This is a genomic window from Boseongicola aestuarii, assembly GCF_900184815.1.
Classification (GTDB): domain Bacteria; phylum Pseudomonadota; class Alphaproteobacteria; order Rhodobacterales; family Rhodobacteraceae; genus Boseongicola; species Boseongicola aestuarii.
On the sequence record NZ_FXXQ01000008.1, the window covers coordinates 107,798 to 161,599 of the forward strand.

Sequence of the window (53,802 nt, forward strand, 5' to 3'; positions counted from 1 at the left end):
CGTCGTAAAGTGGCCATATCCTTTGTCCCATCGCTCGGCCAGATAGGCAAGCTGACGCATCTGGCGTGCGTTCAACGTGCCATAAGGGATCGCGACGCGCAGCATATAGGCATGCAGCTGCAAGTAGAGACCGTTCATCAGTCTTAACGGCTTGAATTCGTCCTCGGTGAGCGCGCCTTCGAGGCGTCGCTCGACTTGACCACGAAACTGGGCCACGCGCTCGCGCACGAATTTTTCGTCGAAATCTGTATAGGTATACATGCGTTTCAGGCTCCGACTTGCTTGCCATGAGGATAATTTGACGGGCCGCGCGTGCGGAATTCCTCGCGGAAATGCACCGGTGCAGGGCCCGCGTCCGAGGCTTTCGCGTCGACGAGATACGCGCCCACCACGACATCCGATTGCGCAATTGCAAAAAGCAACCGGTCCTGTGCAACAGCCTCGTCTTCCAGCAACTCGGCGTCCGCCATGTTGCGACTCCATTCGTCGCGTGGGGTTAACCATACGGCATCGCCTTCGATCAGGTCATTCGCAGTCAACACCTTGGGTGTGAAAGGGCGGCTCATAGCGCGATCTCCTTTGTTAATTCCGGGGAGGCGGCCAGCGCGGCGCGTGGTGCGAGGCCGAATAGAATAAGGGCAGGGCCGTTCATATCGGCTGAAGAAATATCGTCTGGCAAAGTGGACAAACGGCTTTCCAGAACACGTTGGTCGGCGCGCGATGCGTTTTCGACCACCGTCACCGGCGTATCAGGTGCGGCGCCGTGCATCATTAACCTTCCCTGCACGAACCTTGATGCCTTTCTGCCCATGTAGATCGCCGCAACCTGACCCGGTGCCGCCAAAGCGCGCCAGTCGTGCTCGGCATAGCCTTTCATGTCGTGGCCGGTAACGAACCTTACCGAAGCGTTACGATCCCGCTTGGTCAGGCTTTGACCAATCGAGGCAACCGCAGCCGACGCCGAGGTGATTCCGGGCACGATCGAAAAGTTAACGCCAGCCTGAGTCACGGCATCGATTTCCTCGTCCAGACGCCCGAAAACCGTCGGATCGCCAGACTTCAAACGCACCACATGCGCGCCCCGAAGCGCGTGTTCGACGATCAGCGCGTCGATGTCGGACTGCTTCATCGAGGGTCCAAAGCCTTCTTTTCCCGCGTTGATGATCAGTGCTTCGCGGCGCGCCAGCTCAAGAATTTCGGGCGTCACCAAACGGTCGTGGATCACGACATCCGCCTCGTGCAAGGCACGCCGCGCCTTGATCGTCAGCAATTCGGGATCGCCCGGTCCGGCACCGACAAATGTCACGCGCCCCGCTTCAGCATCTCTGTAAATGTGTTGCGCCAGAAGGTCTTCGAGGCCTTTGTGCAAACCCGCTTCGCCCGCGCGGTCAAAGGTTTCGGGACCGACGCGGTCGTAGTATTCTGACCAGAACGCCCGGCGCTTGCGGCCCATCGGCAAGACTTCGACAGCGCCGCGAAATGACTTGCCGACCCGCGCCAGCGTTCCAAGCGCGCGCGGAAGCCGCGCTTCGAGATCGGCCTTGATGGATCGCGCCAGGACCGGCGCTGCGCCTTCGGTGCCGATCGCAACCGTCACGGGATCACGGTCGACGATTGCCGGAGTGATGAACTGGCTTTGGCCCAGATTATCGACCCAATTGGTTAACGCACCATCCGCCTGCGCGAGCGCTGTCACCCGTGCATCTTCGGCGTCGTCGTCGTTCGCGGCATAGAAAAGCGTGGCACACATTGCGTCGCCCGGTTCCAGCGCGCGCGCGATAAGTGTTAACCGTCCTTGCGCCGCCAGAGCCGAAACCTCCGCAATCGGAGCGGCCGCCACGACGGTGATCCGCGCCTCGGTCTTCAGCAAAAGCCGAACCTTGGCCAAAGCGGCCTCGCCACCGCCGGACACGACGATGCGGCGACCTTCGACAGCAAGGAAAACGGGGAAATGCTTCATGACAGAACGACTCCGGTAGTTATTGCGCAAGAAATAGAACATTGTCCCGAAAAATTCGAGTATGGGCTTGATAGTAAGGACATTTGTTTCTATTCAATCACCAGCAGGAACAATCGTTCCATAATTACAAAGGAAACGGGATGGCGGCGCGCCTTGATGAGCTTGATCGGAAAATCCTCGGCACGCTTCAGGCGGATGCCGCGCAGTCGCTGGATGAGATCGCCAAGAAAGTGGGCTCGTCGAAGACGCCAGTGTGGAACAGGATTCGCAAGCTTCGAGAGGCGGGGATCATCGGTCAGCAAACGGTGTTGCTCGATGCCGAAGCTCTTGGCTTCGAGGCGTGTTTCTTCGTTTTGATCCGGACCTCGGCGCACGAAGCTGGTTGGCAGGCGAAATTCCTCAAGGCCTTGAAAGAAAGGCCGGAAGTGATGGAAGCGCACCGCCTTGCGGGGGATATCGATTATATCCTGAAGGTGCGTGTGCGCAACGCGCGCGCCTATGACGAGTTCTATCAGGCGCTGATCTCGGAGGTGCAGATCTACAACGTCACTGCGCTGCTTTCGATGGAAGAAATCAAGTCGACGACCATGCTGCCGATCTGATCGATCAGCGCGTTCCGCGGTCGACCATCAACCTTTCGAGGCCGCGAAAATGATAGAGGTTCGCGACCTTCGCAGGCTCGATGATGCGCAAACCGGGAAACCGCGAGAACAGGGCGGGCAGGGCGATCTGCAGCTCAAGCCGGGCAAGTGGTGCGCCGACGCAAAAGTGGATACCCGCCCCGAAGGCGGTGTTCTTCACGATGTCGCGGAACGGGTCGAACCTGTCTCCGTCGGGCCAGATCGCATCATCGCGACAAGCCGACCCCAAGAGGCATCCCACCTCGTCGCCGGGCTTGAAATGCGTGCCCATGATGTCGACCGGTTCATAGACGTGGCGCGTGAACATATGCAGCGGAGGATCGAACCGCAGGCATTCTTCCACCGCGTACCCAATGCGTTCGGGCTGCATTGCCTCGTGAAGTTGCGCATGTCCCACCAGTTGGCGCACGGCGTTGCCGATGCTGTGCACAGTGGCCTCGTGACCTGCGTTCAACAACAGGATGCAAGTGGTGATCAGCTCGTCCGTCGACAGCTTTTCGCCGTCCTCTTCGGCGGCGATCAGTGTCGAGATCAGGTCGTCTTTGGGGCTGGACCGGCGCTCGTCGACATAGCGGCGCATGAAGTCGCTGAATGCTTTTGCAGCCGCCGCGGCGCGGTCTTCGATCTGGATCGTGCAGCGCGACTGATACATCGCGACCATATCGTTCGACCAAGACAACAGTTGCGGCGCCATGCTTTCGGGAACACCCAGAAGCCGCGCGATCACGATCACGGGCAAAGGCCGCGCGTAAGCGTCCAGCAGGTCGAAGGGCCCGTCTGGAAACCGGTTCATCAATGTGTCCGCGATCATCGAGATTTCGGGCGCCAGACTGGAAATCCGGTTGCGCGTAAAGGCTCGCAGTACCAATTGGCGCAGACGCGTGTGCTTTGGCGGTTCAAGCTCAAGCATCGAATGCGCTTCGACGGCATAGAACGGCTCCAGCCCCGGACGGATCGGCTTTTGACGCGTGGGCGGCACTTCGCGCCCCATTTTCCGCGACTTCAATACGCGATCAACGGACTCATGGGTCGTCGCCATGGGCATTCCATAGTCTTCCCAGAACACGAAATCCCCTAGCGCCCGCGCTTGGCGGTAAAACGCATATGGGTTTTGCACAAACCCGGGGTCTGTTGGCGATTGCGAGAGTCGCTCCAAATCGCTGTCCCTTCAAAGCCAGGATATCTCAACGTCCAGAAACCTAGATCTAGCGCCGTGCGCGAAAGGACAATCTGGCCTTTTGGACAGGTTCCAGGGTTCAACGCGCCTTGTCTTGGGTTCATATCCGCGCTGCGCTATGTCATCAATAAGGACCGGACCGACCTGGCGAAAGGCGAGATATGAGCGGACTTCTAGCGCTATTGGATGATGTCGCAGCAATTGCGAAACTTGCGGCAGCGCAGGTCGATGATATCGCGGGGCAGGCGGCCAAGGTCGGGGCCAAGGTCGGCGGCACGGTCCTTGATGATGCGGCCAAGGCGGGCGCCAAAGCTGCGGGCGTGGTCATCGACGACGCGGCCGTGACGCCGAAATACGTTACAGGTTTGCCCGCTGCGCGCGAACTGCCGATCATCTGGAAAATCGCGCGTGCATCGTTCTTCAACAAGCTTGTGATCCTGCTGCCCGCAGCCCTATTGCTGAGTGCCTTCTTGCCATGGCTGGTGACACCACTGCTGATGCTCGGCGGGTGCTATCTCTGCTTCGAGGGGGCCGAGAAAATCGCGCACGCCGTTTTCGGCCACGAGAAATCCTACGCCGAAGAGGCCGAAACGCTGGACGCGGTGCATCTTGAAGAACAGCGCGTCAAAGGTGCGATCAAGACCGACTTCATCCTGTCCGCCGAGATTATGACGATCTCGCTGGCCGCGATTGAATCGGACGACTGGATCACCTCGGCGGTGGTGCTGGCCATTGTGGCGATCGGCATCACGGCACTGGTTTATGGTGCTGTCGCCTTGCTGGTCAAAATGGACGACGCGGGCCTGAAACTGACGCAAATCGGCCGTCTGGCGGCGACGCGCGCTTTTGGCTTCTGGCTGGTGAAATCCATGCCCGCCATCATGACGACAATCGCCGTTATCGGCACGGCTGCTATGCTTTGGGTCGGCGGGAATATCATCGTTCATGGCCTCGAAGTACTGGGATGGCACTGGCCCTATAAAACGATCCACGCAATCGCAGTCAGCGTCGCAGCCTCGGCTTCGGCGGCGACGGGATTTGTCGAATGGTTGGCCACGGCGTTTCTGGACGGCATCCTTGGGCTGGGCCTTGGTCTTGCCCTGATGCCACTGGTCAACCTTGCGATCGCCCCGACGTTCGCACGACTGTTCCCGGAAAAGAACGTGACACCGTCACATTAGAAAGCCGCTTTTTTACCGCAGCTTGCAGGTCGAAATTCCGAAGATCGAATAGGCTGGACAACTGCCCATAAGCCCTGTCACCAGCGGCACGATACCGATCAGCAGTACCCAGCGCAGGCCCATATCGGGCAGCATGAAAAACGCGATCAACAAGGCCAGACCAACGCCAATCCGGGCCGCACGGTCGAAGGTGCCTACATTCTTGGTTAACATGTCGTATCTCCTGATTGAGGTTACGAAGATTGATATGCATAAACCTTTATGTGTTCCTTGATCTCGATCAACGGCAAAATATCTACATCCGGCCCCGGCGCACGAACCAGGGCAGCATGGCCGAAAAATCAACGCCCACACGGCCCTCGCCCTCGACGAACTGAGCGTAAAGATCGCGCGCCAGACGGCCCATGGGAGTGTCCGCGCCAACCGCGTCCGCCGCATGCTGAGACAGCCGCAAATCCTTCAGCATCAACTCCGAGGCGAACCCCGGCTTGTAGTCGTTGTCGGCAGGCGATTGCGGCCCGATTCCGGGCGCGGGGCAATAGACGTTCATCGACCAGCTATACCCCGATGAGGTTGACACCACGTCGAACATCGCCTGGCGATCCAGTCCCAACTTGTCGGCCAGAGCAAAGGCCTCGCAGGTAGCGATCATCGTGGCGCCAAGGACCATGTTGTTGCAGATCTTTGCCGCCTGACCATTGCCCGAAGGCCCGCAATGCACAGCCTTTTGGCCCATCACGTCAAACAAAGGGGACGCGATCCGAAAGGCCTCGTCGCTGCCACCGACCATGAAGGTCAACGTGCCTGCCGCCGCGCCTCCGATCCCGCCCGACACAGGGGCATCCAGCGCCAGTACGCCGGCGTCTGCGGCCAAACTTGCGACAGCCCGCGCGCTTTCGACATCCACTGTCGAGCAATCCAGAAAGACCGCGCCCGCCTCCATCACCGGGATGATCTGCATGGCAACCGCGCGCAGGATCGGTCCGCTTGGCAACATCGTGATCACCACATCCGCGCCCGATGCGGCGTCGACGGCGTGATCCGCCAGCGTCAGCCCCTCGGGGTGTGTCGCCGTGTCGAATCCGATCACGTCATGGCCCGCCGCCACCAGATTGGCCGCCATCGGCGCGCCCATGTTCCCAAGCCCGATAAAGCCGATCTTCATGCAGTCTCCTCCAATGACAATTCATGTGCGCCCAACGGAAACAGCATTGATGCCACCTCCATTGCCGTAGGGTCTTCCAGCGCCGCATGCGCCCATTTCGGCGCGCGGTCACGGTCGATTATGGCCGCGCGGATACCCTCCTGAAAGTCGCCCTGTTCCGCCAGCCGATAGGCGAAACGAAACTCGCCGCGCAGGGCTTCGTCGATCCTGTAACGCACGCGGGCGCGGTGCACCAACTCCATCGCACCGCAGGTCGCAAGCGGCGCGTTACGCGCCAGCTTTTTCAGGGCCTCACGCGCGAACTCGCTTTGCGATGCCCGCAGCATCGTCAAAGTATCCCGAAGCCGTTCTCCACCGAAAAATTCATTTATATCAGATAATTGAGATTCCAAATCGCTCGTTGGCGCGGCACCGGCCAAGTGATCTATCGCCTCCCAGTCGCCAGTTTCTTCCAGCGTTTCGATCAGGTCGGGCCAAAGCGGTTCGTCAATGAAATAGTCCGCGAATCCCGCGAAAATCGCGTCTCCCGCGGTCATTCGCGCGCCGGTGCAACCAAGGTATTCGCCAACCCGTCCCGGTGCGCGCGCCAGCAAGAGCGACCCCCCCACATCCGGCACCAGACCAATCGAAACTTCGGGCATGGCGATCTGGCTGGACGCGCAGACCACGCGGTGCGACGCGTGGCATCCGACGCCCACGCCGCCGCCCATCGTGTACCCCTTCATGAAGCTGGCAACAGGTTTCGGGAAATCGAAAACGGTCGCGTTCATACGGTATTCCGCACGCCAAAAATCGCGCGCCACGCTCGGGTCGCCCGCGACCAGAGCGGCATATATATCGGCAATGTCGCCGCCCGCACAAAACGCCTTTTCGCCAGCGGCGTCGATCACCAGCATGGCGATATCGTCGTCCTTCGCCCAGAGGGGCAGGGTGGCCGAAATCGCCTCGACCATCTCCAGAGTAAGCGCGTTCAAGGCATCGGGGCGCGTCAGCGTGATACGTCCGACGCGTCCTGATTTTCGGATGTCGATGTCGCTCATGGGCCCCTCACGGCATCAGGCCGACCAAGGCGGCAGTCCTGCATTCATATAGGTTAACGCGTCCAAAAGTTAACGTCCAAGCAGCGCGTTTCACAGGTCTGCCGTGAATTCCTCGATCAGATGCCCCACCACAGCCACCAGAGCCGTGTCGTGATCATCCCCCAACTCGCGTCGCCCGGCATAGACCTCGCGCTGGCGGTCCGCGCTTGTGCCATTGGCCGCGATATCGCGGGTGCGGGCCAGCGCCTCGGTGCAGCGCAGGATCCCGGCGTCCTCCTCGACCAGTGTCTGCAGTTCGTCGGTCAATTCGGTCAGCGAAACGATCTCGCCGCGGCCAAAGTCGATCAGCCCTCCCTTCACGCCGAACCGCTGCGCCCGCCAGCGGTTTTCGCCCACCAGAAACCGGTCGTAAATGCGCCAGCGCTGGTTGTTGCGCGACAATCGCCAAAGCATCCGCGTCAGGCATTGCGTCATGGCCGCCAGCGTCAGTGTGTCCTCAAGTCTCGGAGAAACATCGCAAATCCGGCTTTCAATCGTCGGATACCGATGCGAAGGGCGCAGGTCCCACCAGATTTTCGTCGTGTCCTCGATGATCTTGAGGTCCGTCAGAATACCCGCCGTGCGCTCGTATTCGCCCCAGCTTCCAAAGCGCGGCGGCAGGCCGGTGCGGGGCAAATTGTCGAAAACCGTCAGCCGATAGGACGCCAGTCCGGTGTCCTGCCCCTGCCAGTAAGGTGACGAGGCCGACAACGCCAGAAGGTGCGGCAGGAAGTAGATCATCTGGTTCATCAGATCGACGCGCATCTCCTTGTCGTCGATCCCGACATGGACATGCATGCCGGAAATCAACATCCGCCGCGCAACACCGCCCATCTCGTTTTCAAGCTGATTATAGCGTTCCTTGTTGGTGTGATGGGCCTTTTTCCAGTCCGCGAACGGATGGCACGAGACCGCAATCGGTGCCAGATCGTGCTTTTTGGCCTCCTCGGCCACGACCGATCTTAACCTTCGTAAATCCTCGCGCGCGGCTTCTATATCGGCGCAGACCTGCGTTCCGACTTCGACCTGGCAGGCTTTGAATTCAGGGCTGAACTGACCTTCCAGGCGCGCCGCACAAGCGTCCATCATCGCCGCCGGAGCCTCGGCCAAAGCGCCGATATCGGGCCTTACCAGCAGGTATTCTTCTTCAATTCCAATGGTGAAATCCGGCGGTGCTGTGCTCATGCGAGGTCCCTTCGTGCTGGCTCTAAAACCTAAGCAGCCAAGCCGGATTTTAACAAGCCTGCGATTCGTCCGGAAAATCCGCGATCACGGACAGTCCTAACAATTGATGAATATTGTTGCGAGATCGAAACCAATCATGATCCGGAGAACCTCGAAATCTGGCAAAATTAAGGTTTATTAAAAGAAATCCGCCCGATTTTTGCCATATTCCCTTGGCGTTCGAAAGGAAGCTGTGTAATTTAAAGACACGAAATACCGAGTGCGTCTCCATTTTGGAGGTGTGACATTACTAAGTGGGGAAATTGAAATGAGATTTTATACAACAGCATTGGCTGCTGGAGCCATGTCTATCTTTGCTGGGGCTGCGCTTGCAGAAACGGTTAAGTGGGACGTGTCTGGCGAAGACAATGCGTGTGAGGTCGGCGATGTCGTCGTTGGAAACGCAATCGATTGTCGCGGGATCTACGGCGAACCGGGCAATAATGCCAACGACTCAGGCATCGATCTGAACAATGACGAGTTCGAGCTGTCTTTTGGCGTTGGTGATTACGAAACGGGCCTCTTCACTGATCCTGAAAGCGAGTACGGCAGTTACGGCGAGTGGAGTTCCCTGATTGAAAAAGTTGAAGGTGGCTCTTTCTACAGCGTGACGGGCACAGATGCTACTTTGACACTTGGAACGCTGGCCGACGGATTGAACATTTACGATCAAATCGTAATGGCATTCAAGCAGGGCCCTCAGATCGGCTTCTACCTGTTCGAAACACCACTCGATGGTGGAGCGGCTGCATTCAAGTATAGCTTGCTGAAATTTACATCTGACACGTCCCTTAGCCATCTTTCGTTCTATGGCCGAGACTGCATTGGCGGTGATTGTGGAACAACTTATATCCCACTTCCAGCAGCCGGTTGGCTTCTGCTTGGTGGCCTCGGCGGACTTGCCGCTCTGCGTCGTCGCAACAAGGTCTGATCGACCTCTAAACTGATCTAATTTCCCAACACCCGGGAAGGGGCGGTCCTTTGGACCGTCCTTTTCTGCGTCTGGGCGGATCAAACTGGACGAGTCGCGCGGATATTACGAGAACACTTATTGTCGCCGAAAGGCGATCTGTCTTTGGGGAATTACGGCTTTGGCCAACGTTGCGTCACAATACCGTGGAACTGATTGCTACAATTTGCGTCGGACGGTCTTTCTATATACTTTGTTCCTCGGACGGGCGTGTGGTGCCCGTCGGTTCGTACGCCCGGTGGGCGGTATCAGTGGGGGCTGGTAATGGTTTGGTTTAAGTCTTTCACAACATCAGTCGTCCTTGCGCTCGCCGCGACTTCCGCTTCGGCGGCGACCTACACGTTCGACCTCCAGAAAATCGACTCGTATCACGGAGACGGAGACGCGGGCGTTCTGGACGGCAACGTCCTGACCGTGACCCAAACGGGCGCCAGCGGCAGCCTGACGGGGACCTTCACCGGCAAATACATCGTCGATCCATCTAAAGGCGGTGGCATTTCCGGCGGCGCACTGTCCGGCGTCGTTTCCGACGCCAATAACGTCCAGCGCCACAACAACGGCCTCGGCGTTTGCAACGTCGGCGAATGCAGTCCGAGCGGTGACACGCACCACACGGTTGATGGCGTCTCTTTCATAGAGGACGAAGATCCTTTGACAGTCGACGGCGCCGTGTTCGACTTTGTCGAGATGGCATTTTTTTCGGGCACCGATGCGGTTGACATCACGCTGACAGGCCTGAAATTTGGCTGGGTTGGCGGCGTCTACAATCAGTACCCTGGCACGAACGGCCTGTTCGAGATCCTCGTAAGCGAGCTTTCCGAGACAAAGATCGACGTTGGCGCGCTTGTTGCCGCCGCAGGGGTAGCGACAACGAATCCGGGCTCACTTGGCGGCCGCTATTCATTCGCTGTGCCAGACATCGCCGCCTTCACCGACAACCTTTTTGGCGTCAAAGCAGGGATTAACGGAAGCTGGAAACTGATGGCAGTCACGGTCGACTATTCCGTGCCTGAAATTCCGCTTCCCGCAGCCGGGTGGCTGTTGATCGGCGGTCTTGGCGGGCTTGTCGCGCTGCGGAAATCCCGCAAGCGCGGCTAAGTCAACGCATTTACTTCGCCTTAGCGCCCCCGCTGACTAATGCCAAACCCTGCAAAGTTGTGGCGCGGATGCTCGGTTCATCAGCACAACAGCTTTCGCCCGCAGACTTTCGCGGATCAAAGGCTAAAAAAATCTGATAGAAGTGCGCGGGTGACCCGACGCGATTCCGACGCAACACTGACATTCGGGTTCTGAGGAAAACAACTATAAACAATTTGTTCCGCAGCGCGCCGGCAAAATCTCTGAAAACAGACCGTATGCTGCCTTAGGGAGCCGAAAAAAACGGGCCCCATGGGCCCGTTTCCGTGTCGCTGAACCAAAAAGAACCCGAACTCAGTCCATCTGTTTGAAGTTGAACTCGCCACCTTCTTTGATGCCTGATGGCCACCGTGCCGTGACTGTCTTGGTGCGTGTATAGAACTTGAATGCATCCGTACCGTGCTGGTTTAGATCGCCGAACCCCGACTTCTTCCAGCCGCCGAACGAGTGATAGGCCAAAGGCACCGGGATAGGCACATTGACGCCGACCATGCCGATATTGATCCGGCTGGCAAAGTCGCGCGCCGTGTCGCCGTCACGGGTGAAAATCGCTGTGCCGTTGCCGTACTCATGGTCCATCGCCAGACCGATTGCCTCTTCATAGGATTGCGCGCGTACGGTCGACAAGACAGGGCCGAAGATCTCAGTCTTGTAGATGTCCATGTCCTTGGTCACACGGTCAAACAGATGCGGCCCCACAAAAAAACCGTCCTCATACCCTTGCAACCCGAAGCCGCGTCCATCGACGACCAGTTCGGCGCCTTGCGCGATCCCGCTCTCGACAAGACGCGCAATATTCGCTTTCGCCGCCGCCGTCACTACAGGCCCGTAATCCACGTCATCGCCCGCCGTATAAGGCCCGACCTTGAGTTTCTCGATCCGCGGCACCAGCTTTTCGATCAGCCGATCCGCCGTCTCGTCGCCCACCGGCACAGCCACCGAAATGGCCATGCATCGTTCGCCCGCAGCGCCATAGCCGGCCCCGACCAGGGCATCCGCGGCCTGATCCATATCGGCATCCGGCATGACGATCATGTGGTTCTTGGCACCGCCGAAACACTGCACGCGTTTGCCGTGAGCACACCCCTTGGCATAGATATAGGACGCAATCGGGGTCGATCCGACAAAGCCCACGGCCTGAACCGTCTCATTCTCAAGGATCGCATCGACCGCTTCCTTGTCACCGTTGACGACCTGCAAAACCCCGTCCGGCAGGCCCGCTTCCTTCATTAGTTCCGCCAGCATCAAAGGTACCGAAGGATCGCGCTCGGAGGGCTTCAGAATGAAGGCGTTTCCGCAAGCAAGGGCAGGGCCCATCTTCCAAAGCGGGATCATAGCCGGGAAGTTGAACGGCGTGATCCCCGCTACAACGCCCAAAGGCTGCTTCATCGAATACATGTCGATGCCGGGGCCCGCGCTGTCGGTAAACTCGCCCTTCAGCAAATGCGGTGCACCAATGCAGAACTCGATCACCTCGAGCCCGCGCTGCACATCGCCTTTGGCATCGGGGATCGTTTTGCCGTGCTCGCGGCTCAATGCCTCGGCCAGCTTGTCCATGTCGCGGTTCAAAAGCTGCACGAAAGCCATCATCACTCGCGCGCGCCGCTGCGGGTTCGTGGCCCCCCAGGCGATCTGCGCTTCAGCGGCTCGCGCCACGGCGGCGTCGACCTCGGCCTTCGAGGCCAGGGGAACCCGAGCCTGAACCTCACCCGTTGCCGGGTTGAAAACATCCGCGAAACGGCCCGATGTGCCGTCAACCCGCGCACCGTCGATAAAATGTGAAAGCTCTTGCACGAGACATCTCCCCCTTATTTCTGATTTCACTGCAACCTAAACCCCAGCAGCCCCATGAAACAGAGGCAATTCACCTCGAAACCATTAATTTCCACCCGATTTGCATCGCCAAAGGCGTCGCACCACCCGCGTCGCACTTGACAGGTGGCGGAACCGATGTGACGCTGATCACAGCGACGTGATGTCAGGGAGGATATTATGCTTGTAAGCCAGATACTTGCGATGAAGGGCGGAGGTGATGTGGTCACAATTCCCGCTGACACCACAATTCAGGACACCGCGCGTTTACTCTCGGAAAAAAAGATCGGTGCGATCGTTGTCTCTTCGGGTGGAGATATTGCTGAAGGCATCATTTCCGAGCGCGATATCGTGCGCGAGTTAGGGCGCCGCGGACCAAGCTGCCTGTCCGAAAAGGTCTCCGAGATGATGACCACCGAACTTGTCAGCGCAACCAGCAACGAGACCACCGATCAGGTCCTTCAAAAGATGAGCGACGGCCGCTTTCGCCACATGCCAGTCGTCGAGGGCGAAAAGATGATCGGTCTCATTTCCATCGGTGACGTGGTGAAGGCCCGACTGGCGGAGCTGGCGATGGAAAAGGACGCTCTGGAAGGTATGATCAAGGGCTTTTAGCCTCTAACAACTTGATCTGGCGATATTTTCATGCCACCCAAGTGCCCAATAAAATAGAAATTGGCCCAAGGCGACACCATGCGGATCGGACTTTATCCCGGAACTTTTGATCCGGTCACCCTTGGGCACCTCGATATCATTCGGCGCGCCACGCATCTGGTAGATCGTCTGGTGATCGGCGTCGCCATCAACCGCGACAAGGGTCCGATGTTCTCACTCGATGAGCGCGTCGCGATGATCGAAGCCGAATGCGCCAGCATTGCGGCCGAGCAAAACATTGAAATCATTGCGCATCCCTTTGAAAATCTGCTGATCGACTGCGCCCGCGACGTGGGGGCAGGTGTCATCATCCGCGGCCTGCGCGCGGTCGCCGATTTCGAATATGAATTTCAGATGGTCGGCATGAACCGCGTGCTCGATTCCAGCATCGAAACCGTGTTCCTGATGGCCGAAGCCAAGCATCAGGCCATTGCGTCCAAACTGGTCAAAGAGATCGCCCGGCTTGACGGAGACGTGTCCAAATTCGTCACGCCTACCGTCCGGGATGCACTTGTTTCGCGGGTGCAGAAAAACAAGCGTTAGACTGTCTTATTTGCCGTAGACGGCGCGTGCTGCAAGTGCGTGTGCTTCGCCTCTGTAGATGCCGAGGTCATGTGCCACATCAAGCGGCATATTGCTGATCTCGCGCACGGTCTTGTTATAGAGGCGGCGTTTTTTGAGGTCGTTGAGAAGCGATATCATGTCTGTTTTCCTAACAAGTGTATTTGTGTTCGTTACCCGCCATATGGTCCTCTTCGGTATCGCTAACAACCGACGATTTTCCATAGCCGGTTTGCATGAACTGCATAGCGAAAACCATTGATACAAATGAAAAAGGGCAGGCCGAGGCCTGCCCTGGTGGGTCTTTGGATACCTATGTGGCGCTTATGCGCCGTACACGGCTTTGCGGGCGATCTGCGGGATGTCGCCTTTGTAGATGTCCAGATCCAGCCGTGTGTCCAAGCTTGTCGCGGACAATTCGGCAACTGTTTCGTTGTAACGCACACGTTTCTGCGCACGATCGCGAAGTGTTTCAAAAAGCGATGTCATGTCATATCTCCTTCATGACCGGTATTGCGCTTACCCTACCAATGTGGGGGAAAGTTAGCGCTAAACAAGCCGTAATGCTGCAAAGCAGCATTGCATCAACTGCATGGCGGAGATTGTGTGATTTCGCGTCTCAGACTTCGTCCATCAACTGCTTCTTGGCAACGGCCATCAGTTCGGCCATCTTCTTGCGGATATCGGCTTCGCTGGCCAGATCGCCCAGATCACCGGACACTTTGCGATAGACGTCCTCGTGTCCGGCTTCCTCAAAGTCCGAGCGAACGACTTCTTTGGCGTATTCTGCAGCGTCGTCGCCGGATTTGCCCATCAACTCGGCCGCCCAGAGCCCCAGCAGCTTGTTGCGGCGTGCGTCGGCCTTGAACTGCATTTCTGCGTCATGGGCGAATTTGTTTTCAAACGCGTTTTCGCGGTCGTCGAAAGTGCTCATCTGGTAAACTCCGTGGTCGGATGAAAAGGTGCTGATATTGATATGCCCTCGCAGGCCCCGGACGACAAGAGGCGACACGAGGTGTCGTGCTTGCCGCAAGGTCGCATCTGCCCTATAGCGACCGCCAAGAGCGGGGCAATCGCCCTTTGCAGCAACGGTTTGGGAAATCACGCATGGCACGTCGCAAAAAGGTCTACGAAGGCAAGGCGAAGATCCTCTATGAAGGCCCCGAACCGGGGACCTTGGTCCAGTATTTCAAGGACGACGCGACTGCGTTCAATGCGCAGAAGAAGGATGTGATCGACGGCAAGGGCGTGTTGAACAACCGCCTGTCCGAGTTCTTCATGACTGGTCTGACGCAGATCGGCGTGCCGACTCACTTCATCAAACGCCTCAATATGCGCGAACAACTGATCCGCTCGGTCGAGATCATTCCCCTGGAAGTCATTGTGCGCAACTACGCCGCGGGCACGATGTCGCAGCGTCTTGGTCTGGAAGAGGGCACCCAACTGCCGCGTCCGATCATCGAGTTCTGCCTCAAGGACGATGCTTTGGGCGATCCGTTGGTGGCTGAAGAGCATATTCTTGCCTTCGGTTGGGCCAGTCAGCAGGATCTGGATGATATGATCGCACTGGCGCTTCGGGTGAACGATTTCATGTCGGGTTGCATGTTCGCGGTCGGCATCAAGCTGGTGGATTTCAAGATCGAAATCGGCCGCGTCTGGGAGGGCGAATTCCAGCGCCTGATCATCGCGGACGAGATCAGCCCCGATAGCTGCCGCCTGTGGGACATGGAGACTGGCCAAAGGCTGGACAAGGACGTGTTCCGCCGCGATCTCGGCAACTTGGCTGACGCCTATACGGAAGTTGCGCGTCGTCTTGGTGTCCTGCCAAGCAATGTGACGCACACGACCAAGCCGACCCTGATCAACTGATTGCGCCGCGCCTTCGGCGCGTCGCGGTGTCGGGGCTCTGCCCCGCTCGCTTGCGCTCGCCCCCCGAGATATTTTTGGGCCGATAATATGTGGTGCCACGGCTTGGGGGGTTCAGGATTGGACAAGCCTGCGCGAATCCGTAATAGAACAGGCAATCGTCGTTCAATGCTTCTCGGGGGATCACAATGAAGGCTCGCGTCCACATAATGTTGAAGGCTGGCGTTTTGGATCCGCAAGGCGAAGCGATCCGCCACGCGCTTGGCACACTTGGGTTTGAGGGTGTCGCAGGCGTGCGGCAGGGCAAGGTGATCGAAATCGAAATTGCCGCAACGGACGAGGACGCTGCCAAGGCCGAGGTGGCCCGCATGTGCGAGGCGCTTTTGGCCAATACCGTGATCGAAAGCTACACGGTCGAGATTCTTTGATGCGCGCGGCGGTCCTCAGAACCTACAACGAGGATTTGTCGATCGAAGACGTGGCGATGCCCGATTGCCCGCCCGATGGCGTTGTTTTGAGGGTCTTGGCCTGTGGCATTTGCCGCTCAGACTGGCACGGTTGGGTGGGCGAGCATCCTCGGGTGAAGCCCGGTCAGATCGGTGGCCACGAATATTGCGGCGAAGTCGTCGAAGCGGGGCGCGAGGCGACCTATGCAGTCGGAGACCGTCTGATCGCGCCGTTCATTCTGTCTTGCGGAAACTGTCCGAACTGCCGCTCGGGGGCGTCTAACACCTGTCTTGACCAGCGTTTGCCGGGCTTTGTGGAACCGGGTGCATTCGCCGAATATGTCGCCGTCCCGCGCGACCATAATCTGGCGCGCCTGCCGGAGGGCATGTCGCCCGCTCTGGCGGCCGCGCTTGGTTGCCGCGTCACCACCGCCTGGCACGCGCTGACCGACCGTGCCGCCCTGAAGCCCGGTGAGTGGCTGGCGGTGCACGGCACCGGCGGCATCGGTCTTGCCGCGATGCTTTTGGGGCGTGCCATCGGGGCGCGTGTCATCGTCACTGATATCGTTCCGGAAAAGCTGGCTCATGCCCTGTCCCTTGGGGCCGAACACGCGGTGGACGCCAGCGACGGCGAAAGCGCTTCGCGCATCCGCGAGATCACTGGCGGCGGCGCGCATGTCTCGGTCGAGGCCCTCGGTTTCCCGGCTACCGTGGCCGCCTCGCTGGCCTGTCTGCGGCCTCTGGGACGACATGTGCAGGTCGGACTGCCTGTTGGGCCCCATGCGATCCAGCCGATCAATCTCAACACCGTCTACATGGGCAATCTCGCGATTTATGGTACACGCGGCATGCCGTCGTGGAGGTATCCATCGCTCTTGTCGCTGATCGACAGTGGCGCGGTGGACCTGTCGCCGATTATCGCCCGCGAGGTCGCCTTGTCCGACACGGGGGCAGAGCTTGCCGCCTTTAACGGGCCAATGCCTCCGGGCGTGGCTGTCATCACCGATTTTCTGTCCTGAGGTTGTCAACATGAAAGCCGCTGTTCTTGTCTTTCCGGGGTCCAACTGTGATCGCGATCTGGCCGTCGCATTTCGTCAGGCGGGATGTGCCGTCGAGATGGTCTGGCACAAGGACACGAGCCTGCCGGACGGCGTCGATATCGTAGGCATACCGGGCGGGTTTTCCTTTGGTGACTACTTGCGTTGTGGCGCTATTGCGGCGCGATCGCCGATCATCGGTGCGCTGAAATCCCACGTCGAGCGGGGCGGGCACGCACTTGGCATCTGCAACGGCTTTCAGGTGCTTGTCGAAACCGGCCTGTTGCCGGGGGCTCTGATCCGTAACGCGCGCCTGAAGTTCATCTGCAGGCCCGTGGCGCTGACGGTGGAAACCACATCCAGCGATTTCACGAACGCTTATACCAAAGGCCAGACAGTCACCTATCCGGTCGCCCATCACGACGGCAACTACATCGCCAGTCCCGACACGCTTGCCGCGCTGAATGACGCTGACCGCGTCGCCTTTCGCTATCGCGACAACATCAACGGCTCGGCTGAGAATATAGCTGGTATCCTGTCGGAAAACCGCCGCGTTCTGGGTCTTATGCCCCACCCGGAACGCGCGGCGGATTCTGCCCTTGGAGGCGAAGATGGTGCCGATTTGTTCCGTTCTCTTGCTATCGCTGCCGTCACCGCTTGAGCCAGCGGCGCCAAGGCCTTACTTTAAAAGGCATGAGCGACATGCCGCGCAATAAACGAGTTCGCTTCTCGGGGTCTTCCTGGCCGATACGGGTGATGATGATCGTGGTCATCTCGGCCGCTGTCGCAGTCATCTGGGTGACGAACCAGCTCTTGACCGAGCGTTTCACCGAAAGCACACGCAGCCGCGCCGAAGTTCGACTGGCGCTTTACTCGGGCAACATCCTCAGCGAATTGCAGCGCAGCCAGATCGTGCCGCAACTTCTGGCGCGCGATCCGTCCCTGATCGGTGCATTGAATTCCGAGGATTATGCCCAGACCACGCAGCGCCTGATCTCATATCGCGATGAAATCCGTGCCGCCGAACTGTTTCTGATTGACGGGGAAGGGCGCGCCGTCGCGGCGACTGATCGTCAGGAGCTTGGTTCGATGCACCGTTCCCAGGGCTATTTCGTGGAAGCCCTGCGGTCTTCAGATACAGTTTTCACAACGAATATCACCGAAAACGGTACCCGGCTTTTTGCGTATTCTCGCAAACTCCGCGACCGCGGTGAAACTATTGGCGTCATTGTCGTGGAACTGAACCTGCAACAGTTCGAAAGTGCCTGGGCCGGGTTTGCCGACGCCGTTTTCGTCACCGACAGCGAAGGTCAGATCCTGTTGTCGACCGAAGCGAGGTGGCGGGGGCTGAACGAAGACGAAGCCTTGGAACTGCGTTCTGCGCCCAGTGCGATCCAGCGCGCGGTCCGCGCGACGGCCGACTGGACGGTGCTGCCGATCGATGCTTATCTTGCTGGCCAACCCGTCATGCGTCAGGAAGCGCGGATCGGGTTTCAGGGCTGGCGTATGACCAGTTTCACCACCTATTCGGGTGTGCGCGAGCGGGTGAACGCGTTCATCGCGCTAGAGATCATGGGCTTTGCGATCATCCTTGCGGTCGGGTTTTATTTTGCCAGCCGCAATGCAACGTCGCGGCTTGTGGTCTTCCAGCGCGAGTCGGCGGAGCTTCGCCAGTTGAACGCCGCTCTGCAGCGGGAAATCGCCGAGCGTGAAAAGGCCGAACGCAACCTTGAAGTGGCCGAACAAACGATCCAGCAATCCTCGAAACTGGCGATCCTCGGCGAAATGTCGGCTGCCGTCAGCCATGAGTTGAACCAGCCTCTTGCAGCGATGAAGACCTATCTCGCGGGGGCGCGGCTCTTGCTGCAGAGGAACCGCCCGGACGAGGCGGTATCGTCGTTTCAGCGCATCGACGATCTGATCGAGCGCATGGGGGCGATCACCCGCCAGTTGAAATCCTATGCGCGCAAAGGCGGCGATACACTTGAAACCATTGATGTAAGGGAGTCCGCGTCAACCGCGCTCTCGATGATGGAGCCGCAACTGCGGCAGCGCAAAATGGCGATCAGCTCGCTTTTGCCGCGCGAACCGGTTTTTGTCCGGGCCGACCGTATCCGGCTTGAACAGGTGTTGATCAACTTGTTGCGCAATGCGTTGGACGCAACCAAAGGTGTCAGCGATCCCGAAGTGACCCTGATCGTGTCGGTCTCTGACGAAGTGCTGATCACCGTGCGCGACAACGGCGTCGGGATCGATGACCTCGAAAGCCTGTTCGAACCCTTTTATACCACTAAGGCTCCGGGTGACGGTGTCGGGCTGGGGCTTGCAATTTCCTCGGGTATCATAAACGACCTTGGCGGTCGGATGACGGCGAAAAACGGCCAGAGCGGTGGCGCGCTGTTTGAAATTCGCCTTCCGCTTGCCGATATAGCAGCAGAGCAGGCTGCGGAATAACGTGAGGACGGATTGATGGCAAAAGCCATGAAGATCGCGATAGTCGACGACGAACAAGACATGCGGCAGTCCATCAGCCAATGGCTGGCCCTGTCGGGCTTCGACACCGAAACATTTCCCAGCGCGGAGGACGCGTTGAAGAACCTCGGCCCGGAATATCCCGGCGTCGTGGTTAGCGACATCAAGATGCCCGGAATGGACGGAATGGCATTTCTGAAGCGTCTCATGGGTGTAGATTCTGCACTGCCAGTGATCATGATCACCGGCCACGGCGACGTGCCGATGGCGGTCGAGGCGATGCGCGTCGGGGCGTTTGATTTTCTCGAAAAGCCATTCAACCCCGACAAAATGACCGAGCTTGCAAAGCGCGCCACAAATGCACGCCGCCTGACGCTGGATAATCGCGCGCTCCGCCGGGAATTGTCGGATGGCTCCGGCATTATGAAAAAACTTGTCGGCGCTTCGCCGGTGATGGAGCGTCTGCGCGAAGATATCCTCGACCTGGGGCAGGCGGATGGTCATGTTCTGATCGACGGCGAGACCGGGACCGGCAAGACACTCGTGGCCCACGCGCTGCACGCAGTCGGTGCGAAGACCGGTAAAAAGTTCGTGCTGTTTTCCTGTGCCGCACACGAGGAAGAGGCTCTCGCAGCGCGGCTCTTTGGGCCGAATGACACGGACGACCGTTTGCCACTTCTCGAAGAAGCGCGTGGCGGCACTCTGGTTCTCGAAGGCATCGAAACGCTGCCCGAAAAGCTGCAGGCCCGACTGCTTACATGGATGAACGAACAGGGCACGCCTGCCGAAACGCGCATCGTCGCGATTTCGAACCTTCAAGAAGCGGGCCGCACTTGCGAGGACGCGCTGCGCCCCGATCTTTACTACCGCCTTGCTGCGATGAAGATCACCCTGCCGCCGCTGCGCCAGCGTGGCGAGGATATCCTGTTGTTGTTCCAGCGGTTTGCCGATCAGTTCGCTGACGAATACGGATGCGATGCCCCCGAAGTCAGCGCGCAGGAAGCGGCTCAACTGCTGCAAGCTCCGTGGCCCGGTAACATCCGCCAGCTTCTCAACATCGCAGAACGCGCAGTTTTGCAGTCGCGTCGCGGCTCGGGGACGATTGCGTCTCTTCTGATGGCCGACAGCGAAGACAGCGACATGAATGTCACTACCGAGGGCAAGCCCCTGAAAGAATACGTGGAAGCCTTTGAGCGGATGCTGATCGACAACACGATGCGCCGTCACAGAGGGTCCATTGTGAACGTCATGGACGAATTGTGTCTGCCGCGTCGGACGCTTAACGAGAAGATGGCAAAATATGGTTTGCAGAGGTCGGATTACCTCTGAGCTTTGCAACATCATTGGTATTTAAGAAAGGGTGAAAACCCGTTTGAAACTGTCGTCAAATCGTCAAACTTCGGGATTGTCTTTTGTCCCCAACCCGCTTTATGCTGCGAAGGTAACGCGCAGGGGGCGGTCGCCCCGGATGTGGCGTTACGAAAAGTTTCGCTGTTCCAGAGAGTTAGCTTGAACGTTTGAGCAATCTGGCCCGGCACGAGCGACCTGAAGGTCGAACAACCGAATTGCCCGAGACGCGCATTTGAGCGCGCAGGGCCGTGAACGGGCGCCACCAAAAAGCGCCGGAGAAGAACCGCGATGACGCGCGCGAGGGCATCACAGAGCATGTCCCCGACCTTACAGGGTCGGGCCGCACCGGCTACGCCGCGTCTAGTCGCCATCAACAGTCGTATATGTTTTAGTCCCTTACCGGAAAGGCGGGGGGCTAATCGCATGCGCGGAAAGCCAATATGTCAAAGAAAATGCTTATCGATGCCACCCACGCGGAAGAGACCCGCGTTGTGGTGGTTGACGGAAACAAGGTCGAGGAGTTCGATTTTGAATCCGAAAACAAACGGCAGCTTGCCGGGAATATCTATCTCGCAAAGATAACAAGGGTCGAACCGTCGCTTCAGGCGGCCTTCGTCGATTACGGCGGCAATCGCCACGGGTTCCTGGCGTTCTCGGAAATCCACCCGGATTATTACCAGATCCCGGTCGCAGACCGTGAAGCGCTTCTGGCCGAAGAAATGGCCTTTGCCGAAGCCGAGGCCGCCGAGGAAGAAAAGCCGAAGAAGCGCCGTTCACGCGGTGGGCGCTCGCGCTCGAAGGCGGCAGAGGTCGAGACTAAGGACGCAACCGTCACAGCCGGTGTGCCTGAAGACGAAGTGGCGAGTGACGCGCCGCCTGCCGATGTGTCGGACGCGGGTAAAATCATACCCGGCATGGACGTCGTCGATCTTGAAGAGGATGATGACGCAGCGTCGCTGGTGGAAGACGACAGCGACGACGATGCGCCGTATTCTGCGATGGAAACAGCCGCCGAAACCGATGACTCGATCGAGTCCGTTGCGGATGATGACACTCAGGAAGACATTCGTCCGCCCCGCAAGACGCGGCAGCGGCGTTACAAGATTCAGGAAGTCATCAAGGTCCGCCAGATTCTGCTGGTTCAGGTCGTAAAGGAAGAGCGCGGCAACAAAGGCGCGGCGCTGACCACATACCTCAGCCTTGCTGGTCGCTATTGCGTTCTGATGCCGAACACCGCCCGTGGCGGCGGTATTTCACGCAAGATCACGCAAGCCGCTGACCGCAAGAAGCTGAAAGAGATCGCGCAGGAAATCGACGTACCAAAGGGCGCGGGCCTGATCATCCGGACCGCGGGCGCCAAACGCACCAAGACCGAGATCAAGCGCGATTACGAATACCTTCAGCGGATGTGGGAGCAAATCCGTGAACTGACGCTGAAGTCCATCGCGCCGGCGCAGATTTATGAGGAAGGCAACCTCATCAAGCGCTCGATCCGCGACCTTTACAGTCGCGAGATCGACGAAGTGCTTGTCGAAGGCGAGAACGGGTACCGTACCGCCAAAGACTTCATGAAGATGATTATGCCGAGCCACGCGCGGAACGTGAAGCTATACGCCGACCAGATGCCGCTGTTCGCGCGCTATCAGGTCGAAAGTTATCTGGCGGCGATGTTCAATCCGACCGTACAGTTGCGGTCTGGCGGCTACATCGTGATCGGGATCACCGAAGCGCTTGTCGCCATCGACGTAAACTCGGGCAAGGCCACCAAAGAGAACTCGATCGAGGAAACCGCGCTGAAGACCAACCTCGAAGCCGCCGAAGAAGTGGCGCGTCAGTTGCGTTTGCGCGATCTTGCGGGCCTTATCGTGATCGACTTCATCGATATGGAAGAGCGTCGCAATAATTCGGCGGTGGAAAAGCGGTTCAAGGACCGCTTGAAGACGGACCGCGCGCGCATTCAGGTGGGACGGATCTCCGGCTTCGGCCTCATGGAAATGTCACGACAGCGTTTGCGTCCCGGTATGCTGGAAGCATCGACCCAGCCGTGTCCGTCGTGTCACGGCACCGGGCTCATTCGTTCGGATGACAGTCTGGGTCTGACCATTCTGCGCCAACTCGAAGAAGAGGGTGTGCGCAAGCGTTCGCGCGAGGCATTGGTCAAGGCGCCCGTTTCGATCATCAACTTCCTGATGAACAACAAGCGCGAGCATATCGCCCAGATCGAAGCGCGTTACGGCATGGCCGTTCGGCTGGAAGCCGATCCGTTCATGATCTCTCCCGATTTCACCATCGAGAAGTTTAAGACCGCAACGCGGGTCATCGATCCCACCGTCCAGGTCGTTTCGGTCGATGCGGCGCTGATGGCCGAGATCGAAGCGGAACTTGCCAGTGAAGCCGCCGAGGAAGTCGAAGACGAAGATGCCGTGGAGGAAACACCGCGTGCGGAAGACGACGGCGAAGACCGGCCCAAGAAGCGCCGTCGTCGTCGGCGTCGTCGTCGTGGTGGTAACGGTGGTCGTGACGCAGATGATGCGCCGAACCAGCAGCCGGACGCAGACGTCTCGGCTGAAGGTGCAGACGCCGCAAAGGCTGAAGACGCCGCCGCTGTTCAGTCCGACGTGTCCGAGGTCGACACGTCCGACGAGGCGCCGAAGAAGCCACGCCGCACACGGACGCGCCGCAAGAAGGACGCACCCGTCGCGTCAGAGGCAGCACCAGACGAGGCAGCGGCTGAGGCGGCACCTGCCGCTGATGCGGCACCTGCCGCTGATGCGGCACCTGCCGCTGATGCGGAACCTGCTCCGGAGGCCTCTGAGCCTGTGGCAGAAGAAGAGGCGCCAAAACCCAAGCGCAAGCGCGCGCCCCGTAAGAAAAAGACGGACGTGCCTATCGTGGAAGCTCCGGTTGAAGCGGCCCCGGTTACCGAGGTTGCCGAAGCTGAAGTCGAAGCGCCAACTCCGGAACCGACACCAGAGCCAACTCCAACCCCAACGCCTGAGCCGGCAATGGCGGGAGACGCGCCTGCGCCTGAGGAAAAGCCTGCCAAACCACGTAAGCGCGGCTGGTGGTCGGTGGGCCGCTCGTAAGCGCCTATTTTCGTTTGATAAGATAGACCTGAACGCCACCCTCATCGGTGGCGTTCAGCATTTCATGGCCCTGTTCAGCACAAAAATGCGGGACATCGACTATCGCCGCCGGATCATCCGCGCGCATCTCGAGAATCGCACCCGACGCCATACCTCGCAGGCGTTTGGCCGCCTTCAAGACGGGCAGGGGGCACAAAAGCCCGGTCGCATCCAATGTGTCATCCACCCTCATGGCGCGATCGCTAGACCTGATGTTACAATTTGTCCACTTAGATTTGAGCGCTTGTGTCGTGACGAAGGCTGCAAGACCGCATAAGTCGGGTGGGGAAGGAAACGCTTATGTTCGGATTTGACCTTTTTGATGCTTCACTGGTGCCGGCGATGACCATCGCCTTGATGGCAGGGGTCCTGTCGTTCCTCAGCCCTTGTGTGCTGCCAATCGTACCGCCTTACCTGGCCTACATGGGCGGCATTTCGGTCAGTGATATGCAGGGCGGCGAAAAAGCCGCGCGTCGCCGCGCCATGATGTCGGCCCTGTTTTTCGTCATGGGCCTGTCGACAGTTTTCATGATTCTCGGGTTTACAGCCTCGGCCTTCGGGAGGTTTTTCCTGTCCAATCAGGACTGGTTCATCATCGCTGCCGGCCTTGTCATCATGATCTTCGGCATGCATTTCCTTGGCATATACCGCATCAAATTCATGGACCGCGAAATGCGCATGGACGCGGGCGACCGGGGTGGCTCGGCTTTTGGTGCTTACGTTCTGGGCCTAGCCTTCGCTTTCGGCTGGACGCCTTGCATTGGCCCGATCCTTGGGGCGATTCTGTCCATCGCGGCCTCCGAAGCCGATGTCGCACGCGGCACGACGTTGCTTGCGGCCTATGCGGCGGGTCTCGGTATTCCATTCCTGCTGGTGGCGGCTTTCTTCCCGCGCATGACCCGCGTGATGGCATGGATGCGCCAGCACATGGAGCGGATCGAGCGTATCATGGGCCTGCTTTTGTGGACCGTGGGGCTTTTGATGCTGACCGGCAGTTTTACTGATTTTGCTTGGTGGCTGAACGAACAATTCCCGGTTTTGCAAACATTCGGCTGATATTGCGCGCACTGTTTCTGCCTCTCGTTTTGGGACAGCAATCGTTACAATGGTTTCTAGAATAAGGCTTCTCGCACGTCTGTGGTTGCGATAGGTTTTGCACATGCTGCCGCGCCGAAAGTCCCAAGTGTCGCGCCGTCGGGTGTTTTACATTCCGGGGTATGACCCGCATCCTTCGCGCCGATATCGCGAGCTTTATCGCTCGGAAGGGTGTTTGCAGGCCGAAATATCGGGATATGAGATTGAGCAGAAGTCCGAAGCTCGCGACACCGGATGGCGCGTGCGCTCCAAGATCGACGGCGCACGGACGGTCAGCAAGATCGACGTTCTGGTCTGGCACGACCTTGTGCGCGGCTCGATGCGCGCAGGCATTGCAGGCACCTATCTTGCCCTTGTGCGGACCGCTTGGACTTATCTGACGACAGGCACCTTGCGACGCCTAAGTTGGCTTGCGAAAGGACCTGTGATTGCGGCGCTTTATCCGGTTGTAACGCTGCTTGCGCAGCTTGTTGCGGCCCTGCTGGGCGCAAGCCTTTTGGCCGCCCTCGGTGTCTGGGCTACTTACGCGCTTGGCGCCGTGACGCTGTCCCTCCTTGGTCAACCGGTCGAGCAGGGCGGTTGGCTCTGGACGCTTGTCGGAGCCGCTGTGTTCTGGGCGCTTTTTCTGCCACTGACCCTTGGTGCGCTTCGCTGGTTCAAATCGCAGGACGACAAGACCTATGCCTATTACCTGATGCAGGATTACGCCTATTCTGCCTCCAAACGCGGGGCTTACCCGGACGAGATCGAAGCCCGGCTGCACGAGTTCCGCCACCGGATCGAAGCGGCCTTGCGCGAAGATATCGACGAAGTTCTGATCGTCGGTCATAGCTCGGGCGCGCAGATGGCAGTTTCGATCGTCGCCGACATCGTGCGGCTGAAGCGCGTGCACGAAACCGGCCCCGCGCTTTCACTGCTCACACTGGGGCAAGTGATCCCGATGGTAAGCTTCCTGCCCGATGCCAAGCGCATCCGGCGCGATTTGCGCCTTCTGGCTTCGGCGCAAGAAATAACATGGGTCGACGTGTCGGCCCCGTCCGACGGGTGCTGCTTTGCGCTCACCGATCCGGTTTCGGTCTCTGGCGTCTCACCGGGCAATAGCCAGCAATGGCCTCTGATCCTGTCTGGTGCGTTCAGTCAGACCTTGTCATCCGAACGGATGGCGCGGTTGAAATGGAAGTTCTTCCGCCTGCATTTTCAGTATATCTGCGCTTTCGACAAGCCGGGCGATTACGATTACTTCAAGATCACGGCCGGCCCTGAAACACTGGGCTCTCGGTTCCGCGGTCGGCGCACGTCTCCAAGCCGGATCGACGTCGTTGCCTCGCGCTTTACTTCCACCGTGACATGATCCCGCCAAAACCGGCGGCGCGAAAGGAAAGAGTATCGCTGTGGCGGTACTGGCAACTGTTTCGAAAGGACATCTTGTCCGCCCAGCCAGAACGGCTCTACCGCGCGCGGATGGCTGAATTCAGGACGCCATTCTTCCGATCCTTTTTCATAAATGAACCGGAGCTGGTCAGGATCGTCTTGAATGAACGCCCCGCGGACTTCCCGAAATCCGCGCGTATCACGTCAGGACTGGCCCCACTCCTTGGCCGCTCGGTGTTCGTCACCAACGGCGCAGACTGGGCGCGGCAACGTCGGATTATTGATCCCGCTTTCGAGGGGGGACGTATTGCGGCAAGTTTCCCCGCGATGGTCGATGCCGCTCAATCTGCCGTAAATCGGATTGCGCCCGGTGAACTGGACGTCGAAAGCTGGGCAAGCCATGTGACGGCGGACATCATATTCCGAACGCTGTTCTCACTCCCCATAGACGATGATTTGGCCCGCGAGGCCTATCAAGCTTTCCGGGACTTCCAACGCGAGCAACCGGTTGCCACGCTTGCCGCTTTGCTGCCTTGGATGCCTGTCAGACATCGCCGCCCCGCACGCAAGGCCGCGCGGCGCCTCCGACGACTGATTGGTGAACTGGTCGATAAGCGACGGGCGTTGATTGCGGCACAAAAAGCGCCCGACGATCTGGCGACAAAGATCATGACCACGCCGGACCCCGAGACGAACGCTCTTTTTGACCGGGACGAAATGGTCGATCAGGTGGCGATCTTTTTCCTTGCAGGCCATGAAACCAGCGCCGCGCTTTTGGGATGGGCGCTTTGGCTTTTGGCGGCGAATCCTGACTGGGCAAGCCGCGTTTCGCAGGAGGCCGACGTGTTCTGGCAGGCCCCTCAGTTTCAGCACCTCTCAAAGATGCCCGCCACCCGCAGCGTCATCCGCGAAACGCTGAGGCTTTACCCTCCGGTTCCGATGTTCGTGCGAGAAGCCAAGCGTCGCGAAACTTTCCGAAAGCGCGCGGTCCCCGCAAAATCACAGATTGTTGTTTCGCCCTGGCACTTGCATCGCAACGACCGCTACTGGGCCGATCCTGATGATTTTGATCCCGCAAGATGGGATACCGACGCCGGGCGGCTCGCCTCGCGAGAGGCGTATTTGCCGTTCTCAAGCGGCGCGCGCGTCTGTCCCGGAGCGGGATTTGCAATGGCGGAAGCTGCAATTTTATTGTCTTCAGCGATGTCGAAATTCGCCTTCAAACCGCTCAAGACACCCGTGCCGGTAGCGCATCTGACGGTGCGCACGCGCGACGGGATCACGCTTGAAGTGGTTGCGCGTCAGGGCTGACGGTACTGGTCCAGAACATACAGGCGGATGGCGGACGCAAGCCCGCAGTCGGTGCCGCGGGCTTCGTCGATTTCGGCCGCCAGATCATTGATCGGACGACCTTTTTCATGGGCAATGTTGCGAAAGGCAATCCAGAATGCTTCCTCAAGCGACACCGATGTGCGGTGCCCGCGAAGCGTAAGTGAACGCTTGACCGGCCGGAGATTCATGGCTCTTTCTTGTGGGCCTCATGCCGTTTCATCGCCAGCGCCGCCTTCTTGGCCTCGGCCAGTTTGTCGGCTTTGGAACGTCCGTATTTCAACGCGTTTCCATCCGCAGTGGCTTTGCGGGCGGACTTCGATTTTTCCTTGCGCGCGCGGTTCAGGTTCACGGTGGTCATGACTTCGGTCCAATCATCTTTTCTGGCCGGACAACGCTGTCAAACGTCGCCTCATCCACGAAGCCAAGGGCTATGGCCTCTTCTTTCAGGGTCGTGCCGTTCTTGTGCGCTGTCTTGGCGACAGTCGTCGCGTTGTCGTAGCCGATGGTCGGCGCGAGGGCGGTCACCAGCATCAGGGATTCGCGCATCAATTGGTCTATGCGCGTTTCGTTGGCGCGGATGCCCGAGACGCAATTGTCAGTGAATGCACGCGCCGCATCGCCCAACAGCTGCATGGATTGCAACACGTTATAGGCCATCATTGGTTTGTAGACGTTCAGTTCGAAGTGACCCTGACTTCCCGCGAAACCGACGGCGGCATCGTTGCCGATCACATGGGCGCAGACCTGAGTCATGGCCTCGCATTGAGTCGGGTTCACCTTGCCGGGCATGATCGACGAGCCGGGTTCGTTTTCTGGCAAGAGCAATTCATAGAGGCCGCAGCGCGGCCCCGAGCCAAGAAGCCGGATGTCGTTTGCGATCTTGAAGAGGCTGGCTGCCGCGGCCTTCAGGGCGCCGGACATGGCGACCATCGCGTCGTGGGCGGCAAGGGCTTCGAATTTGTTGGGGGCCGTGACGAATGGCAGGCCCGTGATGCGGGCCATGTTCGCCGCGACCTCTTCGCCCCAGCCGGGACGCGTGTTTAGGCCGGTGCCAACGGCGGTGCCGCCCTGCGCCAGTTCGTAGATGTCGCCCAGCGAGGCCTCAACGCGCTCGATGGATTTGGCGACCTGATGTGCATAGCCCGAGAACTCCTGCGCCAGCGTCAGGGGCGTTGCATCCATCGTGTGGGTGCGGCCGATTTTGATGATGCCGTCGAATTCCTTGACCTTCGCTTCAAGTGCGGTGTGCAGATGCTTGAGGCCCGGCAATGTCACATCCCGCGCGGTCATCGCCGTTGCGATGTGCATGGCGGTGGGGAAGGTGTCGTTGGATGACTGGCCCATGTTGCAATGGTCGTTCGGATGCACCGGGTCTTTCGAGCCGATCACGCCGCCCATGATTTCGATCGCGCGGTTGGCGATGACCTCGTTGGCGTTCATGTTCGATTGGGTACCGGAACCGGTCTGCCAGACAACAAGCGGGAAGTGGTCATCCAGTTTGCCGCCCACGACCTCCGAGGCGGCTTCGATCATTGCGTCGGCCTTGTCGGCCTCCAGCACGCCGGCCGCTTTGTTGGCTTCGGCACAGGCTTGCTTGATCACGCCAAGTGCGCGGACGATGGCAACAGGCTGTCTTTCCCAACCGATGGGAAAGTTGATCAGGCTGCGCTGTGTCTGAGCGCCCCAGTACTTGTCGGAAGGGACCTCAAGAGGGCCAAAGCTGTCGGTTTCGGTGCGGGTTGTGGTCATGGCTTACGGCTCTCCTTGGGCGTTTTCGCAAGGAAGCTATAGGCAAGCAGCGCCACTTACGCAATCGCGCATGGGTCAGGTGGCACTACGCGACTTCAGGCGAGACGACGTGCGCGCGCCGAGGCAAGGATAGGGTGCGCGTCGAAGGCTTCGGACAGGCGGTCCTGCATCGAGCGCACGCTTTCGCCGTAGAAGTAAAACACAGTCTTGTCGGCGCGACGGGTCCAGCCACGGTTGACCGCGAGGCCCTTCATGGCGTCACTGCACATTTTCGCAAAATCGCGGCGCCCGGGACCATCCGGCGCAAGTGCGCTGTCGACCGAGATCTCAAGCCCTTCCGCAACACCGAAAACAACCGGCTCTCCGCCGTCTGCGCGTCTGATCGACGAGCCATAGGGCGCGTGCAGATAGTCGAGCATACCGGCAACGGTTTCGAGGCTTTCGCGCGAGGCGTCGCGCAGGCCGAGGTAGAGTGTCACGCCGCATATGTCATCCGGACCCGCTTCATGGGCGCGCACTTTGGTCAGGGTGCCCATGGCCGTTGCGACAAGCTGGCGGTTCAGAGGTTCCCCAAACACCGACGAGGCGTCTCGGTGGCCCATGTGAACGGGCAGTCGTGCTTCGACAAAGGTCACGTCGATGGTCGTTGGCTTCATCTTTAAATCGCGAAAAAACATGAGCGGACTCCCCGGTTTCAGGCAGAGAATGACGATCAATAATGGCGCGAGACCGGGGAAATTGCGGCGAAAATACGGCCGATTATTTCCTGAAACTATCGAGACTTACGATTTCTGCTGCCCCGGTATCTTCTTTTGTTTCCAGTTTCGACGCAGTCTCTATTTCCGCCGTTTCATCATCGTCGTCGTCCTGGGTTTCGAATCTCAGGCCGAATTCCACCGATGGATCGACGAAGGTGCGGATGGCGTCGTAGGGGATGTACAGAGGCTCGGGCGAGTCGCCGAAGTTCAGCGTGACCGAGAAGCCTTCATTGGTGACCTCGAGATTGTCGAACCAGTGCTGCATCACAACGGTCATCTCATCGGGGTAGCGATCACTGAGCCAGTCTGCGATTTCCACGTCCGGGTGCATCGTGTCGAACGTGATGAAGAAGTGATGTTCGCCGGGCAGACCGTTCTTGGCCACATCGTTGAGAACGTCCTGTATAAGCCCCCGCATCGCGCGGTGCATCAGGTTCCCGTAATCAATGATGCGCGTCATGGCGTCCCCTGGAATTGAGGTCCCAGCATAAAAGATTCGGACCCGATGAAAAGGTGTCGCGCGAATTGTCGGCCAAAAAATACCATCTGCTCGAACTGGGACATCAAGGGCGGCTTGGATGTACCGCTGGATGCCTGATGTCGCTCGGATGCCAGCGATGAGGAAGATGACGGCTCTCGCTTAGATTCATGCCTGCAAATAATGCTGCAACATTTGTCATCGAATGTCCGCTCGTGCGCGGGAGGAGCGCAGGAAATTGAATGGGACTGACGGAAAATGCTGCGAAGCAGACGCGAGCGGGTGATCCAGACGCTGAGTTACGAAGTGGGCGGACTGGCGATAGCGACGCCACTTTACATGGTGGTTTTCGGGGAAAACGTTTGGGGCTCTGCGGGCTTGATGATTGCGCTTTCCATCGCGGTTCTGGTTTGGACACCGATCTACAACACTGCCTTTGATCGCCTCGATCTGCACTTTGCCGACCGCATTGCCAGCGACCGCCCCACAATGTGGCGCGTGGTTCATGCGATCGGACTGGAAGCAACGACCGTGTTTCTCACAGTCCCGATCGTGATGATCGTAGGAGGGCACGGCTTTGTCGAAGCCTTGGTGGTCGATATGGCGTTGACGCTTGTCTACACGATCTATGGCTTTGTGTTCCATCTGGCCTATGACCGCGCGCGTCCTGTCAAACTGAAAAACGATGAGGAATTGAAGACATGAGCGAGCAGACAGAAACTTTGGCGTTCATCTGATGGTGGATGGGTATGACGCTGACCCCGCGCGGCTTGCTGATTTGGGTGCGTTGGAGGAAATGCTGCATGAAATCCCGGCGCAACTGGGGATGCACGCTATTTCCGAGCCGCTGGTGGTAGAAGTCGGTCCCTTAAATCCGCGCGATCCTGGCGGTATTTCGGGCGTGGTGCTGATTGCCGAAAGTCACATCGGCTTTCACACGTTTCCTGCGCGGGGCTTTGTGACGATTGACGTTTATACCTGTCAGCCGGACCTGGACTGTGATCGCGTGACGGCACTTTTGAAGGAAAAATTCCTGATCGGGAACATGGATGTTCATCTGGTAAAACGTGGTGCGCGCTACCCAAGCGAAGATATTTATCCGCACCAACGCGAAATGAGCGACGTCAGTTGATTGCGCGCTTTTCCAGACAAAAATGTAATGAAAACAATATGTTGTAAGTGCAGGCTTCTGTTGCCAGGTGCCTGCGGACCCCGCCTTAAACCGCAAAGCCTAAGGACTTAGGTTTCAATAGTTCCGACTGCTTACGCAGCCATCGCCATTGGAGCTTTGTTGTCATTTGCAACTAGCTTTGATGGACCGATATCGGTGGTACCTCACCGAGACAAAGCAAAACCCCTTTAGACGTCCGTCGATCCTATTTCGTCCCCATGATCCCCAAATGAGAGATTTTTGGTGGAGACGCCGGGTACCGCCCCCGGGTCCGATCCGCTTATTACGAGCGCGTTTATGTCCATAGTCCCGTTGCCGGAACAGATTGAATATAGGGTGTTTGAGGGCCGGTTGGAAGGGGGCGTGTGACGACGCGCCGCCTTATAGATTAATCGCCAGCAACGTGGATGCGACGGCGGCTTCTATCGCGAAAAAAGTGATCTTCATGCGCGATGCGTCACCGTCAGCGACGATGGACGTCAAGCGGCCAATCGCGGCCCCGCCCCAGGCAAACCCCACCATCGCGAAGGCAAGAGGTGTATTCAGAATGATCGCACCAAGGCCGAGACCAATGAAGAGCGCGCCTGACGCGGCCCGGATTTCGGAAAGACCCATGGTCGAGTTGGTTGGCGCCATATCCAGAAGATCCATCGTGTACCGCGGCATGAGCCAGCCAACCGCCCCGAGGCCGACGCTGGCAAGCGCGAGGAGGATGTTGATGATGTCGGTCATCTGTAAACCTGTTGTTTCATTTGTATGAACATAAATTTTTACGTTTCAGGTTGGGGTTTGGATCACGACAGTTGGTCGCATAATTAACAAAGTTTGAAATTCTCGGTTAAGAATATGTTTTTAAATGATTTTGTTTCGCCGGGGACCTGGTGGCAGTTTTGGTTTTTTGCGCGAGGGCAAAAACGCGTGGTTTTCTGTGTTCTCGGAGCGAGAAAAACAAACTGGCGGCGCTGGGGAAATTAAAGCATATGGCCATTAAGGAAGCCTGAACTGCGGGAGCGGTTGCGGTCATTTGGATTGCTGGAATTGAGAGAAGGACACCGTCATGAGAGCGCTGATTGTTGAAAAAGATGATGAAGGCAAGACGTCGGCGTCTGTTCAGGAGATCGACGAGGCGCGCCTGCCGGACGGCGACGTGACGGTGGCGGTCGAGTATTCCACCGTGAATTATAAGGACGGGTTGTGCATCGGGCCGGGGGGTGGCTTGGTTCGCAATTATCCGCATGTGCCGGGTATTGATTTTGCCGGAACGGTCGAGGCTTCGGATGATCCGCGCTATGCTCCGGGCGACAAAGTTGTGTTGACGGGGTGGCGCGTTGGCGAGGCCTATTGGGGCGGTTACGCCGAGAAAGCACGTGTAAAGGCCGATTGGCTTGTGCCGTTGCCGAACGGGTTGACGACGCGGGCGTCGATGGCTGTGGGAACGGCGGGTTTTACCGCGATGCTGGCGGTGATGGCGCTTGAAGATCACGGGCTTACACCGGACAAGGGCGAGGTTCTGGTGACCGGTGCAGCGGGGGGTGTCGGCTCGGTCGCGACGGCGATTTTGGCCAATCTGGGTTATGAAGTTGCCGGTGTCACCGGGCGGCCCGAGACGGGTGATTACCTGAAAAGCCTGGGCGCGGCGCGCGTGGTTGCGCGCGAAGAGCTGAACGAGACGGTAAAAAGGCCTTTGGAAGCAGAGACTTGGGCTGGTTGCATTGACGCGGTTGGCGGGGCGATGCTGGCGCGGGTTTTGGGGCAGGTTAAGTATGGTGGCTCGGTCGCGGCCGTCGGACTTGCGGGCGGGGCCGGCTTGCCTGCGACAGTTATTCCGTTCCTGTTGCGCGGTGTGAATCTGCTGGGGATCGACAGCGTGATGCAGCCTTTCGAGAACCGTGTGCGGGCCTGGGAGCGGGTGGCGAAAGACCTGCCGATGGACAAGTTGGAAGCGATGGTTCAGCCCGCGACGCTTGAGGATTTGCCGAAGCTGGGCGCTGATATCCTGAAGGGTCAGGTCAAGGGTCGGGTCGTGGTCGACGTCAAAGGTTAACGCGGCGTACGCAGCGAGGCTGTGCTGGGGGTCCGAGGGCAAAAGTTAACGCCTTATTCCATTGTGAAACAGGGCCATTTGGCCATGTCGGTACAACGTCGGTTTGACGTCGGTATTACGTCGGTGCGACCGTACGGAGGTGCCGGGTATGTCGCTTGTTTTGGGGTGTTTTCGGGGATCCTGGTTGTTTCACGGGGTGTACGGTTGTGAAAAAACATTTGCTTTCAATATTTAGCGGCATGAACTTAATGTATTTTTTGCGTTAACCTTTTGGGGTTTTGCCCGGGCGGTCTGAATATCGCGCGACGCAAACTTGCGCGTGAGCAGTCCAGAGCCTACACCGAAAGAAAACGAGGGAGAGCACTAGATGACATTGGCATTCGTATTTCCGGGACAGGGCGCGCAGACCATTGGCATGGGGCGCGATCTGGCCGAGGCATATCCGGCGGCGCGGGCGGTTTTTGATGAGGTAGACGAGGCGCTGGGCGAGAAGCTGTCGGCGCTGATCTGGGAGGGGGAGCAGGACGCGCTGACCCTGACGGAGAACGCGCAGCCTGCCTTGATGGCGACATCGCTTGCGGCGCTTCGTGCGTTGGAGGCCGAGGGCGTATCGATGGGAGATGTGTCTTTTGTGGCGGGGCATTCTCTGGGTGAATATTCGGCGCTTTGTGCGGCGGGGACATTTTCTGTGGCGGATACGGCGCGTTTGCTGCGGCGACGCGGATTGGCGATGCAGGCGGCGGTCCCGGTAGGCGTCGGCGCGATGGCGGCTGTTTTGGGCTTGGACATCGAGTCAGTGCGCGCGATTGCAGACGAAGCGGCGGACGGCGAGGTTTGTGCAGCGGCGAATGACAACGATCCCGCGCAGGTCGTGGTATCGGGTCATAAGGGGGCTGTGGAGCGGGCGGCGGCTTTGGCCAAGGAGCACGGCGCGAAGCGGGCTTTGATGTTGCCGGTGTCTGCACCGTTTCATTGTGAATTGATGGCGCCTGCGGCGCGGGAAATGGCTGAGGCTCTGGCGGGGGTCGAGATGAAAGACCCGAGTGTGCCGGTGGTGGCGAATGTTTTGGCTCAGCCGGTCTCAGATGCGGCTCGGATTGCCGCGTTGCTGGTCGAGCAGGTGACGGCGTCGGTGCGCTGGCGGGAGAGTGTTGACTGGATGGCGGGTGATGGTGGTGTCACCGCGTTCTGGGAGGTTGGCGCGGGCAAGGCCTTGTCGGGGATGATCCGCCGGATCGCCAAGGATGCGGAGACGCGGGCTGTCGGGACGGCGGCGGATGTGGCGGGCGCTGTGGAAGCGATGCGCGGGTAGGGGCGCTGCCCCTCGGCCCTTTGGGCCTCACCCCGGGATATTTGAACCAAAAAGAAGGGCAGTTGGATGTTTGATCTGGAAGGCAAGGCGGCTTTGGTGACGGGCGCGTCTGGTGGTATCGGGGCGGCGATCGCGCAGGGGCTGCATTCCCGCGGGGCGCGCGTTGGTTTGTCAGGCACGCGGGTGGAGCCGTTGGAGGCTTTGGCGGGCGAACTTGGCGAGCGGGCGCATGTGTTGCCCTGTAATTTGAGTGACAGTGCGGACGTGGCGGCCTTGCCCAAGGTGGCGGCCGAGGCGATGGGCGCGGTCGATATTCTGGTGAACAACGCCGGGATCACGCGGGACAATCTGTTCATGCGCATGTCGGACGAGGAATGGGCAAGCGTTTTGCAGGTGAACCTGACGAGCGCGATGATCCTGTCCAAGGGTGTCATGCGGGGCATGATGAAGGCGCGTTGGGGGCGGATCGTGAATATCACCTCCGTGGTGGGGGCGACCGGCAATCCGGGGCAGGCAAATTATGCGGCGTCAAAAGCCGGATTGGTCGGTATGTCGAAGTCTCTGGCGTATGAGGTGGCGAGCCGTGGGATCACGGTGAACTGCGTGGCGCCCGGCTTTATCACGACGGCGATGACCGACAAGCTGACCGACGATCAGAAAAGCGCCATTCTGACGCAAGTGCCGATGGGACGCATGGGCGAGGCCGACGAGATCGCCAGCGCCGTGGTGTATCTTTCGAGTGCCGAGGCCGGATATATCACAGGTGCGACGTTGCATGTGAACGGCGGAATGGCCATGCTATAAGTGGGTCGTGTGTCGTCATTATATCATTTGCCTTTCACGGGAATTTGATATAGGCGGCGCTCATCTTCGCCGGGGCTTGGAGTGTGCGACAAGCGCGTTCCTTTCGAGGCGATACTATCAAATGTGGGCCAAGTCCCCGAGAGAATGTGAGGAATTGACATGAGCGACATCGAAGATCGCACGCGCAAGATCGTGGTCGAGCATCTGGGCGTTGAACAAGACAAAGTCACCGAGAACGCATCGTTCATCGATGATCTCGGCGCTGACAGCCTTGATACGGTCGAGCTGGTTATGGCGTTTGAAGAAGAGTTCGGTATCGAGATTCCGGATGACGCGGCAGAGACGATCCAGAGCTTTGGCGACGCGGTGAAATTTATCAAAGAAGCTGTCTGATTAGTCAGCTTTTTCGAGGTTGAAAGCGGCGTCCTTCGGGACGCCGTTTTTCGTTTGCGACCAGGCATCGGTGGTCAGGGATTGTTGGTGCGGTTTCGGATACGGGTAAGTTCTTCGTCGGTGAAGCGGGTGTCGAAGCGGGCCCCTGCGAAATAGGCGTTTGACCAGATGATGCGGGCCGGGCGCTCGGTTTCGCCGAAGTCGACGGTGAGGGCGGTGCCGGGCGGGGGCGCGGATGTCCACGAGAGCCGGACGCCTCCGATGGAGATATCGGCTGTGTCGGCCAGATCGGGCGCGCCGTTTTCCACAGTTACAAGCACCGAGATCGAGGAGGGGGAGCGCGTGAGGCGTATGGTGCGCGGTTCCTGCGCGCCCTTCTTGCGCAGGGCGTAGGCGCCGCCGGCGGCGAAGATCAGGGTGAGGAGGGCGAGGCTTGAGTACGCGGTGCGGGACGTGTCGGCGGGTTTTTGCGCGGTGTTCGTTGTGTCTGGGTCGGTCGCTTCGCGGAAACGCGCGGTTTCGGCAAGAGCCTCATCGCAGCCTGTCGCGGTGAGGAGGCCGTCAACATAGACCAGGTTTTCCAAAGTGCGTGCCGCGTGATAGCCGCGGTCGCCGTGGGCGCTGTTCAGCAGGGCCGAGGCGTCGGCAAAGAGGCGGGCGATGCGCGAGATGTCGGCGCGCGCGCCTTCGCTGTCGAGATCGCGTCCAAGCTTTGCCGCGCTGGTGGTGGCGAGTGCGTCGGAAAGGCGCGCGGTGTGCGCCTGCCAGTCGTCGAAATCCTGCGCCTGAAGGAGTGTTTTGTAAGTCTGGGCGAGGTCGGCAAGCCGATTGGAAGCGGTGCAGGCAAGCGCGGGTGTGCCGACGAGGCACATCACGGCGAGCGGGATGCAGAAGCGTTTGGCGGCGGGCGATCGCATCGTCGGGACTTTGGGTATTCCGGGAAATGAAGGACGATCATAGCGTGGTGGGGGTTTTCAACTTCTTAACGCTTGGGGTCTGGATGGGCGCGGCTTGATTGCGCGCCTTTCGCGGGGCGTGTATGAGGTTTGGAACGGCATTGAGAACCGGAGAACAGGCATGCGTCGCGTCGTCGTCACAGGATTAGGAATGGTCTCGCCACTTGCGTGTGGTGTGGAGGAAACTTGGAGCCGGATTTTGGCTGGGCAATCGGGGGCGGGGACAATCTCGCGGTTCGATGCGAGCCATCTGGGCACGACCTATGCTTGCGAGGTTCCGCGCGGCGATGGCTCGGACGGGACGTTTAATCCGGATGACTGGATGGAGCCGAAAGAGCAGCGCAAGGTCGATGATTTCATCCTTTATGGCATGGCGGCGGCGGAGCAGGCGGTGAAGGATTCGGGCTGGGCACCGACGGACAAAGAGAGCCTTGAGCGCACGGGCGTGATGATCGGCTCCGGTATTGGCGGTTTGCAGTCGATTGCGGAGACGGCCGTGTTGTTGAAGGAGCGGGGTCCGCGTCGGGTGTCACCGTTCTTTATTCCGGGGGCGTTGATCAATCTCGTTTCGGGGCAGGTGTCGATCCGGTTTGGGTTCAAGGGGCCGAACCACGCGGTTGTGACGGCCTGTTCGACAGGCGCGCATGCGATTGGCGATGCGGCGCGGCTTATCATGCTGGATGATGCGGATGTGATGGTTGCAGGTGGGGCGGAGAGCCCGATTTGCGAGATCGGCATCGCCGGGTTCAACGCGTGCAAGGCTTTGTCGACGAAGCGGGCGGGTGAGCCTCAGAAGGCGTCGCGCCCTTATGATGCGGATCGCGACGGGTTCGTCATGGGTGAGGGTGCCGGCGTCGTGGTGCTTGAGGAATATGAGCACGCCAAGGCGCGCGGTGCGAAGATTTACGCCGAGGTTTTGGGTTATGGTCTGTCGGGGGATGCCTATCACATCACTGCGCCGTCCGAAGATGGTGAGGGCGGTGAGCGGGCGATGCGCGCGGCTTTGCGGTCGGCCAAGCTGACGGGGGCGGATATTGATTACATCAATGCGCATGGCACATCGACGATGGCGGATACGATCGAACTTGGCGCGGTTGAGCGTGTGATGGGAGATGCGGCGGCGGGGGCGACGATGTCGTCCACGAAGTCGTCGATCGGGCATTTGCTGGGGGCCGCGGGCGCTGTGGAGGCGATTTTCTGCATTCTGGCGCTGCGCGATCAGGTGGCGCCGCCGACGATCAATCTGGACAATCCCGCGGTGGAGCCGAAGCTGGATCTGGCCCCGAACAAGAAGCGTGAGCGCAAGATTGACGTGGCTTTGTCGAACTCGTTCGGGTTTGGCGGCACGAATGCGTCGTTGGTTATGGGACGGGTTAACGACTGATGTGGCGTAATCTGGCGTCGAATGTGCTGACATTGATGATTGTCGCGCTGATTGTGGCGTTTGGCGGTTTGACATGGGCGCAGCGGCAATACACCGGGCCGGGGCCTTTGGCGGATGCAATTTGTCTGCAAGTAGCTCCGGGCAGCAATATGCGGCGCGTGGCGGTCGATCTTGAGGCTGCGGACGCGATCAGCAATGCCACGATTTATCGATTGGGGGCGGATTATTCGGAAAAGGCGAATGATCTGAAAGCGGGTTCGTTCCTGATACAGGAAGGCGCTTCGATGTCCGAGATCGTGGATGCGATTACCGGGGATGGATTATCGACGTGTGGGACGGAAGTAATTTACCGGGTTTCGGTCAATTCCAAGTCGGTGCGGGTGCGCGAGCTGGATGCAGCGACGCAGGAGTTTGAGGTCACGGCCGAGTTCGATCCGGGGGCTGAAGAAGCCCCCGAGCCCTATCTGGCGGCGCGCGACGATGTGGCGACGCGCTATCGGGTGGTGATCGCGGAAGGTGTGACAAGCTGGCAGGTGGTCGATGCTTTGCGCGCATTGGATGTGTTTGAGGGCGAGGTGACGGAGATCCCTGCTGAGGGGACACTGGCGCCGGATGGGTATGAGATCACGCCGGGGCAGGATCGTGCGGAGTTTTTGAACTCGATGACGGCCATTCAGTCGATTCGATTGGCCGAGGCCTGGGAGAACCGGGCGGAAGATGCGCCGGTTGAGACGCCCGAGGAGGCTTTGATTCTGGCGTCGATCATTGAGAAAGAGACCTCGGTTGCGGAGGAGCGCGGTATGGTGGCGAGTGTGTTTGCCAACCGCTTGCGGCAGGGGATACGACTTCAGACCGACCCGACGGTGATTTACGGCATCACGCGGGGTGAGGGAATTCTGGGGCGCGGTATCCGCCAGAGCGAGCTGCGACGGGAAACGCCGTGGAATACATATGTGATCACCGGGCTGCCGCCGACTCCGATTGCGAATCCGGGGCAGGCGAGTATTGAGGCGGCGCTGAACCCTGATGACACCGACTATATTTTCTTTGTGGCGGACGGAACCGGGGGCCATGCCTTTGCTGAAACGCTGGCCGAGCACAATGCGAATGTCGCGGAGTGGCGCAAGATCGAAGCTGAGCGCGAGAGCCAGTAGCGCCTTGATTGCTTGGGGTTTTCTGCGTGCTGGCGGTGTGCCGTTAACCTTTCGGTAATTGCAACGTACGGTATTATTGATTGTTTTCAGTAGGTTACGCTTGACTTTGCGCACGGTCTATGGCATACCTTCAGGCAAGATAGGACAGGTGGCAGAGCGGCCGTGGGGATAGCCCGCGGTGTGTTTAAACCAGAATCGCCTGCATTTCCCAAGCATACAGGACCCCGTTATGACGGATGACCCGATCGGGAAGATCGGGGCTGACGCGTCGCGTCAGCTTCTTGCGCAGAGTGAGCAGATACTGCGCGACTTGATGGCTGCCTTCGAGACGGCAGCCGGACGATTGCGGGCAAAGGATGCGCCGCTCGATACCGATATCTCAAGCGCCATCGTGATGCTTGCGAAAACCCGGACCACCGTGATCCAGGAGATTCAGACGAATGACAAACGTGTCCAGCTTTCCGGCGGGGTCTTTTCGCGCAAGCCCCACAACTTTGACAGCGTCCGCGACGAACTTGGGCGCCGGCTTGATCGCATCCGCGATGCCCGAGGAACAGGCGACGTTTCTGAGTGAGTTGCCAGCCGAAGTCGTAAGGGCTTTGCCGTATCTGTTCGAGTTCTGGGCATTGCCACATCAGTTGCCACCCGAGGGGGACTGGCGGACGTGGATGGTGCTGGGTGGGCGCGGTGCGGGCAAGACGCGGGCCGGAGCCGAGTGGGTGCGAGCGCAGGTTGAGGGCGCTGGGCCTGAGGATGTGGGGCGGTGTTCGCGCATTGCCTTGGTGGGTGAGACCTTTGATCAGGCGCGCGATGTAATGGTTTTGGGCGAGAGCGGGATTGTTGCCTGTTCACCGGAGGATCGAAAGCCCGTCTGGGAGGCGTCGCGCAGGCGGCTGGTCTGGCCGAATGGGCTGTGGCGCAGGTGTTTTCGTCGCATGACTTTGAGGGACTGCGCGGCCCGCAGTTTGACGGTGCCTGGGTGGATGAGATCGGATGCGCGGCGCTGGATAAGGCGACGAACCAGCCGAACAAGTTCCTGGATGCGAAGTCGTCGGAAAGTGCGTTGCCGAAGTATTCCAACGGTGCGCGGGATGATCTGATCCAGATGCAGTATCTGCGGGCGATGGCGGAGTTCTGGCGCGATCCGGCGAACAATCCGGAAGCCACGCTTTATGACGGGCAGATGGTGGATCCGGACCGGATGTTTGTCTGGGCGTGGGATACGCGTCCGTTTCCGCATTTTCCGGGCAACGCTGCGCTGTGGAGTGACGGAAAGAATTATGGGCGCGGGCATTGGTTGTCGGGGCGTGTGTCTTCGCGGTCCTTGGCGGGAGTGGTGGCCGAGGTCTGTGCAAAGGCGGGTGTTTCGGATGTGGATGTGTCCGAGCTTTACGGCTTTGTGCGGGGCTATAGGCTGAATGGCGATGAGGATGCGCGTTCGGCGTTGCAGCCTTTGTTGTTGGCATCGGGTGTGGATGCGGTCGAGCGGGACGGGCGCTTGGTGTTCAAGAACCGCGATGCGCATCCGGTTTCGGTGGTGACGCCGGATCATCTGGTGCGCGAGGGCGATGCCGGTCAGGTGGTGCAGACGCGCGAGCCTGTGGTGGATGTGCCGGGGCGTGTGCGGCTGAATTTTATCGAAGCCGATGGCAGTTATCAGCTACGCGCCGAAGAGAGCATCTACCCGGATGGGACTGCGGATGGCGTCGCAAGCAGCGAAGTTGCGCTGGTTTTGACGCAGTCGGAGGGCGCGCAGACGACCGAGCGTTGGTTGTCCGAAGTGCGCGTGGCGCGCGACAAGGTCACGCTGATGGTGCCACCTTCGTTTGCTGTGGCGGCGGGCGATGTGGTGCAGTTGGAAACGGGGGAGGTTTCGGGGCAATTCCGGGTGGATCGGATCGAGGACGCGGGCGCCAAGGTGATCGAGGCGGTGCGCGTGGTCTCGGGGGCCTACGAGGCGGCGCCCACGCCTGACGTCGTGGTTCCGACGCCAACTGTAACCGCGCCTATGCCAGTTTGGCCCATGATGCTGGATTTGCCGTTGCTGGCCGGCAACGAAAGCCCGGAAACCCCTGTGATTGCGGTTGCTGCGTCGCCGTGGCCGGGGTCGGTGGCGGTTTACGGCTCGGATACGGGCGATGACTGGGGTTTTGAAGCGAACGTGCCGCGCGCCGCGATTATCGGCGAGACTTTGTCGCCATTGAGCGCGGCACGGGTAGGTCAATATGATCGGGGCGCCGCGCTGGAAGTGAAGTTATCGGGCGGCGCGCTTGGAAGCATCGGCGAAGCGGCCTTGCTGAACGGGGGCAATCTGGCGGCCATCGGAGATCCGTTGACCGGCGCCTGGGAAGTGTTCCAGTTCCGCGATGCGATTTTGGTCGGCGCTGATACCTGGGCGCTATCGATGCGGCTTCGCGGGCAGCGCGGGACGGACGGGCTTGTGCCGGGTGTCTGGCCGGTCGGGTCGGTTGTGGTCATTCTGGATGGCAATATCGTCCCGATTCCGCTGTCGCCGAACCGGCGAGGGGCTGCGCGGTCTTATCGCGTTGGTCCGGCGTCAAAGCCGGTGGATCATCCGGCGTATCGCACGCTTGATCACACCGCGATGGGGATTGGTTTGAGACCCTTCACGCCGGTGCATCTTGGCTGGCGGCGTGATGGACTTGGCGATGTTACGGTGTCCTGGACGCGGCAGAGCCGGATAGATGGCGACTTCTGGGAACCTGGAGAAACACCGCTTGGCGAGGCGCGTGAAGCCTATCGGGTTCGGGTTCGGGTTGGTGGTGTCGTGCGCCGTGAAGTGACGGTTGTCACACCATCGTGGGTCTATAGCGCGGTGGATCAGCTTTCAGACAGCATCAGCGGTGCGTTCGTCGTTGAGGTGGCACAAATCTCGGATCGCTTTGGTCCGGGGCTTTTTGGAAAGGTAAGCGTGGATGACTGAGACAACACAATTGGGGTTGCCGCTTGTACAGCCCGCGCAGGCACAAAAGCATGTGACTGTGAATGAGGCGTTTGCGCGGCTTGATGCACTGGCGCAGATCACTTTGGCAGGTGAAGCGGGCGTTGCTCCCGGGGCGGCGGTTGACGGCGCGCTTTATGCTGTTTCAGCTGGAGCGAGCGGTGAATGGGCGGGCGAGGACGGGCGGCTGGCGCTGTTCCTGAATGGCGGTTGGGTGTTCGTGACACCTCAGGTCGGCTGGCGGGGCTGGCGTGCGGATAGTGGTGTTGCGGTGGCCTTTGATGGAGAGGACTGGGTCCCTGGCGGCGGTGCGTTTTCGCCCAATGGTGCTGGATTTGTGCAGCGCAGCGTTGAGGTCGATCATAGCGTCGCCGCAGGCGCGACCAGCGTGGTTCCGGGTTTCATTCCCGCCAATGCCACGGTCTACGGGATCACGGGGCGCGTTGTGACCGACATCGGTGGCGCGGCCAGTTTTGAGGTTGGCGTGGCGGGCAGTTCGAACCGGTACGGCAGCGGAATCGGGGTGTCCACGGGGGCTTGGCTGCGCGGGATTACGGGCAATCCGCTGGCCTATTACAGTGATACGGATGTCATTCTGACATCCACGGGCGGCAATTTCGATGGGTCTGGTGTCGTAAGACTTGCCGTACATTTCGCCGAACTGACGCTGCCGCGCGGCTGATCGGCTTCAGCCCTTCGCGCATGACAGACAGAGACTGACGGTCGGGTCCAGAGCGATCCGACCGGCGGCGATGTTCTCTCCGCAGTCCTGACAATAGCCGAATTCATTGTCTTCAATGCGCTTCAAAGCAGCAATGATCCGCTGCCGACGCCCCGCGCGACGTCGTGCGGTGGCTTGCGCCATGGCTTGACGCTGCATCGCGTCCATACGGCTGAGACGCCCCACCGATTGCTGATCCAGGGTCACGGTCTTTTGATCGTCGGCCCCCAACGTGTCTTCACGCTCAAGCGCCTTAAGCTCTTCATTCAGAAGCCTTTTAGCGTCACCGAGATCCATCATCTTCCTCGCAAATTATTGCAAATCCCTTTTCAGGTTTCCCTGCCGCGTCTATATGTTGTAGATGCCGCAGGGCAGTGAGAAGGATTTGGCCATGGCCGAGCAACAGCGTAAACCCCGAAAACTCGATCCCGTATGGGATCAGATTTGCGAGGACGCGCGTGCTGCAGTCATGAAAGAGCCGCTGATCGGCGGGCTTGTTCACTCGAGCATTCTGCACCATCCGTCGCTTGAACGCGCGCTCAGCTATCGGGTCGCGATGAAGCTGTCGTCCGACGAAATGTCGCCGCAAATCCTGCGCGAAATCGCGGATGAGGCCTATGCACGTTCGCCCGAACTTGGCGAAGCGGGCCGCGCTGACCTGGTCGCAATTTTCGAGCGTGACCCGGCGTGCCACAGCCTGATGCAGCCGCTTTTGTACTTCAAGGGCTATCAGGCCGTGCAGGCCTATCGTATTGGCCACTGGCTCTGGCAGCAGGGGCGGCGCGACCTTGCCTATCTCATTCAGGCCCGCGTCAGCGAGGTCTTCGGCGTCGATATCCACCCCGCCGCCAGGATCGGCAAGGGTCTGATGATCGACCACGCCCATTCCATTGTCATTGGCGAAACTGCTGTTGTCGGCGACAACGTGTCGATGCTGCATTCGGTGACGCTGGGGGGAACCGGCAAGGAAGACGATGACCGCCACCCGAAGATCGGCAACGGCGTGCTGATCGGCGCCGGCGCGCATGTGCTGGGCAATATCCGCGTTGGATCGTGCTCGCGGATTGCGGCCGGCTCGGTCGTTCTGGAAGAAGTCCCACCCTGCAAAACCGTCGCGGGCGTGCCTGCGAAAATCGTTGGCGAGGCCGGTTGCGACCAGCCCGCGCTGACGATGGACCAGATCCTGAACGGCTGTCCCGGACAGTAACTTCTCTGCGGAAATACCGTCCGGTTTGACGTCGCGAAGGCGAACGCATTCCCCATCAATTGGCTCCGCTCTTGCGCTTTGGCGCGCGGATCGTCAGATCTGGTGTCATTTCAGATACCAGCGAGGGGGAAAATTTCATGGCCAGCAGACAAACAGAGGGCAGGGGTCGCCGCTACGAGTCCATTGTGGACACCATCGGCGACACGCCCGTGATCCGGATCAACCGGATCGGACCCAAGAACGCCACTATCTACGTCAAGTTCGAGGCTTTCAACCCTGCCGCCTCCGTGAAAGACCGGCTTGCGATCTCGATCATCGAAGCGGCGGAAAAGGACGGTCGCCTGAAGCCCGGACAAACTGTTGTCGAGGCGACCTCGGGCAATACGGGCATCGGGCTTGCGATGGTGTGCGCGGCCAAGGGCTATCCGCTGGTCATCACCATGGCGGACAGTTTCTCCATTGAGCGCCGCCGTCTGATGCGGTTCCTCGGTGCGAAGGTCGTGCTGACACCACGCGCTGAAAAGGCCGTGGGCATGTACAAGAAAGCGGTCGAACTGGCCAAGAAGAACGACTGGTTCCTTGCCAGCCAGTTCGAAACGCCGGACAACGCCGACATTCACGAAGCCACCACCGCGCGCGAAATTCTTGCCGATTTCAAAGGCGAGCGGCTCGATTACTTCGTGACGGGATATGGCACCGGCGGCACAGTCTCCGGCGTCTCGCGCGTTTTGCGCAAGGAACGTCCCGACACTAAGATCATCCTGACCGAACCCGACAACGCGGCCCTGATCGCATCTGGAGTCGCGCAATCGCGTACCGACAGCCATGCGCCGGACAGCGGCCACCCCGCATGGGCGCCGCATCCCATCCAAGGCTGGACGCCGGACTTTATCCCATATGTCCTGCAAGAGGCGATCGACGGGCATTACTACGACGATCTGCTGCCTGTCGCAGGCGCGGACGGCATCGCATGGTCCAAACGCCTTGCCGCCGAGGAGGGCATTCTAACGGGCGTTTCGGGTGGGTCGACCTTTGCGGTGTCGATGAAAGTCGCCGAAACCGCGCCCGAAGGCTCGGTGATCCTGTGCATGTTGCCCGACACGGGCGAGCGGTATCTCTCGACGCCGTTGTTCGATGGCATTCCCGAAGAGATGACCGACGAGGAAGAGGCGCTGTCGAAATCGACACCCGGTTTCCAGATGTGACTATTCAAAAGGCCGCCGATCACCGCATCGGCGGCCCAATTTTCTAAAAGCGTCATGTTTCTGAAATGAAACTGTTACCCATGCGATTTACCCCCGAAGTCATGAATTTTGCATACTTCGGGGGCTAATATGCGGGTACTCAAATCACATCTGAAAACGTCGGTCGCAGCACTTTGCGTCGTCCTTCCATGCGCGGCTTTTGCCGAAGCGCCCATTCTCGTCACATCCGGCGCTGACGCCGGGGCTGACAGCTTGCGCGCGGCTCTGGCGACCGCTGCGGCAAGTGGCGCGCCCAGCACCATCGTCTTGGCCCCCGGCACCCACATCGACCTTGCTTCGGGCCTGACCTATGGCGGCACCGATGCACTTGCGATCCGCGGGAACGGTGCGCGCATCACGTCGTTGGCCAATATCACACTGCTGACAGCCAGCGAGGGCGCGGACCTTACATTGACGGGCCTCACTCTCCAAGGCCCCGGTGGTTTTGACATCAACAACCGTGGCGATATCGACCAGACCGCCGGCAAGGGTATCTTCGTCGATGTGCGCGATGACCAGTCGGGCGTCGTCACGCTGCGCCTGTCGGATGTGACGGTTGCAAATGTCGCCGGCCACGGTGTGCATATCTCGGACTGCTCACTGGCAGATGACTGCGGCAGTGGCGGTGGCGGGGCTGGTGAAGGCTCTCCCGCCTCGATCAGCGTGGTCTTCAGCGATGTGACGATCGACGGCGTCGGGCAGGGGCGGTTTGACGCCGATGGTCTGCGCGTGGACGAGCGGTCCGCTGGAAGCATCCACCTTGTCGCGACCGGCTCGACGTTCATGGGCGTCGGCGCCGATGGGGCCGAGTTGGACGAAGGTCAGGACGGCGATGTGATCGTGATGGTCACAGATACGCTATTCATTCGGAACGGCGACTATTGCGACCCGGCCATTCTCTCCGCCTTCATGCCCGCCGAACCCGAAGGCGAGTTCGAACAGGGCAAAATGACCGAAGCCGAGATCCCCGGCCCGATCACATCCTCGCCCGATGACCGTTGCTTCGAGCGGGAAGTTGACCTTCATGAGGATGGCTCCGTCGAGGAATACGAATTCGCGAACGACGTGGACGATGGTTTTGACATCGACGAAGCGGGCGCAGGCTCGATCCTTGCGACCGTCACCCGCGCCACGATCTCCGACAACTTCGACGAAGGGCTCGACTTCGATGAAGAGGGTGCGGTCAGCATCGAACTGGCGATTTTCGACAGCACGGCGCGCGGCAATACCGACGATGCGATCAAAAACTCGGAAGAAGGCCCGGGCCATGCAATCGGCATCGTCGCCAACGTTTCGGTCACCAACAACGGCGGAGTCGGGGTGGTTTTCGAGGAAGAAGGCGAAGGCGACACGCATGTGGTCAGCCTTGGTGGCATAACGATGGGCAATGACGATGGCGACACCGGCTTTGAAGTTGTCCAGGACGATGACGGCTTCGGAACGTTCAAGATAATGGGCACAACCATCGCAGATGGCACCGACACTGACGGGGTCGTGATGGCTGACGGCTGAATGTCCGTTAGGGTTTGGAAAAAGGCGCCTTCATCGGCGCTTTTTTCTGTTTTCCGCCCGCTTGTGCTAAGATCTGCGCCTTAAGCCAAAACAGGAGGGATCGACATGAGTGTGTTCGAGAAGATGAAAGCATCCATGGACAACGAGGACACGCCGGCGTTTATGGCGCTTTTGCACGATGATTTCGTCTTCGTGCGTCACCAGTCCGGCACGACGATGTCCAAGGCCGAAATGGCCGCGATGATGACCGAAATGGAAGGCGCGACGGGCTGGTCCGTCGAAAACCAGCGCTGCATCTATGAGAACGATGACATCGTGGTGGAACACTCGGTGATGACGTTCCCTGACGGCACGCGCGAGGCTGTTCTTGGCGCTCATTCTCTGAAAGACGGCCAGATCATCCGTATGGAAACAGGTGCAACGCTGCTGTCCTAAGCTGGCGGCGGGTGCCCGCCAATAAGCTGGTCATAAGCCTCAAGCGCGCGGACCCCGTACATATACGCCGGTCCGCCGCCCATCAACACGGCCACAGATACAGTATCGGCGATGTCGTCGCGGCTGGCTCCGGCCTTGGCCGCACCCTGAACGTGAAAGCCGATACAGTCGACGCATTGCTTGGATATGCCGATTCCAAGCGCGACCAGCTCTTTTTCGCGCAATGTCATGGCTCCGTCCTTGGCCATGGCTGCGCGGTGCAGCGCCGTGAACCCGGCCCCCGTGGCGGGGCGGTCCTCGCGGAACACCGCCAAAGCCGCGCTTGTCTCATCCAGTTCTGCCTTCCAGTCCATGTCCAGGCTTCCTTTTCTCTTGGTTAAAAGAGACATGCACCAGACACGGAAAGGGCCGCATTGACGTCAGTCAAATACGGCCCCTGAAGTCAGACAGATATCACGCCAACGCGTTACGCCAGCATGGCAACCGGGTTTTCAAGGTTCTCCTTGATCGCGTTCAAAAGCTGCGCACCCAAGGCCCCGTCAATCACCCGGTGATCGACGCTGAGTGTCACCGACATGACAGTCGCCACGGTCAGTTCCCCATCGTCGCCCACAACCGGCTTTGGAACACCGGCACCGACGGCCAGAATACCGCCGTGCGGCGGGTTGATGACCGCGTCGAAGTTATCGATGCCGAACATGCCAAGGTTCGAGATCGCGAAGCTGCCGCCCATGTATTCCTCGGGGGCAAGCTTGCGGTCACGTGCGCGCGCGGCAAGGTCTTTCATCTCTGCTGACAGCGCAGACAGCGACTTCATATCGGCGTCTTTCAGAACCGGCGTGAACAATCCGCCCTCGATGGCCACAGCAACGGCCACGTCGGATGGCTTCAGCTTCAGCGTGCGATCCCCGGCCCAGACGGCATTCGCGTCCGGCACCTGCTGCAACGCGATAGCGCTGGCCTTGATGATGAAGTCGTTCACCGACAGCTTCACACCACGGCTTTCGAGCTGCTTGTTCAACTGGCTGCGGAACTTCAGCAATGCGTCCAGCTTGATATCGCGGCGCAAATAGAAATGTGGGATGGTCTGCTTGGCTTCGGTCAGGCGTGCCGCAATCGTCTTGCGCATGCCGTCCAGCTTCACTTCCTCGTATTCGCGACCCTGATACATCTTCAGAACCTGATCCGTGCTTGGACCTGTTGAAGCCGCCGCCGCTGCTGCAGGCGCTGCCGCCTTTGCTGCCGGCGCCGCCGCTGCCGCAGGTGCGGCCTCAGCGTTCTCGACGTCTGCTTTCACGATCCGACCCTTCGGCCCCGAGCCTTTGACGCCAGCCAGATCAAGGCCCTTGTTCTTGGCAATCCGACGCGCGAGGGGGGATGCGAAAATCCGGCTGCCATCGGCTGCCGCTGGGGCTGCAGGGGCGGGGGCTGCGGCCGCCGCAGGCGCGTCTGCCGGTGTTGCTTTTTCCTCAGCAGGAGCGGCCGCAGGGGCCGGTGCCGCAGAAGCCTTACCTATGTCATCCGCGCTTTCGCCGTCTTCCAGCAGAACCGCAATCGCGGTGTTCACGGCCACGCCTTCGGTGCCTTCGGCAACCAGAATCTTGCCAATCGTGCCTTCGTCGACGGCTTCGAATTCCATCGTCGCCTTGTCGGTTTCGATCTCGGCCAGAAGGTCGCCGGACGACACCGTGTCGCCCTCCTTCACAAGCCATTTCGCCAATGTGCCTTCTTCCATCGTCGGAGACAGAGCGGGCATCAGGATTTCGGTGGGCATCAGGCTTCCTCCGCAAGTGTGATCCGGTCGAACGGCCGCTTCGGCACGCCCCCGGAATATCGTTTGTTCAAGGCGCCCTCAACGGACGCGAAATGTGTCTCAAGCCAGGCGTAAACCTCGCCGTGGCCGGGGCGACGGTTGATCCCCAGCATCTCCATGACCAGCCCTTCCGGCACGTAGCCCATCACGTCGACCCCGTTCACCGGGGTCGATACACGATAGGCTTCGCGGGTCATATCAACGCCGTGAACTTCCATCTTAGCGGTAGGTCACAGCCTTGACCGCGTCGATGACTTCCTTGGTCGAGGTCAACGCCAGCTTCTCAAGGTTCGCCGCATATGGCATCGGCACGTCCTTACCGGTGCAGGCAATGACGGGCGCGTCCAGATAATCAAACGCCTCACGCATGATCTCGGCGCCGATGTGGTCGGACATCGACGCAACCGGCCAGCCTTCTTCGACCGTCACGCAGCGGTTGGTCTTCTGAACCGACCGCACAACCGTTTCGATGTCGAGAGGCCGCAAAGTGCGCATGTCGACCACCTCGGCCATGATGCCTTCTTTGGCCAACTCGTCCGCGGCCTCCAAAGCGTAAGACATGCCGATACCCCAAGAGACGATCGTCACATCATCTCCTTCGCGCCAGATGCGCGCCTTGCCGAACGGAATAGTGAAATCATCCAGCTTTGGCACATCAAACGACTTGCCGTACATGATCTCGTTCTCAAGGAACACAACCGGGTTCGGATCGCGGATCGCCTGCTTCAACAGACCCTTCGCATCGGCCGCCGAATAAGGCTGCACAACGTAAAGTCCGGGAACGCTCGCATACCATGCCGCATAGTCCTGTGAGTGCTGAGCCCCCACACGCGCCGCTGCACCGTTCGGGCCACGAAACACGATAGGCGAACCCATTTGACCGCCCGACATATAAAGCGTCTTGGCCGCAGAATTGATGATGTGGTCAATCGCCTGCATCGCGAAGTTGAAGGTCATGAATTCCACAATAGGGCGCAAACCACCCCAGGACGCGCCCACTGCGATGCCGGCAAAGCCGTGCTCGGTGATCGGCGTGTCGATGACGCGTTTGGCTCCGAACTCTTCCAGCAGACCTTGGCTGATCTTATAGGCACCCTGATATTCAGCGACTTCTTCGCCCATCAGGAATACGTTTTCGTCGCTGCGCATTTCTTCGGCCATCGCGTCGCGCAAGGCTTCACGAACCGTGGTCGAGACCATCTCGGTGCCTTCCGGATAATCAGGCTCGCGCGAAACTGACGGCTTGGCCGCTGCCGCCGGGGCAGGGGCCGCAGCCTCTTCCGCCGCCGCAGCTGGTGCTTCCTCGGTCGCCGCAGGTGCCGCCGAGGCCTGAATGTCGTCGGCACTTTCGCCTTCTTCAATCATCACGGCGATGGGGGTGTTCACCGCCACGCCTTCGGTGCCTTCGGCCACGAGGATTTTCCCCATGATACCTTCGTCGACCGCTTCGAACTCCATCGTCGCCTTGTCGGTTTCAATCTCGGCCAGAATGTCGCCGGACGACACGGTGTCGCCCTCTTTCACCAGCCATTTTGCAAGCGTGCCTTCTTCCATCGTCGGGGAAAGCGCGGGCATAAGAATTTCAGTCGCCATGTCGTGATCCTCCCCGATTAAGCGTTTTGCGGCGCGGTGCCGTCTACGTAAATGTCTGTCCAAAGTTCGCTCAGCTGCGGCTCCGGGCTCTCCTTCGAGAACTCCGCCGCCTCATTCACGATCTCCTTGATCTCTTTGTCGATCGCCTTCAGCTCGTCCTCGGTCGCGTCGCCTTCCAGCAAACGTTTGCGGACCTGCTCAATGGCGTCACGCTCCTCGCGCATCTTCTGCACCTCTTCGCGTGTGCGATACTTCGCCGGGTCCGACATCGAGTGGCCGCGATAGCGATAGGTCTTCACTTCCAGAATGTAAGGCCCTTTGCCCGCACGACAGTATTCCACTGCCCGCGCACCGGCCTCTTTCACCGCCAGCACGTCCATGCCGTCGACTTCTTCGCCCTCGATGCCATAAGCCGCGCCACGCTCCCAAAGGGAAGGCGACTTGGTCGAGCGTTTGACCGACGTACCCATCGCATAGCCATTGTTTTCAATGACGAAAACCACGGGAAGGTCCCAGATTTCGGCCATGTTGTAAGTCTCGTACACCTGACCCTGGTTTGCAGCGCCATCCCCGAAGTAGGTGAACGTCACGCGATCGTTGCCCTTGTATTTGTCCGACAGGGCCAGACCGGCACCAAGGGGCACGTTCGCACCGACAATCCCGTGTCCGCCATAGAAATGGGCGTCCTTGGAGAACATGTGCATCGAACCGCCCTTGCCTTTGGAGTAGCCGCCCTCGCGCCCCGTCAGTTCCGCCATGACGCCTTTTGGGTCCATGCCGCAGGCCAGCATATGGCCGTGATCGCGATAGGTGGTGACGCGCTTGTCACCTTCCTCGGTGTTGGCTTCAAGGCCGACAACGACCGCTTCCTGACCGATATAGAGGTGGCAGAAACCGCCAATCAGGCCCATGCCATAAAGCTGGCCTGCCTTTTCCTCGAACCGGCGGATCAGCAGCATCTCGCGGTAAAATTTCAGGAGTTCCTCTTTCGAGGCGTTCGATTTGCGCGTTGCCCGCTTTGCGGCCATGGACGACTTCCTCCCTGGTGGTGCGTAAGTAGTTCAGCGTTAAACTATCTCTTATACGAAGCGTTTGCGAAACGCACGTGGAAATCCGCCACGGGGCTGGGAAGTAGGTATGCAAAACGCGCAAGGCTGCGGGGGGTTCCGGGTGGGTCTTATATGAATCTTCATACCTGCCACCTTAGAGAGCCGTGACTGCCCTTCAAACAAAGGCACAGCCACCATGTCAGAACCGGACGCCCATTACCTGCAATCCGAGCTTGCTGCGCTGCTGCGCAAGGAAAGCCAGATCTGGTCGTTCCTCCAGCAAGGCTCGCTGGACGGGGTCTGGTATTGGGATCTTGAACACCCCGAGAACGAATGGATCAGTCCGGAATTCTGGGAGCTGCTTGGGATCGATCCTGCCACCAAGGCGCACGATCCGTCCGAATGGCAGGACATCATCTTTCCCGACGACCTGCAAAATGCACTCGCAAACTTCGAGAAGCACTGCGCCAACCCCGAACATCCCTATGACCAGATCGTGCGATACCTCCACAGCGACGGCTCGACCGTCTGGGTTCGCTGCCGTGGGGTCGCCATTCGGGATGCAACCGGCAAGCCGGTGCGGATGCTTGGCGCGCACAATGATCTGACGGCCCTGAAACGTGCCGAAATGCACGCGTGTGCCGCCGCGCGAACGGCCGCCAGCGCCAACGCGGAACTGCGCGAATTCGCCTATAGCCTGTCGCATGATCTGAAGGCCCCCGCCAATACGCTGGGTATGCTGCTGAACGAAGTTGTCGCAAGTGACGAAGGCCGGCTGAGCAATGTGCAGAGCGACCTGCTTCAGCAGGCGCGACAGACAGTCCATCACATGCAGCACCTCGTCGACGATATGTTGTCTTTCACGCAGGTGATTGGCCAACCGCTGCAATGCGAAGCCCTATCGCTTGATCAGATCGCAAGTGATACCTGCGTCGCGCTTGCAATTGCCATCCGTGACACATCTGCGCAAATCACCGTTGAAAGCCTTCCCGAGATCTCGGCGCATCAATCCCAGATCAGGACGCTGTTTCAGAACATCATCGAAAATGCCCTGAAATACCGTCACCCCAACCGCCACCCCGAGATCACGATCTCGGCCAAACCCGTTGGCGCGCACGCGGTCTCGATCGAATTTTCCGATAACGGAACAGGCATTGCGCCAGAATATCATGACCGCATCTTCCACCTTTTCAAGCGCCTGCACCGCGGCGATCAGGTTAAAGGCGTGGGCCTTGGTCTGACCCTGTGCCGCCGGATCGCACAGAACCACAACGGCACTATCAGCGTCGCGTCCGTACCTGGTCGCAGTAGTATTTTCACCTTTCAAGTCCCGAGGAAAAACCCGTGGCCGAAACCAAGCCGCGTATTGGAACCCTGATGATCATTGATGACAACGAGGTTGATCAAA

The 53,802-nt window shown here is 59.4% G+C and carries 59 protein-coding genes, 1 other RNA gene and 1 pseudogene (2 of these 61 only partly in view); 34 read left to right on the forward strand and 27 right to left on the reverse strand.

The genetic code is table 11. From position 1 onward, the window contains the following. The 3 genes in view from BOA8489_RS12450 to cysG are tightly spaced (at most 5 nt apart) and all read right to left on the reverse strand, a layout consistent with a single transcriptional unit that may run on beyond the window. Nucleotides 1–261, reverse strand: the 5' end (the start) of a protein-coding gene (locus tag BOA8489_RS12450; RefSeq protein WP_093974355.1) for a nitrite/sulfite reductase. The gene continues 1,410 nt to the left of window position 1, outside the view; 261 of the gene's 1,671 nt are visible here — the first part of the coding sequence; its start codon is at nt 259–261; its stop codon lies off the left edge, out of view. Between the two features lie 5 nt (nt 262–266). Further along, nucleotides 267–566 (reverse strand): DUF2849 domain-containing protein, encoded by a 300-nt coding sequence (locus BOA8489_RS12455; protein WP_093974356.1) that lies wholly within the window; start codon nt 564–566, stop codon nt 267–269. After that, nucleotides 563–1,960 (reverse strand): siroheme synthase CysG, encoded by a 1,398-nt coding sequence (cysG, locus tag BOA8489_RS12460; RefSeq protein ID WP_093974453.1) that lies wholly within the window; start codon nt 1,958–1,960, stop codon nt 563–565. The genes BOA8489_RS12455 and cysG overlap by 4 nt, the downstream gene beginning before the upstream one ends. A 140-nt stretch (nt 1,961–2,100) precedes the next feature. Between cysG and BOA8489_RS12465 the strand changes: the two genes are divergently transcribed. Continuing rightward, on the forward strand, nt 2,101–2,562 hold the full coding sequence (locus BOA8489_RS12465) for an Lrp/AsnC family transcriptional regulator (protein WP_093974357.1): 462 nt from the start codon (nt 2,101–2,103) through the stop codon (nt 2,560–2,562). A gap of 4 nt (nt 2,563–2,566) precedes the next feature. Here the strand turns inward: BOA8489_RS12465 and BOA8489_RS12470 are convergent, their stop codons facing one another. Continuing rightward, nucleotides 2,567–3,757 carry a cytochrome P450 gene (locus BOA8489_RS12470; RefSeq protein WP_093974358.1) on the reverse strand — a complete coding sequence of 397 codons (1,191 nt, stop codon included), beginning with the start codon at nt 3,755–3,757 and terminating at the stop codon, nt 2,567–2,569. Nucleotides 3,758–3,939: 182 nt separating this feature from the next. Between BOA8489_RS12470 and BOA8489_RS12475 the strand changes: the two genes are divergently transcribed. After that, complete coding sequence (locus BOA8489_RS12475; protein WP_093974359.1) at nt 3,940–4,959, forward strand: DUF808 domain-containing protein; 1,020 nt, start codon at nt 3,940–3,942, stop codon at nt 4,957–4,959. Between the two features lie 12 nt (nt 4,960–4,971). On the opposite strand, the gene BOA8489_RS12480 is transcribed toward BOA8489_RS12475, so the two are convergent. The 4 genes from BOA8489_RS12480 to BOA8489_RS12495 form a co-directional block, all read right to left on the reverse strand. Then, nucleotides 4,972–5,172, reverse strand: a complete 201-nt coding sequence (locus BOA8489_RS12480) for a YgaP family membrane protein (protein WP_093974360.1) — start codon at nt 5,170–5,172, stop codon at nt 4,972–4,974. An 82-nt stretch (nt 5,173–5,254) separates the two neighbouring features. Next, a complete protein-coding gene (mmsB, locus tag BOA8489_RS12485) occupies nt 5,255–6,124 on the reverse strand; it encodes a 3-hydroxyisobutyrate dehydrogenase (RefSeq protein WP_093974361.1) in 870 nt (289 codons plus the stop codon). Continuing rightward, nucleotides 6,121–7,164 carry an enoyl-CoA hydratase/isomerase family protein gene (locus BOA8489_RS12490; RefSeq protein ID WP_093974362.1) on the reverse strand — a complete coding sequence of 348 codons (1,044 nt, stop codon included), beginning with the start codon at nt 7,162–7,164 and terminating at the stop codon, nt 6,121–6,123. The genes mmsB and BOA8489_RS12490 overlap by 4 nt, the downstream gene beginning before the upstream one ends. Nucleotides 7,165–7,254: 90 nt before the next feature. Next, entirely contained in the window at nt 7,255–8,388 is a 1,134-nt protein-coding gene (locus tag BOA8489_RS12495; RefSeq protein WP_093974363.1) for a carboxylate-amine ligase, read from the reverse strand. Nucleotides 8,389–8,695: 307 nt separating this feature from the next. Here BOA8489_RS12495 and BOA8489_RS20815 point away from each other — a divergent pair, with 307 nt between their 5' ends. Then, on the forward strand, nt 8,696–9,358 hold the full coding sequence (locus BOA8489_RS20815) for a VPLPA-CTERM sorting domain-containing protein (RefSeq protein WP_093974364.1): 663 nt from the start codon (nt 8,696–8,698) through the stop codon (nt 9,356–9,358). A gap of 303 nt (nt 9,359–9,661) precedes the next feature. Further along, the gene (locus tag BOA8489_RS12505; protein WP_093974365.1) at nt 9,662–10,495 is read left to right on the forward strand and encodes a VPLPA-CTERM sorting domain-containing protein; all 834 of its coding nucleotides are present in this window, start codon (nt 9,662–9,664) and stop codon (nt 10,493–10,495) included. Nucleotides 10,496–10,828: 333 nt separating this feature from the next. On the opposite strand, the gene BOA8489_RS12510 is transcribed toward BOA8489_RS12505, so the two are convergent. Continuing rightward, nucleotides 10,829–12,328 (reverse strand): CoA-acylating methylmalonate-semialdehyde dehydrogenase, encoded by a 1,500-nt coding sequence (locus BOA8489_RS12510; RefSeq protein WP_093974366.1) that lies wholly within the window; start codon nt 12,326–12,328, stop codon nt 10,829–10,831. Between the two features lie 198 nt (nt 12,329–12,526). Between BOA8489_RS12510 and BOA8489_RS12515 the strand changes: the two genes are divergently transcribed. Together BOA8489_RS12515 and coaD are read left to right on the forward strand one after the other, a co-directional pair. Then, nucleotides 12,527–12,961 carry a CBS domain-containing protein gene (locus BOA8489_RS12515; protein WP_093974367.1) on the forward strand — a complete coding sequence of 145 codons (435 nt, stop codon included), beginning with the start codon at nt 12,527–12,529 and terminating at the stop codon, nt 12,959–12,961. Nucleotides 12,962–13,039: 78 nt separating this feature from the next. Next, nucleotides 13,040–13,543: a pantetheine-phosphate adenylyltransferase gene (gene coaD, locus BOA8489_RS12520; RefSeq protein ID WP_093974368.1), complete on the forward strand. Its 504-nt coding sequence runs from the start codon at nt 13,040–13,042 to the stop codon at nt 13,541–13,543. 6 nt (nt 13,544–13,549) lie between these two features. On the opposite strand, the gene BOA8489_RS20465 is transcribed toward coaD, so the two are convergent. The 3 genes from BOA8489_RS20465 to BOA8489_RS12525 all read right to left on the reverse strand — a co-directional run bounded on the left by BOA8489_RS20465 (nt 13,550) and on the right by BOA8489_RS12525 (nt 14,495). Next, complete coding sequence (locus BOA8489_RS20465; RefSeq protein ID WP_176440292.1) at nt 13,550–13,702, reverse strand: hypothetical protein; 153 nt, start codon at nt 13,700–13,702, stop codon at nt 13,550–13,552. Nucleotides 13,703–13,885: 183 nt separating this feature from the next. After that, nucleotides 13,886–14,050, reverse strand: a complete 165-nt coding sequence (locus BOA8489_RS20470; protein ID WP_176440293.1) for a hypothetical protein — start codon at nt 14,048–14,050, stop codon at nt 13,886–13,888. Nucleotides 14,051–14,180: 130 nt separating this feature from the next. After that, nucleotides 14,181–14,495, reverse strand: coding sequence for a DUF1476 domain-containing protein (locus tag BOA8489_RS12525; protein WP_093974454.1), 315 nt, complete (start codon nt 14,493–14,495; stop codon nt 14,181–14,183). Between the two features lie 173 nt (nt 14,496–14,668). On the opposite strand from BOA8489_RS12525, the gene purC reads away from it, so the two are divergent. The 7 genes from purC to BOA8489_RS12560 all read left to right on the forward strand — a co-directional run bounded on the left by purC (nt 14,669) and on the right by BOA8489_RS12560 (nt 23,818). After that, nucleotides 14,669–15,430 (forward strand): phosphoribosylaminoimidazolesuccinocarboxamide synthase, encoded by a 762-nt coding sequence (gene purC, locus BOA8489_RS12530; protein WP_093974369.1) that lies wholly within the window; start codon nt 14,669–14,671, stop codon nt 15,428–15,430. Nucleotides 15,431–15,615: 185 nt separating this feature from the next. After that, nucleotides 15,616–15,855 carry a phosphoribosylformylglycinamidine synthase subunit PurS gene (gene purS / locus BOA8489_RS12535; RefSeq protein WP_093974370.1) on the forward strand — a complete coding sequence of 80 codons (240 nt, stop codon included), beginning with the start codon at nt 15,616–15,618 and terminating at the stop codon, nt 15,853–15,855. After that, the gene (locus BOA8489_RS12540; RefSeq protein ID WP_093974371.1) at nt 15,855–16,892 is read left to right on the forward strand and encodes a zinc-dependent alcohol dehydrogenase family protein; all 1,038 of its coding nucleotides are present in this window, start codon (nt 15,855–15,857) and stop codon (nt 16,890–16,892) included. The genes purS and BOA8489_RS12540 overlap by 1 nt, the downstream gene beginning before the upstream one ends. 10 nt (nt 16,893–16,902) lie before the next feature. After that, nucleotides 16,903–17,571 carry a phosphoribosylformylglycinamidine synthase subunit PurQ gene (gene purQ, locus BOA8489_RS12545; protein ID WP_093974372.1) on the forward strand — a complete coding sequence of 223 codons (669 nt, stop codon included), beginning with the start codon at nt 16,903–16,905 and terminating at the stop codon, nt 17,569–17,571. 32 nt (nt 17,572–17,603) lie between these two features. Then, nucleotides 17,604–19,364 carry a sensor histidine kinase gene (locus tag BOA8489_RS12550; protein ID WP_093974373.1) on the forward strand — a complete coding sequence of 587 codons (1,761 nt, stop codon included), beginning with the start codon at nt 17,604–17,606 and terminating at the stop codon, nt 19,362–19,364. Between the two features lie 15 nt (nt 19,365–19,379). Next, complete coding sequence (locus BOA8489_RS12555; protein ID WP_093974374.1) at nt 19,380–20,711, forward strand: sigma-54-dependent transcriptional regulator; 1,332 nt, start codon at nt 19,380–19,382, stop codon at nt 20,709–20,711. Between the two features lie 461 nt (nt 20,712–21,172). After that, nucleotides 21,173–23,818: an Rne/Rng family ribonuclease gene (locus BOA8489_RS12560; RefSeq protein ID WP_093974375.1), complete on the forward strand. Its 2,646-nt coding sequence runs from the start codon at nt 21,173–21,175 to the stop codon at nt 23,816–23,818. A 4-nt stretch (nt 23,819–23,822) separates the two neighbouring features. Here the strand turns inward: BOA8489_RS12560 and BOA8489_RS12565 are convergent, their stop codons facing one another. Further along, a complete protein-coding gene (locus BOA8489_RS12565; RefSeq protein WP_093974376.1) occupies nt 23,823–24,050 on the reverse strand; it encodes a sulfurtransferase TusA family protein in 228 nt (75 codons plus the stop codon). Nucleotides 24,051–24,157: 107 nt separating this feature from the next. Here BOA8489_RS12565 and BOA8489_RS12570 point away from each other — a divergent pair, with 107 nt between their 5' ends. The 3 genes from BOA8489_RS12570 (at nt 24,158) to BOA8489_RS12580 (ending at nt 27,634) form a co-directional block, all read left to right on the forward strand. Then, entirely contained in the window at nt 24,158–24,913 is a 756-nt protein-coding gene (locus BOA8489_RS12570) for a cytochrome c biogenesis CcdA family protein (protein ID WP_093974377.1), read from the forward strand. Nucleotides 24,914–25,016: 103 nt separating this feature from the next. Beyond that, a complete protein-coding gene (locus BOA8489_RS12575; RefSeq protein ID WP_093974378.1) occupies nt 25,017–26,303 on the forward strand; it encodes a hypothetical protein in 1,287 nt (428 codons plus the stop codon). Nucleotides 26,304–26,377: 74 nt separating this feature from the next. Continuing rightward, the gene (locus BOA8489_RS12580) at nt 26,378–27,634 is read left to right on the forward strand and encodes a cytochrome P450 (protein WP_370807186.1); all 1,257 of its coding nucleotides are present in this window, start codon (nt 26,378–26,380) and stop codon (nt 27,632–27,634) included. Here BOA8489_RS12580 and BOA8489_RS12585 read toward each other — a convergent pair. The 5 genes from BOA8489_RS12585 to BOA8489_RS12605 all read right to left on the reverse strand — a co-directional run bounded on the left by BOA8489_RS12585 (nt 27,625) and on the right by BOA8489_RS12605 (nt 30,622). After that, complete coding sequence (locus tag BOA8489_RS12585) at nt 27,625–27,843, reverse strand: ribbon-helix-helix domain-containing protein (RefSeq protein WP_093974380.1); 219 nt, start codon at nt 27,841–27,843, stop codon at nt 27,625–27,627. The two genes, BOA8489_RS12580 and BOA8489_RS12585, sit on opposite strands and share 10 nt — an antisense overlap. Beyond that, nucleotides 27,840–28,013, reverse strand: coding sequence for a DUF4169 family protein (locus tag BOA8489_RS12590; RefSeq protein ID WP_093974381.1), 174 nt, complete (start codon nt 28,011–28,013; stop codon nt 27,840–27,842). Before BOA8489_RS12590 ends, BOA8489_RS12585 begins: the two co-directional genes overlap by 4 nt. Then, entirely contained in the window at nt 28,010–29,404 is a 1,395-nt protein-coding gene (gene fumC, locus BOA8489_RS12595) for a class II fumarate hydratase (protein WP_093974382.1), read from the reverse strand. Before fumC ends, BOA8489_RS12590 begins: the two co-directional genes overlap by 4 nt. Before the next feature lie 95 nt (nt 29,405–29,499). Then, nucleotides 29,500–30,081, reverse strand: a complete 582-nt coding sequence (locus tag BOA8489_RS12600; protein WP_093974383.1) for a hypothetical protein — start codon at nt 30,079–30,081, stop codon at nt 29,500–29,502. Between the two features lie 82 nt (nt 30,082–30,163). Then, a complete protein-coding gene (locus BOA8489_RS12605; RefSeq protein WP_093974384.1) occupies nt 30,164–30,622 on the reverse strand; it encodes an SspB family protein in 459 nt (152 codons plus the stop codon). Nucleotides 30,623–30,898: 276 nt separating this feature from the next. Between BOA8489_RS12605 and BOA8489_RS12610 the strand changes: the two genes are divergently transcribed. Further along, complete coding sequence (locus BOA8489_RS12610; RefSeq protein ID WP_093974385.1) at nt 30,899–31,345, forward strand: PACE efflux transporter; 447 nt, start codon at nt 30,899–30,901, stop codon at nt 31,343–31,345. 28 nt (nt 31,346–31,373) lie between these two features. Beyond that, nucleotides 31,374–31,772: an S-adenosylmethionine decarboxylase gene (gene speD, locus BOA8489_RS12615; protein WP_281256194.1), complete on the forward strand. Its 399-nt coding sequence runs from the start codon at nt 31,374–31,376 to the stop codon at nt 31,770–31,772. Between the two features lie 46 nt (nt 31,773–31,818). Here speD and ssrA read toward each other — a convergent pair. Further along, nucleotides 31,819–32,172, reverse strand: a transfer-messenger RNA (tmRNA) gene (gene ssrA / locus BOA8489_RS12620). Between the two features lie 20 nt (nt 32,173–32,192). After that, complete coding sequence (locus BOA8489_RS12625) at nt 32,193–32,543, reverse strand: DUF4345 family protein (RefSeq protein ID WP_093974387.1); 351 nt, start codon at nt 32,541–32,543, stop codon at nt 32,193–32,195. Between the two features lie 325 nt (nt 32,544–32,868). On the opposite strand from BOA8489_RS12625, the gene acuI reads away from it, so the two are divergent. The 4 genes from acuI (at nt 32,869) to BOA8489_RS12645 (ending at nt 36,364) form a co-directional block, all read left to right on the forward strand. Beyond that, nucleotides 32,869–33,855, forward strand: coding sequence for an acrylyl-CoA reductase (NADPH) (gene acuI / locus BOA8489_RS12630; protein ID WP_093974388.1), 987 nt, complete (start codon nt 32,869–32,871; stop codon nt 33,853–33,855). A 367-nt stretch (nt 33,856–34,222) separates the two neighbouring features. After that, the gene (gene fabD, locus BOA8489_RS12635; RefSeq protein WP_093974389.1) at nt 34,223–35,167 is read left to right on the forward strand and encodes an ACP S-malonyltransferase; all 945 of its coding nucleotides are present in this window, start codon (nt 34,223–34,225) and stop codon (nt 35,165–35,167) included. Nucleotides 35,168–35,233: 66 nt separating this feature from the next. After that, entirely contained in the window at nt 35,234–35,971 is a 738-nt protein-coding gene (gene fabG, locus BOA8489_RS12640; RefSeq protein WP_093974390.1) for a 3-oxoacyl-[acyl-carrier-protein] reductase, read from the forward strand. A 159-nt stretch (nt 35,972–36,130) separates the two neighbouring features. Beyond that, nucleotides 36,131–36,364, forward strand: coding sequence for an acyl carrier protein (locus BOA8489_RS12645; RefSeq protein ID WP_093974391.1), 234 nt, complete (start codon nt 36,131–36,133; stop codon nt 36,362–36,364). A 74-nt stretch (nt 36,365–36,438) separates the two neighbouring features. Here the strand turns inward: BOA8489_RS12645 and BOA8489_RS12650 are convergent, their stop codons facing one another. After that, nucleotides 36,439–37,281 carry a PilZ domain-containing protein gene (locus BOA8489_RS12650; protein WP_093974392.1) on the reverse strand — a complete coding sequence of 281 codons (843 nt, stop codon included), beginning with the start codon at nt 37,279–37,281 and terminating at the stop codon, nt 36,439–36,441. Between the two features lie 160 nt (nt 37,282–37,441). On the opposite strand from BOA8489_RS12650, the gene fabF reads away from it, so the two are divergent. The 6 genes and pseudogenes from fabF to BOA8489_RS12675 all read left to right on the forward strand — a co-directional run bounded on the left by fabF (nt 37,442) and on the right by BOA8489_RS12675 (nt 43,502). Next, complete coding sequence (gene fabF, locus BOA8489_RS12655; protein ID WP_093974393.1) at nt 37,442–38,704, forward strand: beta-ketoacyl-ACP synthase II; 1,263 nt, start codon at nt 37,442–37,444, stop codon at nt 38,702–38,704. Further along, on the forward strand, nt 38,704–39,858 hold the full coding sequence (gene mltG / locus BOA8489_RS12660) for an endolytic transglycosylase MltG (RefSeq protein ID WP_093974394.1): 1,155 nt from the start codon (nt 38,704–38,706) through the stop codon (nt 39,856–39,858). The genes fabF and mltG overlap by 1 nt, the downstream gene beginning before the upstream one ends. A gap of 229 nt (nt 39,859–40,087) precedes the next feature. Continuing rightward, the gene (locus tag BOA8489_RS12665; RefSeq protein ID WP_093974395.1) at nt 40,088–40,432 is read left to right on the forward strand and encodes a hypothetical protein; all 345 of its coding nucleotides are present in this window, start codon (nt 40,088–40,090) and stop codon (nt 40,430–40,432) included. Beyond that, a pseudogene (locus BOA8489_RS20820) lies at nt 40,401–40,849 on the forward strand (terminase large subunit domain-containing protein); the annotation flags it as partial. The gene BOA8489_RS12665 and the pseudogene BOA8489_RS20820, both read left to right, overlap by 32 nt. Beyond that, nucleotides 40,838–42,802, forward strand: coding sequence for a baseplate megatron protein TIM-barrel domain-containing protein (locus BOA8489_RS12670; RefSeq protein ID WP_176440294.1), 1,965 nt, complete (start codon nt 40,838–40,840; stop codon nt 42,800–42,802). The pseudogene BOA8489_RS20820 and the gene BOA8489_RS12670, both read left to right, overlap by 12 nt. Continuing rightward, on the forward strand, nt 42,795–43,502 hold the full coding sequence (locus BOA8489_RS12675) for a DUF2793 domain-containing protein (RefSeq protein ID WP_093974397.1): 708 nt from the start codon (nt 42,795–42,797) through the stop codon (nt 43,500–43,502). The genes BOA8489_RS12670 and BOA8489_RS12675 overlap by 8 nt, the downstream gene beginning before the upstream one ends. Before the next feature lie 6 nt (nt 43,503–43,508). On the opposite strand, the gene BOA8489_RS12680 is transcribed toward BOA8489_RS12675, so the two are convergent. Beyond that, the gene (locus BOA8489_RS12680) at nt 43,509–43,841 is read right to left on the reverse strand and encodes a TraR/DksA family transcriptional regulator (RefSeq protein WP_217897952.1); all 333 of its coding nucleotides are present in this window, start codon (nt 43,839–43,841) and stop codon (nt 43,509–43,511) included. 91 nt (nt 43,842–43,932) lie between these two features. Here BOA8489_RS12680 and cysE point away from each other — a divergent pair, with 91 nt between their 5' ends. The 4 genes from cysE (at nt 43,933) to BOA8489_RS12700 (ending at nt 47,939) form a co-directional block, all read left to right on the forward strand. After that, a complete protein-coding gene (gene cysE / locus BOA8489_RS12685; RefSeq protein ID WP_093974398.1) occupies nt 43,933–44,748 on the forward strand; it encodes a serine O-acetyltransferase in 816 nt (271 codons plus the stop codon). Between the two features lie 137 nt (nt 44,749–44,885). Continuing rightward, nucleotides 44,886–45,953 carry a PLP-dependent cysteine synthase family protein gene (locus BOA8489_RS12690; protein WP_093974399.1) on the forward strand — a complete coding sequence of 356 codons (1,068 nt, stop codon included), beginning with the start codon at nt 44,886–44,888 and terminating at the stop codon, nt 45,951–45,953. A gap of 129 nt (nt 45,954–46,082) precedes the next feature. Then, complete coding sequence (locus BOA8489_RS12695; protein WP_093974400.1) at nt 46,083–47,504, forward strand: hypothetical protein; 1,422 nt, start codon at nt 46,083–46,085, stop codon at nt 47,502–47,504. 105 nt (nt 47,505–47,609) lie between these two features. Then, nucleotides 47,610–47,939, forward strand: coding sequence for a nuclear transport factor 2 family protein (locus tag BOA8489_RS12700; protein WP_093974401.1), 330 nt, complete (start codon nt 47,610–47,612; stop codon nt 47,937–47,939). Here BOA8489_RS12700 and BOA8489_RS12705 read toward each other — a convergent pair. From BOA8489_RS12705 to pdhA, 5 genes are all read right to left on the reverse strand, one after another. Next, on the reverse strand, nt 47,936–48,292 hold the full coding sequence (locus BOA8489_RS12705) for a carboxymuconolactone decarboxylase family protein (RefSeq protein ID WP_176440295.1): 357 nt from the start codon (nt 48,290–48,292) through the stop codon (nt 47,936–47,938). The two genes, BOA8489_RS12700 and BOA8489_RS12705, sit on opposite strands and share 4 nt — an antisense overlap. Nucleotides 48,293–48,405: 113 nt before the next feature. Further along, nucleotides 48,406–49,713, reverse strand: coding sequence for a pyruvate dehydrogenase complex dihydrolipoamide acetyltransferase (locus BOA8489_RS12710; RefSeq protein WP_093974403.1), 1,308 nt, complete (start codon nt 49,711–49,713; stop codon nt 48,406–48,408). Beyond that, nucleotides 49,713–49,949, reverse strand: coding sequence for a hypothetical protein (locus BOA8489_RS12715; RefSeq protein WP_141138291.1), 237 nt, complete (start codon nt 49,947–49,949; stop codon nt 49,713–49,715). The genes BOA8489_RS12710 and BOA8489_RS12715 overlap by 1 nt, the downstream gene beginning before the upstream one ends. Before the next feature lie 22 nt (nt 49,950–49,971). After that, a complete protein-coding gene (locus tag BOA8489_RS12720) occupies nt 49,972–51,345 on the reverse strand; it encodes a pyruvate dehydrogenase complex E1 component subunit beta (RefSeq protein WP_093974405.1) in 1,374 nt (457 codons plus the stop codon). Nucleotides 51,346–51,362: 17 nt separating this feature from the next. Beyond that, nucleotides 51,363–52,373: a pyruvate dehydrogenase (acetyl-transferring) E1 component subunit alpha gene (pdhA, locus tag BOA8489_RS12725; protein ID WP_093974406.1), complete on the reverse strand. Its 1,011-nt coding sequence runs from the start codon at nt 52,371–52,373 to the stop codon at nt 51,363–51,365. A gap of 217 nt (nt 52,374–52,590) precedes the next feature. On the opposite strand from pdhA, the gene BOA8489_RS20475 reads away from it, so the two are divergent. Continuing rightward, a complete protein-coding gene (locus BOA8489_RS20475) occupies nt 52,591–53,772 on the forward strand; it encodes a sensor histidine kinase (RefSeq protein WP_176440296.1) in 1,182 nt (393 codons plus the stop codon). Next, nucleotides 53,739–53,802: the 5' portion of a response regulator gene (locus tag BOA8489_RS12735; RefSeq protein ID WP_245813822.1), read on the forward strand. The gene runs 350 nt beyond the window's last position; only the first 64 of its 414 coding nucleotides appear in the window; its start codon is at nt 53,739–53,741; its stop codon lies off the right edge, out of view. The genes BOA8489_RS20475 and BOA8489_RS12735 overlap by 34 nt, the downstream gene beginning before the upstream one ends.

What these genes read in the sequence shown, in the direction of transcription:
- BOA8489_RS12695 (WP_093974400.1), top strand. Translation starts at nt 46,083, where the DNA reads ATGCGGGTACTCAAATCACATCTGAAAACGTCGGTCGCAGCACTTTGC.
- cysG (WP_093974453.1), bottom strand. Translation starts at nt 1,960, where the DNA reads ATGAAGCATTTCCCCGTTTTCCTTGCTGTCGAAGGTCGCCGCATCGTC.
- BOA8489_RS12625 (WP_093974387.1), bottom strand. Translation starts at nt 32,543, where the DNA reads ATGACCGACATCATCAACATCCTCCTCGCGCTTGCCAGCGTCGGCCTC.
- fabG (WP_093974390.1), top strand. Translation starts at nt 35,234, where the DNA reads ATGTTTGATCTGGAAGGCAAGGCGGCTTTGGTGACGGGCGCGTCTGGT.
- BOA8489_RS12555 (WP_093974374.1), top strand. Translation starts at nt 19,380, where the DNA reads ATGGCAAAAGCCATGAAGATCGCGATAGTCGACGACGAACAAGACATG.
- BOA8489_RS20465 (WP_176440292.1), bottom strand. Translation starts at nt 13,702, where the DNA reads ATGATATCGCTTCTCAACGACCTCAAAAAACGCCGCCTCTATAACAAG.
- BOA8489_RS12665 (WP_093974395.1), top strand. Translation starts at nt 40,088, where the DNA reads ATGACGGATGACCCGATCGGGAAGATCGGGGCTGACGCGTCGCGTCAG.
- mltG (WP_093974394.1), top strand. Translation starts at nt 38,704, where the DNA reads ATGTGGCGTAATCTGGCGTCGAATGTGCTGACATTGATGATTGTCGCG.
- fabD (WP_093974389.1), top strand. Translation starts at nt 34,223, where the DNA reads ATGACATTGGCATTCGTATTTCCGGGACAGGGCGCGCAGACCATTGGC.
- BOA8489_RS12585 (WP_093974380.1), bottom strand. Translation starts at nt 27,843, where the DNA reads ATGAATCTCCGGCCGGTCAAGCGTTCACTTACGCTTCGCGGGCACCGC.
- BOA8489_RS12475 (WP_093974359.1), top strand. Translation starts at nt 3,940, where the DNA reads ATGAGCGGACTTCTAGCGCTATTGGATGATGTCGCAGCAATTGCGAAA.
- BOA8489_RS12690 (WP_093974399.1), top strand. Translation starts at nt 44,886, where the DNA reads ATGGCCAGCAGACAAACAGAGGGCAGGGGTCGCCGCTACGAGTCCATT.
- BOA8489_RS12570 (WP_093974377.1), top strand. Translation starts at nt 24,158, where the DNA reads ATGTTCGGATTTGACCTTTTTGATGCTTCACTGGTGCCGGCGATGACC.
- purQ (WP_093974372.1), top strand. Translation starts at nt 16,903, where the DNA reads ATGAAAGCCGCTGTTCTTGTCTTTCCGGGGTCCAACTGTGATCGCGAT.
- BOA8489_RS12465 (WP_093974357.1), top strand. Translation starts at nt 2,101, where the DNA reads ATGGCGGCGCGCCTTGATGAGCTTGATCGGAAAATCCTCGGCACGCTT.
- BOA8489_RS12675 (WP_093974397.1), top strand. Translation starts at nt 42,795, where the DNA reads ATGACTGAGACAACACAATTGGGGTTGCCGCTTGTACAGCCCGCGCAG.
- BOA8489_RS12550 (WP_093974373.1), top strand. Translation starts at nt 17,604, where the DNA reads ATGAGCGACATGCCGCGCAATAAACGAGTTCGCTTCTCGGGGTCTTCC.
- BOA8489_RS12490 (WP_093974362.1), bottom strand. Translation starts at nt 7,164, where the DNA reads ATGAGCGACATCGACATCCGAAAATCAGGACGCGTCGGACGTATCACG.
- BOA8489_RS12680 (WP_217897952.1), bottom strand. Translation starts at nt 43,841, where the DNA reads ATGATGGATCTCGGTGACGCTAAAAGGCTTCTGAATGAAGAGCTTAAG.
- BOA8489_RS12455 (WP_093974356.1), bottom strand. Translation starts at nt 566, where the DNA reads ATGAGCCGCCCTTTCACACCCAAGGTGTTGACTGCGAATGACCTGATC.
- fabF (WP_093974393.1), top strand. Translation starts at nt 37,442, where the DNA reads ATGCGTCGCGTCGTCGTCACAGGATTAGGAATGGTCTCGCCACTTGCG.
- purC (WP_093974369.1), top strand. Translation starts at nt 14,669, where the DNA reads ATGGCACGTCGCAAAAAGGTCTACGAAGGCAAGGCGAAGATCCTCTAT.
- BOA8489_RS12560 (WP_093974375.1), top strand. Translation starts at nt 21,173, where the DNA reads ATGTCAAAGAAAATGCTTATCGATGCCACCCACGCGGAAGAGACCCGC.
- BOA8489_RS12705 (WP_176440295.1), bottom strand. Translation starts at nt 48,292, where the DNA reads ATGGACTGGAAGGCAGAACTGGATGAGACAAGCGCGGCTTTGGCGGTG.
- BOA8489_RS12610 (WP_093974385.1), top strand. Translation starts at nt 30,899, where the DNA reads ATGCTGCGAAGCAGACGCGAGCGGGTGATCCAGACGCTGAGTTACGAA.
- BOA8489_RS12715 (WP_141138291.1), bottom strand. Translation starts at nt 49,949, where the DNA reads ATGACCCGCGAAGCCTATCGTGTATCGACCCCGGTGAACGGGGTCGAC.
- BOA8489_RS20475 (WP_176440296.1), top strand. Translation starts at nt 52,591, where the DNA reads ATGTCAGAACCGGACGCCCATTACCTGCAATCCGAGCTTGCTGCGCTG.
- cysE (WP_093974398.1), top strand. Translation starts at nt 43,933, where the DNA reads ATGGCCGAGCAACAGCGTAAACCCCGAAAACTCGATCCCGTATGGGAT.
- pdhA (WP_093974406.1), bottom strand. Translation starts at nt 52,373, where the DNA reads ATGGCCGCAAAGCGGGCAACGCGCAAATCGAACGCCTCGAAAGAGGAA.
- BOA8489_RS12710 (WP_093974403.1), bottom strand. Translation starts at nt 49,713, where the DNA reads ATGCCCACCGAAATCCTGATGCCCGCTCTGTCTCCGACGATGGAAGAA.
- BOA8489_RS12525 (WP_093974454.1), bottom strand. Translation starts at nt 14,495, where the DNA reads ATGAGCACTTTCGACGACCGCGAAAACGCGTTTGAAAACAAATTCGCC.
- purS (WP_093974370.1), top strand. Translation starts at nt 15,616, where the DNA reads ATGAAGGCTCGCGTCCACATAATGTTGAAGGCTGGCGTTTTGGATCCG.
- mmsB (WP_093974361.1), bottom strand. Translation starts at nt 6,124, where the DNA reads ATGAAGATCGGCTTTATCGGGCTTGGGAACATGGGCGCGCCGATGGCG.
- BOA8489_RS12540 (WP_093974371.1), top strand. Translation starts at nt 15,855, where the DNA reads ATGCGCGCGGCGGTCCTCAGAACCTACAACGAGGATTTGTCGATCGAA.
- acuI (WP_093974388.1), top strand. Translation starts at nt 32,869, where the DNA reads ATGAGAGCGCTGATTGTTGAAAAAGATGATGAAGGCAAGACGTCGGCG.
- fumC (WP_093974382.1), bottom strand. Translation starts at nt 29,404, where the DNA reads ATGACCACAACCCGCACCGAAACCGACAGCTTTGGCCCTCTTGAGGTC.
- BOA8489_RS12605 (WP_093974384.1), bottom strand. Translation starts at nt 30,622, where the DNA reads ATGACGCGCATCATTGATTACGGGAACCTGATGCACCGCGCGATGCGG.
- BOA8489_RS12495 (WP_093974363.1), bottom strand. Translation starts at nt 8,388, where the DNA reads ATGAGCACAGCACCGCCGGATTTCACCATTGGAATTGAAGAAGAATAC.
- BOA8489_RS12565 (WP_093974376.1), bottom strand. Translation starts at nt 24,050, where the DNA reads ATGAGGGTGGATGACACATTGGATGCGACCGGGCTTTTGTGCCCCCTG.
- coaD (WP_093974368.1), top strand. Translation starts at nt 13,040, where the DNA reads ATGCGGATCGGACTTTATCCCGGAACTTTTGATCCGGTCACCCTTGGG.
- BOA8489_RS20815 (WP_093974364.1), top strand. Translation starts at nt 8,696, where the DNA reads ATGAGATTTTATACAACAGCATTGGCTGCTGGAGCCATGTCTATCTTT.
- BOA8489_RS12700 (WP_093974401.1), top strand. Translation starts at nt 47,610, where the DNA reads ATGAGTGTGTTCGAGAAGATGAAAGCATCCATGGACAACGAGGACACG.
- BOA8489_RS12515 (WP_093974367.1), top strand. Translation starts at nt 12,527, where the DNA reads ATGCTTGTAAGCCAGATACTTGCGATGAAGGGCGGAGGTGATGTGGTC.
- BOA8489_RS20470 (WP_176440293.1), bottom strand. Translation starts at nt 14,050, where the DNA reads ATGACATCGCTTTTTGAAACACTTCGCGATCGTGCGCAGAAACGTGTG.
- BOA8489_RS12505 (WP_093974365.1), top strand. Translation starts at nt 9,662, where the DNA reads ATGGTTTGGTTTAAGTCTTTCACAACATCAGTCGTCCTTGCGCTCGCC.
- BOA8489_RS12480 (WP_093974360.1), bottom strand. Translation starts at nt 5,172, where the DNA reads ATGTTAACCAAGAATGTAGGCACCTTCGACCGTGCGGCCCGGATTGGC.
- BOA8489_RS12650 (WP_093974392.1), bottom strand. Translation starts at nt 37,281, where the DNA reads ATGCGATCGCCCGCCGCCAAACGCTTCTGCATCCCGCTCGCCGTGATG.
- BOA8489_RS12645 (WP_093974391.1), top strand. Translation starts at nt 36,131, where the DNA reads ATGAGCGACATCGAAGATCGCACGCGCAAGATCGTGGTCGAGCATCTG.
- BOA8489_RS12590 (WP_093974381.1), bottom strand. Translation starts at nt 28,013, where the DNA reads ATGACCACCGTGAACCTGAACCGCGCGCGCAAGGAAAAATCGAAGTCC.
- BOA8489_RS12600 (WP_093974383.1), bottom strand. Translation starts at nt 30,081, where the DNA reads ATGTTTTTTCGCGATTTAAAGATGAAGCCAACGACCATCGACGTGACC.
- BOA8489_RS12720 (WP_093974405.1), bottom strand. Translation starts at nt 51,345, where the DNA reads ATGGCGACTGAAATTCTTATGCCCGCGCTTTCCCCGACGATGGAAGAA.
- BOA8489_RS12575 (WP_093974378.1), top strand. Translation starts at nt 25,017, where the DNA reads ATGCTGCCGCGCCGAAAGTCCCAAGTGTCGCGCCGTCGGGTGTTTTAC.